This is a genomic window from Trabulsiella odontotermitis (genome assembly GCF_001297775.1).
GTDB lineage: Bacteria > Pseudomonadota > Gammaproteobacteria > Enterobacterales > Enterobacteriaceae > Trabulsiella > Trabulsiella odontotermitis.
In genome coordinates this window covers 1-57,671 of the sequence record NZ_LIFX01000008.1, presented here as the reverse complement: position 1 = coordinate 57,671, position 57,671 = coordinate 1, and the positions used below count along the sequence as shown (strand labels likewise).

The 57,671-nt window shown below is 58.4% G+C and carries 51 protein-coding genes (1 of these 51 running past the window's edge); 36 read left to right on the top strand and 15 right to left on the bottom strand.

All coding sequences use genetic code 11. From position 1 onward, the window contains the following. The 4 genes in view from entA to entC are tightly spaced (at most 13 nt apart) and all read right to left on the bottom strand, a layout consistent with a single transcriptional unit that may run on beyond the window. Positions 1-448, bottom strand: the 5' portion of a protein-coding gene (gene entA, locus AOY23_RS11980) for a 2,3-dihydro-2,3-dihydroxybenzoate dehydrogenase EntA (RefSeq protein ID WP_054179854.1). 308 nt of this gene lie to the left of the window's left edge; only the first 448 of its 756 coding nucleotides appear in the window; its start codon is at positions 446-448; its stop codon lies off the left edge, out of view. After that, entirely contained in the window at positions 448-1,299 is an 852-nt protein-coding gene (locus AOY23_RS11975) for an isochorismatase (RefSeq protein WP_054179853.1), read from the bottom strand. Before AOY23_RS11975 ends, entA begins: the two co-directional genes overlap by 1 nt. Positions 1,300-1,312: 13 nt before the next feature. Further along, positions 1,313-2,923: a (2,3-dihydroxybenzoyl)adenylate synthase EntE gene (entE, locus tag AOY23_RS11970; protein WP_054179852.1), complete on the bottom strand. Its 1,611-nt coding sequence runs from the start codon at positions 2,921-2,923 to the stop codon at positions 1,313-1,315. Between the two features lie 9 nt (positions 2,924-2,932). Then, on the bottom strand, positions 2,933-4,108 hold the full coding sequence (gene entC / locus AOY23_RS11965; RefSeq protein WP_054179851.1) for an isochorismate synthase EntC: 1,176 nt from the start codon (positions 4,106-4,108) through the stop codon (positions 2,933-2,935). Positions 4,109-4,296: 188 nt separating this feature from the next. Here entC and fepB point away from each other — a divergent pair, with 188 nt between their 5' ends. Further along, a complete protein-coding gene (gene fepB, locus AOY23_RS11960) occupies positions 4,297-5,256 on the top strand; it encodes a Fe2+-enterobactin ABC transporter substrate-binding protein (protein WP_054179850.1) in 960 nt (319 codons plus the stop codon). A gap of 47 nt (positions 5,257-5,303) precedes the next feature. Here the strand turns inward: fepB and entS are convergent, their stop codons facing one another. Continuing rightward, a complete protein-coding gene (gene entS, locus AOY23_RS11955; protein WP_054179849.1) occupies positions 5,304-6,536 on the bottom strand; it encodes an enterobactin transporter EntS in 1,233 nt (410 codons plus the stop codon). Positions 6,537-6,646: 110 nt separating this feature from the next. On the opposite strand from entS, the gene fepD reads away from it, so the two are divergent. Genes fepD through fepC form a run of 3 tightly spaced genes read left to right on the top strand, consistent with a single transcriptional unit; the run spans position 6,647 to position 9,440 of the window. Further along, positions 6,647-7,654, top strand: a complete 1,008-nt coding sequence (gene fepD / locus AOY23_RS11950) for a Fe(3+)-siderophore ABC transporter permease (protein ID WP_054179848.1) — start codon at positions 6,647-6,649, stop codon at positions 7,652-7,654. Then, positions 7,651-8,643 (top strand): iron-enterobactin ABC transporter permease, encoded by a 993-nt coding sequence (gene fepG, locus AOY23_RS11945; RefSeq protein WP_054179847.1) that lies wholly within the window; start codon positions 7,651-7,653, stop codon positions 8,641-8,643. Before fepD ends, fepG begins: the two co-directional genes overlap by 4 nt. Continuing rightward, the gene (gene fepC, locus AOY23_RS11940; protein WP_054179846.1) at positions 8,640-9,440 is read left to right on the top strand and encodes an iron-enterobactin ABC transporter ATP-binding protein; all 801 of its coding nucleotides are present in this window, start codon (positions 8,640-8,642) and stop codon (positions 9,438-9,440) included. Before fepG ends, fepC begins: the two co-directional genes overlap by 4 nt. 12 nt (positions 9,441-9,452) lie before the next feature. On the opposite strand, the gene entF is transcribed toward fepC, so the two are convergent. Together entF and fes are read right to left on the bottom strand one after the other, a co-directional pair. After that, complete coding sequence (gene entF, locus AOY23_RS11935) at positions 9,453-13,322, bottom strand: enterobactin non-ribosomal peptide synthetase EntF (RefSeq protein WP_054179845.1); 3,870 nt, start codon at positions 13,320-13,322, stop codon at positions 9,453-9,455. Further along, the gene (gene fes / locus AOY23_RS11930; RefSeq protein WP_054179844.1) at positions 13,315-14,529 is read right to left on the bottom strand and encodes an enterochelin esterase; all 1,215 of its coding nucleotides are present in this window, start codon (positions 14,527-14,529) and stop codon (positions 13,315-13,317) included. Before fes ends, entF begins: the two co-directional genes overlap by 8 nt. Positions 14,530-14,673: 144 nt before the next feature. On the opposite strand from fes, the gene AOY23_RS11925 reads away from it, so the two are divergent. Both AOY23_RS11925 and entD read left to right on the top strand, forming a co-directional pair. Then, complete coding sequence (locus tag AOY23_RS11925; protein ID WP_054179843.1) at positions 14,674-16,914, top strand: TonB-dependent siderophore receptor; 2,241 nt, start codon at positions 14,674-14,676, stop codon at positions 16,912-16,914. Positions 16,915-16,962: 48 nt separating this feature from the next. Beyond that, complete coding sequence (gene entD, locus AOY23_RS11920) at positions 16,963-17,619, top strand: enterobactin synthase subunit EntD (RefSeq protein ID WP_054179842.1); 657 nt, start codon at positions 16,963-16,965, stop codon at positions 17,617-17,619. Here entD and AOY23_RS11915 read toward each other — a convergent pair. Continuing rightward, positions 17,597-18,544, bottom strand: a complete 948-nt coding sequence (locus tag AOY23_RS11915) for a transketolase family protein (protein ID WP_054179841.1) — start codon at positions 18,542-18,544, stop codon at positions 17,597-17,599. The two genes, entD and AOY23_RS11915, sit on opposite strands and share 23 nt — an antisense overlap. Beyond that, the gene (locus AOY23_RS11910) at positions 18,537-19,367 is read right to left on the bottom strand and encodes a transketolase (RefSeq protein WP_054179840.1); all 831 of its coding nucleotides are present in this window, start codon (positions 19,365-19,367) and stop codon (positions 18,537-18,539) included. The genes AOY23_RS11915 and AOY23_RS11910 overlap by 8 nt, the downstream gene beginning before the upstream one ends. 364 nt (positions 19,368-19,731) lie before the next feature. Here AOY23_RS11910 and AOY23_RS11905 point away from each other — a divergent pair, with 364 nt between their 5' ends. The 8 genes from AOY23_RS11905 to AOY23_RS11870 all read left to right on the top strand — a co-directional run bounded on the left by AOY23_RS11905 (position 19,732) and on the right by AOY23_RS11870 (position 28,502). Beyond that, a complete protein-coding gene (locus tag AOY23_RS11905) occupies positions 19,732-20,682 on the top strand; it encodes a sugar-binding transcriptional regulator (protein WP_054179839.1) in 951 nt (316 codons plus the stop codon). Between the two features lie 341 nt (positions 20,683-21,023). Then, positions 21,024-22,538 (top strand): FGGY family carbohydrate kinase, encoded by a 1,515-nt coding sequence (locus tag AOY23_RS11900; protein ID WP_054179838.1) that lies wholly within the window; start codon positions 21,024-21,026, stop codon positions 22,536-22,538. A gap of 83 nt (positions 22,539-22,621) precedes the next feature. After that, the gene (locus AOY23_RS11895; protein WP_054179837.1) at positions 22,622-23,557 is read left to right on the top strand and encodes a D-ribose ABC transporter substrate-binding protein; all 936 of its coding nucleotides are present in this window, start codon (positions 22,622-22,624) and stop codon (positions 23,555-23,557) included. Between the two features lie 46 nt (positions 23,558-23,603). Then, positions 23,604-24,224 carry a DUF2291 family protein gene (locus AOY23_RS11890; RefSeq protein ID WP_054179836.1) on the top strand — a complete coding sequence of 207 codons (621 nt, stop codon included), beginning with the start codon at positions 23,604-23,606 and terminating at the stop codon, positions 24,222-24,224. 1 nt (position 24,225) lies between these two features. After that, on the top strand, positions 24,226-25,770 hold the full coding sequence (locus AOY23_RS11885; RefSeq protein ID WP_054179835.1) for a sugar ABC transporter ATP-binding protein: 1,545 nt from the start codon (positions 24,226-24,228) through the stop codon (positions 25,768-25,770). Between the two features lie 17 nt (positions 25,771-25,787). Next, positions 25,788-26,855: an ABC transporter permease gene (locus tag AOY23_RS11880; RefSeq protein ID WP_054179834.1), complete on the top strand. Its 1,068-nt coding sequence runs from the start codon at positions 25,788-25,790 to the stop codon at positions 26,853-26,855. 50 nt (positions 26,856-26,905) lie between these two features. Next, positions 26,906-27,703, top strand: a complete 798-nt coding sequence (locus tag AOY23_RS11875) for a glucose 1-dehydrogenase (protein WP_054179833.1) — start codon at positions 26,906-26,908, stop codon at positions 27,701-27,703. A gap of 13 nt (positions 27,704-27,716) precedes the next feature. After that, the gene (locus AOY23_RS11870) at positions 27,717-28,502 is read left to right on the top strand and encodes an SDR family oxidoreductase (RefSeq protein ID WP_054179832.1); all 786 of its coding nucleotides are present in this window, start codon (positions 27,717-27,719) and stop codon (positions 28,500-28,502) included. On the opposite strand, the gene AOY23_RS11865 is transcribed toward AOY23_RS11870, so the two are convergent. Next, positions 28,503-30,536 carry a choline transporter gene (locus tag AOY23_RS11865; protein WP_054179831.1) on the bottom strand — a complete coding sequence of 678 codons (2,034 nt, stop codon included), beginning with the start codon at positions 30,534-30,536 and terminating at the stop codon, positions 28,503-28,505. It abuts the gene before it with no gap. A 128-nt stretch (positions 30,537-30,664) separates the two neighbouring features. Between AOY23_RS11865 and betI the strand changes: the two genes are divergently transcribed. The 10 genes from betI (at position 30,665) to AOY23_RS11815 (ending at position 41,092) form a co-directional block, all read left to right on the top strand. Further along, positions 30,665-31,258 (top strand): transcriptional regulator BetI, encoded by a 594-nt coding sequence (gene betI / locus AOY23_RS11860; protein ID WP_054179830.1) that lies wholly within the window; start codon positions 30,665-30,667, stop codon positions 31,256-31,258. Between the two features lie 10 nt (positions 31,259-31,268). Next, entirely contained in the window at positions 31,269-32,741 is a 1,473-nt protein-coding gene (gene betB / locus AOY23_RS11855; protein ID WP_054179829.1) for a betaine-aldehyde dehydrogenase, read from the top strand. A 12-nt stretch (positions 32,742-32,753) separates the two neighbouring features. Continuing rightward, positions 32,754-34,418 (top strand): choline dehydrogenase, encoded by a 1,665-nt coding sequence (gene betA / locus AOY23_RS11850; RefSeq protein WP_054179828.1) that lies wholly within the window; start codon positions 32,754-32,756, stop codon positions 34,416-34,418. Positions 34,419-34,584: 166 nt separating this feature from the next. Continuing rightward, positions 34,585-36,153: an ABC transporter substrate-binding protein gene (locus AOY23_RS11845; RefSeq protein ID WP_054179827.1), complete on the top strand. Its 1,569-nt coding sequence runs from the start codon at positions 34,585-34,587 to the stop codon at positions 36,151-36,153. Between the two features lie 72 nt (positions 36,154-36,225). Then, the gene (locus AOY23_RS11840; protein WP_054179826.1) at positions 36,226-37,248 is read left to right on the top strand and encodes an ABC transporter permease; all 1,023 of its coding nucleotides are present in this window, start codon (positions 36,226-36,228) and stop codon (positions 37,246-37,248) included. Then, positions 37,248-38,081 carry an ABC transporter permease gene (locus AOY23_RS11835; protein WP_054179825.1) on the top strand — a complete coding sequence of 278 codons (834 nt, stop codon included), beginning with the start codon at positions 37,248-37,250 and terminating at the stop codon, positions 38,079-38,081. The genes AOY23_RS11840 and AOY23_RS11835 overlap by 1 nt, the downstream gene beginning before the upstream one ends. Further along, positions 38,074-38,910 carry an ABC transporter ATP-binding protein gene (locus tag AOY23_RS11830; protein ID WP_054179824.1) on the top strand — a complete coding sequence of 279 codons (837 nt, stop codon included), beginning with the start codon at positions 38,074-38,076 and terminating at the stop codon, positions 38,908-38,910. The genes AOY23_RS11835 and AOY23_RS11830 overlap by 8 nt, the downstream gene beginning before the upstream one ends. Then, positions 38,897-39,601: an ABC transporter ATP-binding protein gene (locus AOY23_RS11825; RefSeq protein ID WP_054179823.1), complete on the top strand. Its 705-nt coding sequence runs from the start codon at positions 38,897-38,899 to the stop codon at positions 39,599-39,601. Before AOY23_RS11830 ends, AOY23_RS11825 begins: the two co-directional genes overlap by 14 nt. Before the next feature lie 48 nt (positions 39,602-39,649). Further along, the gene (locus AOY23_RS11820; RefSeq protein ID WP_054179822.1) at positions 39,650-40,771 is read left to right on the top strand and encodes a YbdK family carboxylate-amine ligase; all 1,122 of its coding nucleotides are present in this window, start codon (positions 39,650-39,652) and stop codon (positions 40,769-40,771) included. Positions 40,772-40,840: 69 nt separating this feature from the next. Then, a complete protein-coding gene (locus AOY23_RS11815; RefSeq protein WP_054179821.1) occupies positions 40,841-41,092 on the top strand; it encodes a DUF1158 domain-containing protein in 252 nt (83 codons plus the stop codon). 41 nt (positions 41,093-41,133) lie between these two features. Here AOY23_RS11815 and AOY23_RS11810 read toward each other — a convergent pair whose 3' ends face one another. After that, positions 41,134-41,475: a RamA family antibiotic efflux transcriptional regulator gene (locus AOY23_RS11810; protein WP_038159321.1), complete on the bottom strand. Its 342-nt coding sequence runs from the start codon at positions 41,473-41,475 to the stop codon at positions 41,134-41,136. A gap of 31 nt (positions 41,476-41,506) precedes the next feature. Beyond that, positions 41,507-42,607, bottom strand: a complete 1,101-nt coding sequence (locus AOY23_RS11805; protein WP_054179820.1) for an MBL fold metallo-hydrolase — start codon at positions 42,605-42,607, stop codon at positions 41,507-41,509. Between the two features lie 193 nt (positions 42,608-42,800). Here AOY23_RS11805 and AOY23_RS11800 point away from each other — a divergent pair, with 193 nt between their 5' ends. The 3 genes from AOY23_RS11800 (at position 42,801) to nfsB (ending at position 44,498) form a co-directional block, all read left to right on the top strand. Then, entirely contained in the window at positions 42,801-43,382 is a 582-nt protein-coding gene (locus tag AOY23_RS11800; RefSeq protein WP_054179819.1) for a TetR/AcrR family transcriptional regulator, read from the top strand. Beyond that, complete coding sequence (locus AOY23_RS11795; protein WP_054179818.1) at positions 43,382-43,750, top strand: MmcQ/YjbR family DNA-binding protein; 369 nt, start codon at positions 43,382-43,384, stop codon at positions 43,748-43,750. Before AOY23_RS11800 ends, AOY23_RS11795 begins: the two co-directional genes overlap by 1 nt. Positions 43,751-43,844: 94 nt before the next feature. Then, positions 43,845-44,498 carry an oxygen-insensitive NAD(P)H nitroreductase gene (nfsB, locus tag AOY23_RS11790; protein ID WP_054179817.1) on the top strand — a complete coding sequence of 218 codons (654 nt, stop codon included), beginning with the start codon at positions 43,845-43,847 and terminating at the stop codon, positions 44,496-44,498. A 51-nt stretch (positions 44,499-44,549) separates the two neighbouring features. Here the strand turns inward: nfsB and pheP are convergent, their stop codons facing one another. The 3 genes from pheP to AOY23_RS11775 form a co-directional block, all read right to left on the bottom strand. Next, on the bottom strand, positions 44,550-45,941 hold the full coding sequence (gene pheP / locus AOY23_RS11785) for a phenylalanine transporter (protein ID WP_054179816.1): 1,392 nt from the start codon (positions 45,939-45,941) through the stop codon (positions 44,550-44,552). 123 nt (positions 45,942-46,064) lie between these two features. Further along, on the bottom strand, positions 46,065-48,278 hold the full coding sequence (locus AOY23_RS11780) for a TonB-dependent receptor (RefSeq protein WP_054179815.1): 2,214 nt from the start codon (positions 48,276-48,278) through the stop codon (positions 46,065-46,067). 59 nt (positions 48,279-48,337) lie between these two features. After that, a complete protein-coding gene (locus AOY23_RS11775; protein ID WP_054179814.1) occupies positions 48,338-49,420 on the bottom strand; it encodes a YncE family protein in 1,083 nt (360 codons plus the stop codon). A 362-nt stretch (positions 49,421-49,782) separates the two neighbouring features. On the opposite strand from AOY23_RS11775, the gene lysM reads away from it, so the two are divergent. The 9 genes from lysM to AOY23_RS11730 all read left to right on the top strand — a co-directional run bounded on the left by lysM (position 49,783) and on the right by AOY23_RS11730 (position 57,259). Next, positions 49,783-50,232 (top strand): peptidoglycan-binding protein LysM, encoded by a 450-nt coding sequence (gene lysM, locus AOY23_RS11770; RefSeq protein WP_054179813.1) that lies wholly within the window; start codon positions 49,783-49,785, stop codon positions 50,230-50,232. Positions 50,233-50,506: 274 nt separating this feature from the next. Then, positions 50,507-51,772 (top strand): 3-oxo-tetronate kinase, encoded by a 1,266-nt coding sequence (gene otnK / locus AOY23_RS11765; protein ID WP_054179812.1) that lies wholly within the window; start codon positions 50,507-50,509, stop codon positions 51,770-51,772. Beyond that, the gene (gene otnC, locus AOY23_RS11760; RefSeq protein ID WP_054179811.1) at positions 51,769-52,413 is read left to right on the top strand and encodes a 3-oxo-tetronate 4-phosphate decarboxylase; all 645 of its coding nucleotides are present in this window, start codon (positions 51,769-51,771) and stop codon (positions 52,411-52,413) included. Before otnK ends, otnC begins: the two co-directional genes overlap by 4 nt. A 10-nt stretch (positions 52,414-52,423) precedes the next feature. Further along, complete coding sequence (locus AOY23_RS11755; protein WP_054179810.1) at positions 52,424-53,230, top strand: DeoR/GlpR family DNA-binding transcription regulator; 807 nt, start codon at positions 52,424-52,426, stop codon at positions 53,228-53,230. Continuing rightward, positions 53,211-53,978, top strand: coding sequence for a hydroxypyruvate isomerase family protein (locus AOY23_RS11750; RefSeq protein WP_054179809.1), 768 nt, complete (start codon positions 53,211-53,213; stop codon positions 53,976-53,978). Before AOY23_RS11755 ends, AOY23_RS11750 begins: the two co-directional genes overlap by 20 nt. Before the next feature lie 29 nt (positions 53,979-54,007). Further along, a complete protein-coding gene (locus tag AOY23_RS11745) occupies positions 54,008-54,823 on the top strand; it encodes a beta-keto acid cleavage family enzyme (RefSeq protein ID WP_054179808.1) in 816 nt (271 codons plus the stop codon). Positions 54,824-54,843: 20 nt separating this feature from the next. After that, positions 54,844-56,193, top strand: coding sequence for a bile acid:sodium symporter family protein (locus AOY23_RS11740; RefSeq protein ID WP_054180010.1), 1,350 nt, complete (start codon positions 54,844-54,846; stop codon positions 56,191-56,193). Beyond that, entirely contained in the window at positions 56,190-56,609 is a 420-nt protein-coding gene (locus AOY23_RS11735; protein WP_054179807.1) for a GlcG/HbpS family heme-binding protein, read from the top strand. The genes AOY23_RS11740 and AOY23_RS11735 overlap by 4 nt, the downstream gene beginning before the upstream one ends. Beyond that, positions 56,606-57,259 (top strand): aspartate/glutamate racemase family protein, encoded by a 654-nt coding sequence (locus tag AOY23_RS11730; protein ID WP_054179806.1) that lies wholly within the window; start codon positions 56,606-56,608, stop codon positions 57,257-57,259. The genes AOY23_RS11735 and AOY23_RS11730 overlap by 4 nt, the downstream gene beginning before the upstream one ends. The last annotated feature ends 412 nt before the right edge of the window (positions 57,260-57,671 follow it).

The following is a 57,671-nucleotide window of genomic DNA, read 5'->3' as shown; positions in this document are numbered from 1 at the left end:
AGGCGCCATAAGCACTCATCCCGAGGCGCGGCGTGTGGGCGGCATCCGACGCGACGGTCACGATCGCCCCGCCCTGCTGACGACGAAACTGCGCCATCGTCTGCTGAAACAGGTTAAACGCGCCGCCAACGTTTACCGCAAACGTCTGCTGCCAGTCCGCCACACTCAGCGCATCGGTCGCGCCCATACGCAAAATACCCGCTGCGTTAACCAGCACATCCAGACGCGGCTGACGCTCAAGCACACGGCGGCATACCTGCGCCACCTGCTGCGCGTCGGCCACGTCCAGCACTTCAGTGGTAAACGGGTAGTGGTCACCGCCGAACGCCAGATCAAAACCGGTCACCGTCGCCCCGGCCGCCACAAACGCCAGCGCGGTGGCGTAGCCGATACCTTTTCCCGCTCCGGTCACCCAGACGGTTTTACCGTGAAAATCAAACCCGGCCATCACTTCACCTCGCGGGAAAGCAGCGTCCACCAGGCATCAATCGTCGGGTTCTTCACCAGCATCACAAAATCGATATCGCTATGTACTTTGCGCCAGCGCGCCGCCAGCGCCATCATGCGTGCCGAGTCCAGACCGTAGTCGATCAGGTTTTCGTCATCCTGTGGCTCATCGGCCTCGTCCAGGAATGGCAGGATCATCGCCCGCAGCGCCGCCCTGGATGGCGGCACCGGCAACAGCATGTCGGTCATCACCACCCGTCCGGAACGTCCGGCGACGTAGTTGAGTGACATCAGATGTTCTTCGCGGCTGAAATCTGCCAGCGCGTCAGCGACAAAAAACGGTTTGATATCACGCATGAAGGCATCCGTTGCGGTGGTCATGCAGCCGATGTGCGCATAAACGCCGGTGATGATCAGTTGATTACGCCCGGTCTCTTTCAGCATTTGTTCGAGGGGAGAGCGATGAAACGCGCTGTAACGCCATTTCACCAGCACGTTATCGGCCTCGTCCGGCGCCAGCGCGGCGATGATTTGCTGCTGCTCCGGCGAACGGGTCAGCCCCGGTCCCCACATGTCATTAAGCAGCGCGCGATCGTCATCGCTCTGGTCTTTCGGCTGCGCGGTGTAATAGACCGGAATATGCTGCTGTTTGCAGTACTGGCGCAGCGCGGCAATGTTGGCGACCACGGTTTCCATCATCGGGCTGTTTTTGCCCCAGAAATTGAGGAAGTATTCCTGCATGTCGTGGATCAGCAACGCCGCGCGTTCAGGCTCAAACGCCCAGTCGACTTTGTTCGCCGGGATGTCGCTGGCGGTGGGCAGGTCATAGGCCTGCAGTTTTGGGATAGTCATGCTTTTCTCTCCTTCAGGCCAGGGGGCGCTCCGCCAGCCACTGACGCAGTTTCTTCTTATCCACTTTGCCGACCGGCGTCAGCGGCAGCGCGTCCACGCAGGCCACGCGATCCGGCAGCTTGAATTCCGCAACACCCTGCTCGCGCAAAAAGCGCCGCACGGCCACGGCGCGTAACGGTGCCGTCACCACCAGATACGCACAGCTTTTCTCGCCCAGCAGGCTGTCTTCCATACTGACCAGCGCGGCATGGATCACCGACGCATGGCGCAGCAACAGGTTTTCGATCTCCTCCGCGGCAATCTTTTCGCCACCGCGGTTGATCTGATCTTTTTCGCGCCCCTGAACGGTGATGTACCCGGCGTCGTCGATGGAAATCAGATCGCCGGAGCAGTAAAAGCCGTGTTCATCAAACGCCTGCGCGTTATGGTCGGGGCTGCGGAAATAGCCGCGGAAGGTATACGGACCGCGCGTCATCAGGCGGCCCACCTCACCACGCGGCAGCGGGTTTCCGTGTTCATCCGCCACCCACACTTCGTCGTCCGGGCTCATCGGGCAGCCCTGGGTATTGAGGATGCGCTCCTGCGGATCGTCGAGGCGGGTGTAGTTCACCAGCCCTTCCGCCATGCCGAACACCTGCTGCAACTGGCAGCCGATCTCCGCCGGAATGCGGGCGGCCAGCGTTGCCGACAGCCGCGCGCCACCCACCTGCAACAGTTTCAGTGAGCGTAATGGTGCGTTACTGCCCCACTCGCTAATCGCCTGCAACCACAGGCTGACCGCCGGGGGCACCAGCGCCGTCACGTTAATCTGATGCTGTTCAATCAGCGGGAAGCAGAGCGTGGCACTCGGATCATTCGCCATCACCACACACCCTTCAGCCAGAAATACGCCGAGCGCGCCGGGGGAACTCATCGGGTAGTTATGCGCCGCCGGTAGCGCGCAGAGGTAACGCGTCTGCGAATCGAAATGACAAATCTCATTGCTGCGGCGAATACTGTAGTAGTAGTCATTATGCGTACGCGGGATCAGTTTCGGCGTGCCGGTACTGCCGCCGGACAGCTGGAAAAACGCCACTTCATCGGCGGGCGTTGGCGTCGCGGTAAAGCTCTCCGCGGGTTGCGCGATGGCCATTTCCAGCGCGTGATCACCGCTGTCGTGGCGCAGCAGCACCAGTCGTACTGAGCGATGCGCTGCCACAAACGTATTGAGAAACGCGTCATCGGCAAACAGCGGATGCTCCCGGTCAGCGATCAGCACCGCGGGTTCAATCTGCACGGCATAAGCATTGAGTTCACTGCGCTGATGGCTGAACAACGCATTCACCGGCGCGACACCGAGGCGCAGCAGCGCAAACAGCGTGATGTAGAATTCCGCGACGTTTCCCAGCTGAACCAGCGCGGTTTCACCACGCTTCAGCCCCTGCCGTTGCAGATGCGCCGCCAGATTGTCCGCTGCCTGATGCAACTGGCGATAGCTGATGTGGCGCTCGCCGTCGATGACCGCCGTCGCGTCGCTGTCGGCATGGCGGGTCAGGATGTCGGTCAGCGGCAGATCCAGCCAGTAACCCTTTTGCCGGTAGCGCGCTGCCGCCTCGTCCGGCCAGCGGGTGAAGGGAATGCTCATTGTCGTTCCTCAATTCAGGCCAAAAACGTTCAGCATGGTGGAGAGCTTCACGCCGGTTTCACGCCATTCGGAAAGTGGCGACGACGCAGGCACAATCCCTGCCCCGGCAAACAGACGGACCTGGTTTTCCCGCACGCGGGCGCAGCGGATCGTCACCACCCATTCGCCGTTGCCTTCGTCGTCGCACCAGCCAACGATGCCGCCGAAAAGTTCACGTTCGAACGGTTCCAGCTCTGCAATCAGGCGTTTCGCCGCCTGATGCGGATAACCGCTCAGCGCCGGTGTCGGATGCAGCAGGCAGGCCAGTGACAGCGCATTTTCTTTGTCGAGCGCCACGCCTTCGATGGGCGTCGCCAGATGCCATAGCGTCGGCGTGGTCATGAGCTGCGGGGAATCCGGCATCGCCAGCATTTTGCTGCGCGGCGCCAGTACGGTTTTCATCGCCTGCGTCACCAGGTCGTGTTCGTGGCGATCTTTCTCCGATGCCAGCAACTTGTTGCCTGCTTCGCGATCCAGCATGTCGTCCGGCTGACGGCGCGCTGACCCAGCCAGCGGCAACGAACTGTAGTGCTCGCCCTCTTTACGCAGCAGCAGTTCCGGGCTGGCACCCAGCAGCACACCGCCATCCGGCAGTGGAATGTGAAAGTTATAACTCGCCGGATTCTGCGCAATCAGCCGCTCCAGCAGCGCCCCGGTGTCAGGCGGCGTATCGGTCGAAATATCAATCAGACGGGAAAGCACCACTTTGTCCACTTCCGCTGTGGCGGTGCGTTCCGCCGCCCGTGCGACCATTGCCATAAACGTGTCCTGCGCGGGAATGTCCTGTCGTGCAATGACGTTCAGTGCCGGCAGCGCGGTCGCATAGCGCGCCGAATGTTGCTTGTGGGTACGCGAAAAGGTTTGCCAGCATTCGGGGATGAACAGCGCGGAAGGTTGCGTGGTATCAAACGGGATCGCCCCGACCATCACTGGCTTGCGGATCCCGGCGGCTTTTGCGTCACTGAACGCGGTGGTCAAGGTTCGCTGGAAGGCACTGTTGAGGTTGTCCCCGTCGATCACCGGCGTGGTGACGCGACGGAAGCAGCCGGACGCGGTAAAACTACGGTACGGCGACATAAACAAAAAGCGGTCGGGCGACAGCGTTGTCGTCTTGTCCAGCACATCCTCAGCCATTGACGTTTCCATATCATCCTCCAAAAACGATAAAGACATTAATAATGATTATCATTTGTATTTTGGTTCGGTAAGCTAAAAGTAATTGCGTGGGATGTCAACCAGTCCGGCAACGTCCTGCGCGTCAAATGCTTGCAACCCTCGCGATGAGTTGTGAAAATGAGACGCATTCACTTCTATAAAAAACAGGAACCTTATCCGTGAAACTCCCTTTGTTGTGGCGTAATACCCTGCTGATTTCCGGCCTCTGGCTTTTAGGATTAGCCTCAGCCAGTGCGGCGGACTGGCCGCGTCAGGTGACCGACAGCCGTGGCACGCAAACGCTGGATCACAAGCCGGTGCGCATCGTCTCCACCAGCGTCACCCTTACTGGCTCGCTGCTGGCAATTGACGCACCGGTGGTCGCCAGCGGCGCCACCACACCGAATAACCGCGTCGCCGATGATCAGGGTTTTCTGCGCCAGTGGGGCGATGTCGCTAAAGCGCGCAAGCTCTCACGGCTGTACATCGGTGAACCGAGTGCGGAAGCCATCGCGGCACAAATGCCGGATCTGATCCTCATCAGCGCCACCGGCGGCGATTCGGCCATCACCCTTTACGATCAGCTCTCCGCCATCGCCCCGACGTTTATCATCAATTACGACGACAAAAGCTGGCAGGAACTGCTGGCACAACTCGGTACCCTCACCGGGCAGGAAAAAGAGGCCACGGAACGCATTGCCAGCTTTAACCAGCAACTGGCGGCGCTGAAAAAACGGATGACCCTGCCGCCGCAACCGGTCAGCGCGCTGGTTTATACCGCCGCCGCGCACAGCGCTAATCTGTGGACGGCCGAATCCGCGCAGGGCAAGCTGCTGCGCCAGCTCGGCTTTACCCTCGCCCCGCTGCCTGCCGGGTTGCACACCAGCCAGAGCCAGGGCAAACGCCATGACATCCTGCAGCTTGGCGGCGAAAACCTGGCAACCGGGCTGAACGGTGAATCGCTGTTCCTGTTTGCTGGCGACCAGAAAGATGTTGATGCGATTTACGCTAACCCGCTGCTCGCCCACCTGCCTGCGGTGCAGCACAAACAGGTTTATGCGCTTGGCACCGAAACCTTTCGTCTCGACTATTACAGCGCGATGCTGGTATTGCAGCGTCTGGAAAAATTGTTCGGTTGAATGGTTGAACCTGTAGGCCGGGTAAGGCGCAGCCGCCACCCGGCAAATCAGACGACATCGCCCTGCCTGAAGGTTCTTAGCTCCCGCAGCAACCCAATCAGCAGCACGCCGATCAGCGCCAGCCCCCAGCCACTGGCGCTGGCAGACGCCACCGGCGTCAGTATCGCCCCCATCCCCCCGAGCAGCGCCGCACCAATCGCATCACCAGTGACGTTTTGCGCAGTCCACAAGCCGTTAATGCGCCCGAGCATCGCTTCCGGCGTTTGCGACTGGATCAGGGTGTACTGCAACAGCGAACTGATGGCGCTCAGCCAGCCCGCAAACACCAGGCACAGCGCGCCCCCGAGCCACCACGGCATCACGCTGAACAGCGCAATCGCGATAAACGCGGCGACGGTCGTCAGCAGCATCAACCTGCCCGGCCGCGACGTCTGCGCCAGTGTGCCGCTGGTCAGTGCGCCCAGCGCCGCACCAAGCGGGAGCGCCGCATACAACAGGCCAATTTGCGAGCTTGACATCTGCCAGCCCTGCGCCAGCGCCGGATAGAGCACCCGCACGGCGCTCGCCATGGTCAGTAAAGCGCCCAACAGCGCAATGCCGCCGATCAGCGGGTTGTGGAACAGAAAACGGATCCCCGCCAGCAGCGAGGTCAATGGATGCTCGCGCGGCTGCGGTGGCGGTGGCAGCAACGGCAGGCGCAGCAGCGTCAGGGTGGTGATAAACGTACCGAGCGCCGCCAGCAGGAAATTCCACGCCACGCCGCCGGACGCCAGCAGCAGGCCGCCGATCATCGGCGAAATCACCGAACCCAGGCGCACCGTGAGCATGGTGATCGCCCCCGCCTGCATCAGGTTTTCCCGCCCGACCAGCGCCGGGGTGGCCGCCAGCAGTGCGGTTACGCCTAACGAGGCGAAAAAACCGTCCCACAGGCCGAGCAGGTAAATCGCCAGCAACGACGGTTCCGGCAACAGTGCATTCAGCCACAGTCCCAGAAAACCGATACCGCAGGTGCCGCGCGCCAGCAGGATCAGTTTTTTACGTTCATAACGATCCGCCAGCACGCCGCCGACCATCAGGCCAATAAACATCGCGCCGCCGGTCAGCGTCACTGACAGCCCCACCTGCCAGGTGGAGTGGGTCATCATCTGGATCTGCACCGGGATCGCCACCCCCAGCAAACCGAGCGACAAAATCGAAATAAAGCGGGCAATAAATACGGCGCGATACGCCGGATGCGTTTTCAGCAGGCTCAGGTTGAGCAGCCAGGATTGTCGGTTCATGACGGTGCCTTGAATGATTTTCTTACCCTTTCCGGGGTGGCACATGTTAACATAATCAAATAAGATCGATAACGATAATTACTATCATTATCATACTCATGGAAGTCGCTATGTCATGTGCAAAAACCGCGATGCGCGCCGTTGCCGTGCCCGGTTTGTTGATCCTGTTAGCGTTTGCCGCCGTGCTCAGCCTGCTTGTCGGGGCGAAACCGCTGCCTTTTGGCGTGGTTGCCGATGCGCTGTCGGGCAGTTGTCAGAGCGCCGATTGCACTATCGTCCTCGACGCCCGTCTGCCGCGAACCCTTGCCGGGCTGCTGGCAGGTGGTGCGCTGGGTCTGGCTGGCGCGTTGATGCAAACCCTGACCCGTAACCCGCTTGCCGACCCTGGCATTCTTGGCGTCAATGCTGGCGCCAGTTTCGCCATTGTGCTTGGCGCGGCGCTGCTCGGGTTTTCTTCGCCGCAGGAACAACTGGTGATGGCTTTCAGCGGCGCGCTGACGGCATCGCTGCTGGTGGCGTTTACCGGTAGCCAAGGTGGCGGGCAACTCAGCCCGGTTCGCCTGACGCTGGCAGGTGTGGCGCTCGGCGCGGTGCTGGAAGGACTATCCAGCGGCATCGCCCTGCTCAACCCGGACGTTTACGACCAGTTGCGTTTCTGGCAGGCCGGTTCGCTGGATATCCGCACGTTGCACACGCTGAAAGTGGTGCTGTTGCCGGTATTGATCGCCGGTGCCGTGGCGCTCAGCCTGAGTCGTTCGCTGAACAGTCTGAGCCTCGGCGCCGATACCGCCACTGCGCTGGGTAGCCGCGTCGCCCGCACACAAATCATTGGTCTGCTGGCGATTGCCGTGCTGAGCGGCAGCGCCACAGCGATTGTCGGCCCGATTGCGTTTATCGGCCTGATGATGCCGCATATGGCGCGCTGGCTGGTGGGCGCTGATCACCGCTGGTCACTGCCGGTCACCCTGCTCGCCACCCCTGCGCTGCTGCTGTTCGCCGATATTCTCGGCCGTCTGCTGGTTCCCGGTGAATTGCGGGTGTCGGTGGTGAGCGCCTTTATTGGCGCGCCGGTGCTGATCTGGCTGGTGCGTCGTCAGCCGAAAGGCGGTGCGCGATGATCGCCCCTTCTCGTCGGTTAGTAATGAGCTGTGCGCTGCTGGTTGCCGCCAGTCTGGCGATGGCGTTGTGGGGTCTGCGCAGCGGTGCGGTCACGCTGGAGCTGAATCAGGTGATTGCCGCGCTGTCTGGCGATGCGCCGCGCAATGTCACGCTGGTGGTGACTGAATGGCGGTTGCCACGCGTGTTGATGGCACTGTTGACAGGCGCCGCGCTCGGCGTCAGCGGCGCCATTTTTCAGTCGCTGATGCGCAACCCGCTCGGCAGCCCGGATGTGATGGGCTTTAACACCGGTGCCTGGAGCGGCGTACTGGTGGCGATGGTGCTGTTCGGTCAACAACTGACCGCCATCGCGCTGGCGGCGATGGTCGGCGGCGTGCTTACCTCGCTGGTGGTCTGGGCGCTGGCGTGGCGCAACGGCATCGACACTTTCCGCCTGATTATCATCGGCATCGGCATTCGCGCGATGCTTATCGCGTTTAATACCTGGCTGCTGCTGCGCGCCTCACTGGAAACCGCGCTGTCGGCGGGATTGTGGAACGCCGGATCGCTGAATGGTCTCACCTGGGCGAAAACCTGGCCATCCGCGCCGCTGATCATTCTCGCGCTGTTCTGCGCTGCGTTGCTGGTACGGCGGATGCGTCTGCTGGAAATGGGCGACGACAGCGCCTGTGCGCTTGGCGTGCGGGTCGAGCGTTCCCGGCTGCTGTTGATGCTGGTCGCGGTGATCTTAACCGCCGCGGCCACCGCACTGGCAGGGCCGATTTCCTTTATCGCGCTGGTGGCACCGCACATCGCCAGACGTCTCAGCGGCACCGCCCGCTGGGGGCTGACGCAATCGGCGCTGTGCGGTGCGCTGTTGCTGACGCTGGCGGATTTCTGCGCTCAGCAGTTGTTTTTACCGTACCAGCTCCCGGTGGGCGTAGTGACCGTCAGCCTCGGCGGTATCTATCTCATCGCGTTGTTAATTCAGGAGTCCCGCAAAACATGATCGAGACCACAGCCCGTCTGCGCGGCGACCAGTTAACCCTCGCTTACGGCAAGAAAACCATTGCCGAACAGCTCAGCGTCGCCATTCCCGACGGCCACTTCACGGCGATCATCGGCCCGAATGGCTGCGGGAAATCGACACTGCTACGTACGCTGAGCCGCCTGATGACGCCGTCGCACGGTCACGTCTGGCTTGATGGCGAGCACATTCAGCATTATCCCAGCAAAGAGGTGGCGCGGCGCATTGGTCTGCTGGCGCAGAACGCCACCACGCCGGGTGATATCACCGTGCAGGAACTGGTGGCGCGCGGGCGATACCCGCATCAGCCGCTGTTCACCCGCTGGCGCAAGGAAGATGATGACGCAGTGACGCGGGCGATGCAGGCCACCGGGATCACCGAACTGGCGCAGCAAAGCGTGGATACCCTGTCCGGCGGTCAGCGGCAACGGGCGTGGATCGCCATGGTGCTGGCGCAGGAAACCGCCATCATGTTGCTGGATGAACCCACCACCTGGCTGGATATCAGCCATCAGATCGATCTGCTGGAATTACTCAGTGAACTGAATCGGGAGAAAGGTTACACGCTGGCAGCCGTGCTGCACGACCTCAACCAGGCCTGCCGCTATGCGACGCATATTATCGCCTTGCGCGACGGCAGGATTGTGGCGGAAGGCGCGCCGAAGACGATTATCACCGCCGGGCTGATTGAGGCGATCTACGGCCTGCGCTGCACTATTATTGACGATCCGGTGGCGGGGACGCCGCTGGTGGTGCCGCTGGGTAAACGGGGGCGCTAAGCCCCCTGTGAGTTAGCCTAAAATCTCGCGCAACACCGGGCCAATCTTTTCAAACGCCTGCGGGGAGATGATCTCCACGTGGGCGCAATCCTGACGGTACACCTCCAGCGTTTTCACCCACGGCGCCCAGGCGCGTTGCGGATCCATCCCCTCCGGCAGCGTTTTTTCCGCCACAAATAATGTCGCGGTGCCGTCAAACGGTACGCTGTGCGCCGTGGTCAGCAGACGCACCGCATCGGCATAGTTACCTTCGATGGCGCTGAACAGCGCGTCAGATCCCTGCCCCTGTTGCGCGGCAATAAACGCCTCGCGCTCACGGGCGATTTCCGCCAGCACTTCCGGATCGAGACCGTTAGCCTCTTTTTGCGCCCAGTTTTGCGTTTCCGGCGGCCAGGTATCGAGCAGCCCTAAAAACGCCACCGTTTCCCCCCGCTGACGCAAACGGGCGGCGATACCCTGCGCCAGCGTCCCGCCAAGCGAATAGCCAAACAGGTAATACGGACCGTGTGGTTGCTGCGCCAGCAGCGTGCGCAGATGCTGCTCGCAGACCTCATCGAGCGTTGCGGCAGTCTGCATCGGCCCTGCCGGGCGCGGCGACTGAATACCGGTGATGTTCCAGTGCTCACGCAGATAGCGCGCCAGAACGCTGAACTGCCAGGCAAAACCGGAAGCCGGATGGAAGCAGAACAGCGTCGGGCCGTGACTTTCCCGCAGCGGTAACACCGCCTCAAACCCCAGGCGCTGCACCTGCGCATTATCCTCTGTGCTCAGCAACGCGCTCAGCTTCGCGACCGTTGACGCCACCATGATCTGCCCTGGCGTCACCTGCCGGGCAAAAGCACGGCTCAGTTGTGCCGCCAGCCGCATCGCCAGCAGCGAATGCCCGCCGAGAGCGAAGAAATCCGCTTCGACGTCGTTGACTTCACAACCCAGCAACGCGCTGAAGGCCTGCGCGACGGCGGATTCAGTCCCCGGCAGCGGTGCCCGTCCGCTCGTGGTGGAAACCTGTTGTGGCAACGGCAGCGCTTTGCGATCCAGTTTACCGTTAGCGCTGAGCGGCAGTGCATCCAGTTGCAGCAGCACTACCGGTACCATGTGCGGCGGCAATTGTTCACGCAGCCGCTCCTGCAACGCGCGGGTGTCCAGCGGCAACCCGGAAGCAGAGATCAGATACCCCACCAGCTGACGCGCATCGCCGCCAGTTTCCACGGTCTGGTTAAACACGCAGGCATGGGCCACCGCCTGCGCGACGTCAGGCAGGGCCGACATCACGCGATCGATTTCACCCAGTTCGATGCGCTGGCCGCGAATTTTAAGTTGATCGTCACTGCGACCGAGATACTCCACCGCGCCGTTATCCAGCCAGCGCGCCACGTCGCCGGTGTGGTACATACGTTCGCCCGGAACAAACGGATCCGCGATAAAACGGCTGGCAGTTAAGTCCGGCCTGCCCAGATAGCCCTGCGCCAGTTGAATGCCGGTGAGATAGAGATCCCCCGCCACGCCCGGCGGTACCGGGCGCATCATCGCATCGAGAATGCGCAGCCCGGTATTCCACACCGGGAAGCCAATCGGCACGCTGTTGCCGGTCACCGCGGCCAGTTCTGCTCCGTAAGCCGGATACCAGCTGACATCCACTGCCGCTTCCGTCGGACCGTAGAGATTATGCAGCGGCACGCCGGTCAGGTGTTCCCATTCGCGGCACAACCCGGTCGGCAGCGCTTCGCCGCTACAGAACACCCGTTTCAGGCTCCGGCAGTCATCGCAGTTTTCCGCCGTCAGCGAGGCGACAAACGCTGCCAGCATCGACGGCACGAAATGGGTGGTGGTGATGCCGTAATGGCGGAAGAACTGCTGCATCGCCAGCGGATCGCGGTGCGCTTCCGGCGCCGCCATCGCCAGCCTTGCACCGGCGATAAACGGCCACCAGAACTCCCATACGGAGACATCAAAACTGCACGGCGTTTTCTGCGCCACCACGTCATCCGCCGTCAGCGGATATTGGTTTTGCATCCACAGCAGACGGTTCACGATGGCGGTCTGCCCGACCATTACCCCTTTCGGGCGCCCCGTCGAGCCGGAGGTAAAAATGATGTAGGCGGTGTGTTCCGGGCGCGACAGTGCCAGCGGCGTGCCATCGGTGACCGGCAGCGGTGCGCTGTAGCACAGCGTATCCACACCAGAGAAACGCGACTGTTGATCAGCAGAGGTGATCAGTAATGACGGTTGCGCGTCGTCCAGCATCATCTGCAGACGTTCGTCCGGGTAGCCGGTATCTAACGGCAGCCAGGCGGCCCCGGCTTCGACGATGCCATGCAGCGCCAGCGTCAGAAAGACCGAGCGCGGCAGCGCCACCGCCACGTTGTCGCCGGGCTTCACGCCGCGTTCGCGTAACAGCGTCGCCAGCGCCACGACCTGCTCGCGCATCTCGCGGTAACTGAACTGCCAGCGGGCATCCACCAGCGCTGTGGCATCCGGCGTTTTCGCGGCCTGCGCCGCCACCAGCGCGCTGAGGGTGGTTTCCGGCAACATCATGCCGGTATCGTTAATCGCCGCCAGTCGCTGAACCTCAATGGCTGACAGCAGATCAACCTCACCGCAGCGCAAGGCCGGGTTCGCCGCAAACTGGCTGAGCATTGAGGTCAGGCGGGCAAGGTGGGTCGTGAGCGTTGCGTGCTCGTAACGCTCTTTACTGGCAAGGATCTCAATCGACAAACCACCGCTGTCATCCGGGAACAGCGCCAGTTCGAGATCGTTAACCGGGCCGGTGGCAAGCGTGTGAGTGGTCGCACTGATGCCCGGCAAATCGAGCTGATAATCAAACACTTTGACATTCAGCACCGGGCCGAACAGCGGCTCATCACCGGCGGCTTTGCCGCTGTCACGAACAATCTGCTCGGCATCGTAACGCTGATGACGGCGCATTTTCTTCAGTTGTGCCGCAAGCCGCTGCGCCAGTTGCGGCAACGTTTCCGCCGCATCGAGCTGAACCGCCATCGGCAACACGTTGAGCACCGGACCGGTGGCGGTCAGCGCCGCCGAACCCATCCGACGCATAAAAATAAACCCGGCGGCGTATTCGGTGCGTCCGCACAATCGACCGAGCCACAGCGTGACCAGCGCCAGTGCCAGATCGGCGCGCTGGCAGCCCGTCGCCGCGTTTGCCAGCTGGCTGAACGCCTGACGGTCAGCCGCCAGATGCAGACGCCAGATGTCAGTGGTCGCGGCGTGCCCCGGCAGCGGTAACGGCGAGAGCGACGCCGGAGACGGCAGCGCCGCACGCTGCTGTGCCCAGAATTGTTTGTCGCGTTGATACGCCTCGCTGCGCGCATACTGCTGATACTCTTCCACCACTTCAGCAAATGGCGTGAACGGCGACGCTGGCGTTGGTTCACCCTGTTGCCAGGCGCGATAAATCGCGGCGATCTGGCGAGTAATCGCCGGGAAACTGAAGCCATCCACCAGTAAATGGTGATAGCGCTGATACCAGTACCAGTGATTGTCAGCAATGCGGAACAGGGTGTGCATGACCAGTGGGTTGCCGCTGTCGACGCGCAGATTCTGATTCAGGTCAGCCTGCATCATCGCCAGCGCGGCGGCATGCGGTTGCGCCTCAGCACGCACATCGACAACATCCGGGGCAGCGAATGTCAGCGTCTCGTCCAGCCACTGGCTGATGACGCCATCCTGCTCGCGAAAACGCATGCGCAGTGTGTCGGCCTGCATCATTCCGGCGACAATCGCCTGACTCAGCCGCGCGGCATCCAGTTCGCCGCTCAGTTCAACGTAATGCGCCACGCTCCAGGCGTTCGGCAACGTTGAAAGCTGCTCAGCCATCCAGATCCCCGGTTGCGCCGCCACTAACGGGAGAGCGTTATTCATGTTCACCTCCTGCGGTGAGCCGCGGTTGCCAGAGCGCAATCAGCCCGGCGGTCAGTCCGCCCCGCCAGCACAGCGCATCATGCCCGCTATCCACCGGCCGCCAGAGCACCTGTCGGGCGGTGGCCTGCAACGGCGCTAACAACGCCTGATTAGCGCGAAAGATCACCGGTTCGCGCTCGCCCGCTTCCAGCCAGATGCGTAAACCGTGCGGCGACACCTCGCCGCGTCTGAGTTGTTCGGGCAACGCGCCTGTCTGCTGGCCGCCGCGATGCGGCCACCAGTAAGAGCCGGACTGGCTCAGCACGCAGCCAAAACGCTGCGGCCAGTGCAGCCCGGCGTACATCGCTGCCAGACCGCCGAAACTTTGCCCCGCCACCACCGTCTGTTCCGGGCGATCGCTGAACGGCGCCACCGCCCGCACCTGCGGCAATAACTCCTGCTGCACCGCCTGCCAGAAATCGTCGTTGCACGGCAATTCCCGGCTACGGGTGGCAGTGTCGAGCGCATCAATCAGCACATACACCGCAGGCGGCAGTTCGCTTTGCTGCGTCAGCACCGCCAGCGCGGGCCATACGGGCAGGCTTTTCGCCCAGAACTGACCGTCGAGAAGAATGGCCAGTGGGCGCGTGGCGTCGTTATCGTCGCCGGTGGTGAAGACCCACACCCGGCGTGTGTTGTGCAGTAGCGGGCTGCGCCAGGTGAGACACACCGGCGAAGTGTACGCGGGCGCAGGCAGATTCCAGCCGGGTTGCACCGGCGCGTCCGGCATCTCCAGCACCGAAACGGCATGCCCCCGCCCGCCCGTCCAGCCCTGCGGGTTGCGCGGATCAGCAATCGCCTGCGGCAGCAGTTTCCGCCAGCCATCACGCAGTGCGTTGCGCTCCGGCGTGCCACTGAACACATCGGGGGAAAAATCGTCATCACGTTCAGAAGGGATAAAACAGTAAGTGCCGCGCCAGTGGGAGGGCAGCACCGTCTGCCACTGCCAGACGTCAGTGCCGGGCAGGCGCGTCAGGGTTTGTGGCGTGGCGTTCTGGTGATGGTCGGTGACGCCAGTGATGTAAATCCACACCCGCTGCACGGCAGACGTTTGCGCAGTCCCGGCCGGATCGCGCCACCAGAACGTGACGCGATAGCCGTCACCTTCCGGCTGCCATTGCGGGCCTTTTTTCTCTGCCCACCATCTTTCATTACCTGCCGTTAACATCTCCGCCACATTAACCCCATGTTTCACCTGTATTTTGTGGTATTGCGCAAATTATATTGATAATACTATTGATAACTATTTTCATTTGCAATAGCGTAATGCCGCGCGTTTTTTTAATTCAGACCTTTCACATCGGGAATAACAATGAATAACAAGATCAAATCCCTGGCCTTGTTGGTCAATCTGGGAATTTACGGGATTGCATTACCATTGCACGCTGAAGAGACCACCGACGAAAAAACCGCGTCAGCGGAAGAGACGATGGTGGTCACTGCGGCACAACAAAACCTTCAGGCGCCGGGAGTGTCTACCATCACCGCCGACGAAATCCGCAAGAATCCGGCGGCACGCGATGTCTCTGAGATCATCCGTACCATGCCGGGCGTGAACCTCACCGGCAACTCCACCAGCGGCCAGCGCGGTAACAACCGGCAGATCGACATCCGCGGGATGGGGCCGGAAAACACGCTGATCCTGATCGACGGTAAACCGGTCACCAGCCGTAACGCCGTGCGTCTTGGCTGGCGCGGCGAGCGTGACACCCGTGGCGATACCGGCTGGGTGCCGCCGGAAATGATCGAACGTATTGAGGTGATCCGTGGCCCGGCCGCCGCCCGTTACGGCAACGGCGCTGCCGGGGGCGTGGTGAATATCATCACCAAAAAAGGTGACAACGAGTGGCACGGCTCGTGGAATACCTATTTCAACGCGCCGGAGCATAAAGACGAAGGCGCCACCAAACGCACCAACTTCAGCCTGAACGGTCCGCTGGGTGGCGATTTCAGCTTCCGCCTGTACGGCAACCTCGACAAAACCCAGGCCGATGCGTGGGATATCAACCAGGGGCATCAGTCAGAACGTACCGGGATTTATGCCGACACCCTGCCCGCCGGGCGTGAAGGGGTGATCAATAAAGACATCAATGGCGTATTGCGCTGGGACTTCGCGCCGATGAATTCGCTGGAGTTTGAAGCGGGTTACAGCCGCCAGGGCAACCTCTACGCGGGCGATACGCAGAACACCAACAGCAACGATCTGGTGAAAGAGAACTATGGCAAAGAGACCAACCGTCTGTACCGCCAGAACTACTCGCTCACCTGGAACGGCGGCTGGGACAACGGCGTCACCACCAGTAACTGGGTGCAGTACGAACACACTCGCAACTCGCGTAAAGGCGAAGGGCTGGCGGGCGGCACCGAGGGGATTTTCAGCAGCAATAAATTCGTGGATATCGATCTCTCCGACCTGATGCTGCACAGCGAAGTCAACCTGCCGCTGGATCTGCTGGTCAATCAGAACCTGACGCTGGGCACCGAATGGAACCAGCAGCGCATGAAAGATATGGCGTCGAACACCCAGGCGTTCACGGGCGGTAACATTCCGGGCTCCAGCAGTACCGATCGCAGCCCCTATTCAAAGGCAGAAATCTTCTCGCTGTTTGCCGAAGACAACATGGAACTGACCGATTCCACCATGCTGACCCCGGCGCTGCGTTTTGATCATCACAGTATTGTCGGCAACAACTGGAGCCCGTCGCTGAACCTGTCACAGGGTCTGGGCGATGACTTCACGCTGAAAATGGGTATCGCCCGCGCCTACAAAGCGCCGAGCCTCTATCAGACCAACCCGAACTACATTCTGTACAGCAAAGGCCAGGGTTGCTACGCCAGCGGCACCGGCGTGGGTTGCTACATGATGGGTAACGATGACCTTAAAGCGGAAACCAGCATCAACAAAGAGATCGGCCTGGAGTTCAAGCGTGACGGCTGGTTAGCGGGCGTGACCTGGTTCCGTAACGACTATCGCAATAAGATCGAAGCGGGCTATGCGCCAATAAGCCAGACGTCTAAAGGCACGACGAAAACGGATATCTATCAGTGGGAGAACGTGCCGAAAGCGGTGGTGGAAGGGCTGGAAGGCACCCTGAACGTGCCGGTCACCGATACGGTGAACTGGACCAACAACATCACCTACATGCTGCAGAGTAAAAACAAAGAGACCGGCGATCGCCTGTCGATTATTCCGGAGTACACGCTCAACTCAACACTGAGCTGGCAGGTGCTTCAGGATGTGTCTGTACAATCCACCTTCACGTGGTATGGCAAGCAGCAGCCGAAGAAATACAACTATAAGGGTCAGCCGGTCACCGGATCTGAAACCAATGAAGTCAGCCCGTACAGCATCGTCGGCCTGAGCGCGACCTGGGACGTCACCAAAAACGTCAGCCTGACCGGCGGCGTCGATAACGTCTTCGACAAACGCCACTGGCGTGCCGGGAATGCCCAGACCACCGGCGGCAGCACCGGCTATATGTATGGTGCAGGCGCGGAAACGTATAACGAGTCCGGCCGTACCTGGTACATGAGTGTTAACACCCACTTCTGATAGCCCTTCGCCCTCTCTCCTGCGGGGAGAGGGCATCCGGAGACGACCATGAATGTCTGGCATCACACGTTTCCCTTTGCCGGTTGTCGCATCCATCAGGTCGATTTCGACCCTGCCACGTTTCGCCCGGACGATCTGCTCTGGCTCCCCCATCACGCACAGCTTCACCAGGCCGGACGCAAACGCCAGGCTGAACATCTGGCGGGGCGCATCGCGGCCGCGCACGCCATCAACGCATTAACCGGTCATGCTACAGTGCCGGGCATCGGGCCGCAGCGTGAACCGCGCTGGCCGCCAGGCATTCAGGGCAGTATCAGCCATTGCGGTCAGCAGGCGCTGGCCGTCGCGATAGAAAATGAAAAAGCGCTGGTTGGGATTGATGCGGAGATCGTGCTCGACGCGCCGCAAGCGAAGGAAATCTGGCAGAGTGTAATAAAGGAAAGCGAACGCCAGCGGCTGGCATCGCTGCCTTTTGCGCTGAGCGTGACGCTGGCGTTCAGCGCAAAAGAGAGTCTGTATAAAGCCCTGCACCGGCGCGTCAACCGGCTGTTCGGGTTTGCCAGCGCGGAGGTAACTGCCGTCACGCCGCACACCCTGACGCTGGCGCTGACGGAGCCTGTCGGGGATTTCGCCAGAGACACCGTCTTCACCCTTCACTGGCAGCAGGAGGGCAACCGGGTGCTCACCTTGCTTTGCGCAGCATAGCCTCCGCCTGTGCGACAATGCCTGCGGCATCAAAGCCGTGGCGCTGGCGCAGATACCCGCGATCTGCGGCGGCGGCGTATTCACCGTCCGGGATACCCAGCCGTTTGAGGGTGGCAGGCAGTGCGGATTCAGCCATCACTTCCGCCACCAGGCTCCCCAGACCGCCATTGATATTGTGCTCTTCCACCGTAATTACCGCATGGCAGCCGGACAGCGCCGCGCGTAACGCGTCGGTGTCGCAGGGGCGAATGGACGGCACGCTAATCACTTTCGCCTGAACGCCCGCGTCCGCCAGCCGTGTGGCGGCATCGACGATTTCATGCACCGTAGAGCCTGTCGCCACCAGCGCAATATCGCGCCCTTCACGCAGCGTCACCACCGCGCCCGGCGTAAAGCGATAGTTCTCGTCATACAGTTCCGGCAGGGCTTTACCGTCCATGCGGATATAGACCGGGCCGACGTAGCCCAGCGCATACTCAATAATCTGTCGGCACTCCAGCGGTGACGACGGGGCGAAAATCTGGATGCGGCCAAAACCACGCATCACCGCCAGATCGTCAATAGAGTGGTGAGTGCTTGCTAACGGGCCGTAGCTGCCCCCCGCGTTCAGGCCAAACAGCTTGACGTTGGTGTTGTTGTAGCAGATGTCGACCTTGATTTGCTCGTTGGCGCGGGAGATCAAAAACGGTGCGGCGTTACAGGTCACCGCCACTTTGCCGCCCAGCGCCAGCCCGGCGGCGGTGCCGACCATACTCTGCTCGGCAATCCCGACGTTGACTACCCGGCCGGGAAACTTCTGCGTGAACGGGGAAATTTTCGCTGTGGAGGTGGAGTCCGCGACCACCGGGACCAGGTCAACCCCCTGCTCTACCGCGTCGATAAACGCCTGCACCATCACATTCGCCAGGTGTTCTGCATTACTCATCTTTCAGTTCCTCCAGAGCCAGCTCAATCTCATCGCCTTTCGGTACCCGGTGGTGCCATTCAGGGCGCCCCTGGATAAAGGAAATGCCCGCACCTTTGGTGGTATTGGCGATAATCACGTTCGGTTTCCCTTCCTGCTTCAGGCCTTCAATCGCCGCCACCACCGACGCCATATCGTTACCCTGGCATTCGCTCACCTGCATACCGAAGGCGCGCCATTTGTCCGCCAGCGGATCAGTATTCATGATGTCGCGCGTGGCGCCCGCCAGCTGGAGATTGTTCTTGTCGTTAATGATGATGATGTTATCCAGACCGTAATGTGCAGCGGCGAGCGCGGCTTCCCAGTTGCTGCCCTCGGCCAGTTCACCGTCACCGGTGATGAGGAAAATACGGCGGCGACTGTTGTCGCGTTTTGCCGCCAGCGCCAGCCCGACCGCCACCGGCAGGCCGTGGCCTAACGCACCGGTATTCAGCTCAATGCCCGGCGTTTTTTGCCGTACCGGGTGGCCGGGAAGATGGGAATCGGCATGCTGATAGGTCGCCAGCCAGTCAATCGGGAAGAAGCCCGCTTCGGCCAGTACGCAGTAGTAGCACCCCACCGCATGTCCTTTTGACTGGATATAGATATCCCGCTCGTTATCATCCATGCGGTCAGGCGCGACGTTCAGAAAGCGGAAGTACAGCGCGGTCAGCAGTTCGACCTGCGACAGATCCGCCCCGGTGTGACCACCCGCCGGACTGTTGGCATTCAGCCTGACAATGTGCCGCCGTACGGCACGTGCTTTGCGCTCCAGCGCTTCAATATCATAGTTATAGGGATTCATTTAATACCTCTGAATTTAATTTCAACATGGAATATTTATTCCATCAGGGACTAAAAAAACCAGAAATCCCCCGACAACGCACGACAGGACTGGCGCCGTTGGAACGTATTCAGGTACATTCTGCCTCCTCCCCACCCGGCACCGCAGTACCCGGTGTATTTTCAGTTGACCTGGGATCACCTTGAATATATATTCATTAATGATTCTTTATTCAATTATGGTATCACTGTTGAGAAATTGTCCATAGCTGTTTTAGAGGATTGGTGAAAATTTGCGTTGCATCACACTTAAGCGCGCTTTTTTGTCGCGTAACGTGGTGGGCTCAAACATAATGGCTGCAATTAACGACTCTCTGGGGAACTACATGGCTAAGCAGGATGAACAACGGCTATTGGTGAAAATCGCAACCCTTTACTATCTGGAAGGACGCAAACAGTCCGATATCGCTCAACTTCTCTCGCTTTCTCAGTCATTTGTCTCCCGGGCGATCACCCGCTGCCAGAAAGAGGGCGTGGTGAAAATCAGCGTCGTCCAGCCGTCCAATATTTTTCTCAATCTGGAAAAAGGGATTGAAGACCGTTTCGGCATCAAGCAGGCCGTGGTGGTCGATACCGAAGAGGACGCTTCCGATCACACCATCAAACGCGCCATTGGTTCCGCGGCGGCGCACTATCTGGAAACTCGTCTGCGGCCCAAAGATCTGGTCGGCGTCTCGTCATGGAGTTCCACCATTCGCGCGATGGTTGATGAAGTCCACACGCAAAATCTCAAAGCGGGCGGCGTCATCCAGTTGCTTGGCGGCGTCGGGCCAAACGGCAACGTGCAGGCTACCATTCTGACGCAAACCCTCGCCCAGCAACTGAACTGCAACGCCTGGCTGCTTCCCTCGCAGAGCATTGAAGGGTCAGTGCAGGAGAAAAACCGGCTGATCGCCAGCAAGGACGTGGCCGATGTGATTGCCCGTTTTGATGAAGTGGACATCGCCATCGTCGGCGTCGGCATTCTCGAACCGTCGCAACTGCTGAAAACGTCAGGAAACTACTACGGCGAAGAGATGCTGCATGTGCTGGCCGAGCGTGGCGCGGTGGGTGACATCTGCCTGCACTACTACGACAAGCAAGGCAACGCGGTGTTAACGGATGACGAAGATCCGGTCATCGGCATGGCGCTGGAAACGGTTAAAAAATGCCCAAATGTTATCGCGCTGGCGGGGGGTATTGATAAGGTCGGCGCCATTAAAGGGGCGCTCACCGGTGGTTATATTGATGTTTTAATCACCGATTATCCGACCGCCAGAGAACTGATGAAATCCTGACTTTCACCCCCGGTAAGATTCGCCCGCCTTTGCATGCTCAAAAAACGCGCAAAGGCGGAATCCATAAAGCAACTATTTTTCAATACGTTACACGCTATTTTTCTTTCCTGTTTTTCCTGCTGCTTACCTTTTCTTTGTGACGATAAATGTGATTATCAGCACAAATGATGATTTTGCCAGTGGCTCACCTGTATGAATCTGGCTAAGGTATTAAATAAATAATCAACACCGAATATATATTCAGTGATTGCAAAAGTGCTAATGAAATGTCACACCGAAACCTGACAGAAACGCGATGCCACCACCAGGGGCAGGACGGAGTGTGACGCAGGAGAAAAACCATGTTCACAGCCACAAAAGAGATCATTATTGCGCTGGACGAAGGGACAACCAATGCCAAGGCCGTCGCACTTGACGGCCGCGGCAACGTTGTCGCCCGTTTTTCTCAACCGCTCGCCATCCAGACGCCACGCGAAGGATGGGTCGAGCAATCCGGTGAAATGCTGGTCAGCGCCTCGCTGCAGGTGATTGCACAGGCGGTCGCGCAGGTCGGGGCGGAGAATGTCGCCGCCCTGGCGATCAGCAACCAGCGGGAAACCGCCATCGGCTGGTATCGCAGCAGCGGGAAACCGCTGAATGCGGCCATTACCTGGCAGTGCACGCGTGGTGCAGGTTTTTGCGAAGCGCTTCGTCGCGACAACCTGGAGCAGCAGATCAAAGCTGTCACCGGCCTGCCCGTCTCACCGATGTTTTCCGCCTCCAAAATGCGTTGGTTGCTGGAATCGGTGCCTGACGGGCAGCAACTGGCGGAAGATGGCGAGATCTGTCTCGGTACCATCGACAGCTGGTTGCTGTGGAATCTGACCGGCGGCGCGGAATTCCGCTGCGATTTCTCCAACGCCTCACGCACCCAGTTGCTGAATCTGCAAACCGGGCAGTGGGACGACGAGATGCTGAAAGTATTCCGCATTCCGCGCAACGCCCTGCCGGAGATTAAACCCTCCAGCGGCCTGTTCGGTTACACCCACGGCTTACCGGCCATTCCTGACGGCATCCCGGTGATGTCGATGGTGGGTGACTCTCACGCAGCGCTGTTCGGTCATGCGCTGGGCGAACTGGGTTGTGTTAAAGCCACCTATGGCACGGGATCGTCGGTCATGGCGCCCGTCAGCACCGCCCAGTGCAATATCGACTCGCTAGCCACCACCATCGCCTGGCATGACGGCGAACGGCTGGTTTACGGGCTGGAAGGCAATATTCCGCACACCGGCGATGCCGTGGCGTGGATGGCCGACAGCACCGGGCTGAGTGAACTGTCAGAGAAAGAACTTACTCATGAACTCAATACCCTGCCCGCCTCGGTGGAATCGACGCTCGGCGTCTATTTCGTGCCAGCGCTGACAGGGCTCGGCGCGCCCTGGTGGGACCCGCAGGCGCGCGGTGTGATTTGCGGGCTCAACCGCGGCGTGAAACGTGCGCACCTGATCCGCGCTGCGCTGGAATCGATCACCTATCAGATTGCTGATGTGGTGGTGGCGATGCGTCAGCACAGCGACTTTACCCTTACCGCGCTGATGGTCGACGGCGGCCCGACGAAAAACGACTGGTTAATGCAGTATCAGGCCGATTTACTCGGTTGCCCGGTAATGCGCAGCGATGTACCGGAGCTGTCGGCGATCGGCGCGGCGTTACTGGCGCGAAAAGCGCTGACCCAGGTGTCCGTGCAGGAAATGAAAGCGTTTCTTGCGCTGCACAGTGAATTCCACCCGGATGCCGATCGCCATCAGCGATTGCAGGCCCGGTGGCAAGGCTGGCGGGATGCCGTGGAACGCACGCTATGGAAGCCATCCCATTGAGCCCTCTACAGAAACTGAACAGAATTAAAGCCTTACGTTGTTTCAACCGTACCCGACAATAACTATATAGAGAGAACATTGTCATGAAATTACGTTTATCGCTGTTAACCGTTGCTACCCTGACTGCTTTTTCTCTGTCTGCCCAGGCCGCAGAGAGAGGCACGATTATGATCCTCGTGAACTCACTGGATAACCCGTACTACGCCTCCGAGGCGAAAGGCGCCAGTGAAAAAGCGAAGGAACTGGGGTATTCCACCACCATTCTTTCCCACGGTGAGGACGTTAAAAAACAGAACGAACTGATTGATACCGCCATCGGTAAAAAAGTTCAGGGGATCATCCTCGATAACGCCGATTCCACCGCCAGCGTCGCCGCCGTGAAAAAGGCGAAAGACGCCGGTATTCCGGTGGTTCTGATTAACCGTGAAATCCCGGTCGATAACGTGGCACTGGTGCAGATCACCCACAATAACTTCCAGGCCGGTTCTGAAGTGGCCAACGTTTTCGTCGAGAAAATGGGCGAAAAAGGCAAATACGCTGAACTGACCTGCAACCTCGCAGATAACAACTGCGTCACCCGTTCCAAATCGTTCCACCAGGTCATCGACCAGTACCCGGATATGGTCAGCATTGCCCGTCAGGATGCCAAAGGCACGCTGATCGATGGCAAGCGCATTATGGACAGCATTCTGCAGGCGCACCCTGATGTGAAAGGCGTGATCTGCGGCAACGGTCCGGTAGCGCTGGGCGCGATTGCGGCGCTGAAAGCGGCGAACCGTAGCGACGTCGTGGTTGTCGGTATCGACGGCAGCAACGACGAGCGCGATGCGGTGAAAGCCGGCACGCTCCAGGCCACTGTAATGTTGCAGGCGCAGGCCATCGCAGCGCAAGGGGTGACTGATCTCGATAACTACCTGCAAAACGGGAAAACCCCGGAAAAACAACGCGTGATGTTCCGCGGCGTCCTGATTGAAAAGGACAACGCAGACAAAGTACAGGATTTCAATATCAAGTCCTGAGTTCGGGTTGTCGCGCCCCCGCTCCGGGGGCGCAGAGGAGAGAGTTATGTACAGAAAAGCCTGGCTGGCGCTGGCCATCATTGCGCTCGGAGGCTGTCGGATCGTGTCTGAAAAAGAGCTCGCCGACCTGAAAACGCCGCCGAACCCGCACATGGCCGAAGCGGCACAAACCTGGCAGGAAAAACTGGTGCCGCAGGTGGTGCAACTGGCACGTCCTGCGGGTGAACTGCTGACCGCCCTGCATGCCGCCAAAGATATTGATACCGCCTGTAAAACCCTGGGCTACCGCGCACAGGACGAAAACCCGTGCATTTTCTATGTGAAGGTTACCGGCCCGGTAGAAAAAATCGATACCGCCTCACGCAGCGGCAAAATGACCCTCAAAGATACCAGCGGTAACGACGTGGTGGTGCAAATCGGCCCGACGATCCGCGGTACACAATTGCGTGACGGCTATAAAGGTCTCAGCTACGGCGATTTCAACGATCAGGTGCTGTACGGCGATTATGGTCGGGCGATTAACGACCAGGCGGTGAAAATGATCCAGGCGACGCCGTTAAAAACCGGCGAGCAGGCGGAAGTGTACGGCGTGTTCTCGGCCTGGGATATTCCTGACGCCCTGCCCGATGTCACACCCGCGAAAATCGTCCGCGCAGGGGGGCAGTAAGATGTCACAACAAGAGCCCGTTACCTCACCGGTTGCCGAACCCGATGTGATCATCGAAACACGTGCGCTGTCCCGCATTTATCCTGGCGTTATCGCGCTGGATAACGTGGACTACCGGGTCTATCGCAACAAAGTGAACGTCCTGATTGGCGAAAACGGCGCCGGGAAATCCACCATGATGAAAATGCTGGCAGGGGTGGAATCGCCCTCTTCCGGCGAAATGTTGCTGGAGGGGAAACCGGTCTCGTTTAATTCCACCCATCAGGCGGAAAAAAATGGCATCAGTATTATTTTTCAGGAACTGAACCTGTTCCCGAATATGAACGTGATGGATAACATTTTTATCGCTAACGAGTTCTTTCAGCACGGAAAAATCAACGAAAAATACCAGTACGAGCTGACGAAAGCGCTGCTCGATCGCCTTGAGCTGGATGTCGATCCTTATACGCCGCTCGAAGAGTTAGGCATCGGCCACCAGCAACTGGTGGAGATTGCCCGTGCGCTCTCCAAAGACACCCGCGTGTTGATCATGGACGAACCGACCTCGGCGCTCAGCCAGTCGGAAGTCAAAGTGCTGTTTAACGTCATTGATCAGCTCAAACGCCGCGGCGTGACCATTATTTATATTTCCCACCGGCTGGAAGAGCTGATGGAAATTGGCGATCACATCACCATTTTCCGCGACGGGCGTTTCATTAGCGAACGTAAGGTCAGCGAGGCCAGTATTCCGTGGATCATCGAACAGATGGTCGGGGATAAGAAAAAACACTTTGATTATCAGCCCGCGCCGCAGGGAGAAACCATTCTGAACGTCAGCGGCCTGACGGCGCTGCACCAGAGCGGCGGCTACAAGCTTAACGACGTCAGCTTCAGCCTGAAAAAAGGCGAAGTGATCGGCATTTACGGTCTGCTGGGCGCCGGACGCACCGAGCTGTTTAAAGGGCTGGTGGGGTTGATGCCCTGTCAGCAGGGCAGCGTTCATCTCAACGGCCAGTGTCTGGATAAAGCCCATTTTCAGACCCGCCTGAAGCACGGTCTGGCGCTGGTGCCGGAAGATCGCCAGGGCGAAGGCGTGGTTCAGATGATGTCGATTCAGTCCAACATGACGCTCTCCGATATCAGTCTGCGGGGTTTTCGCCGGGCGTGGAAATGGCTCAATCCCCACAAGGAGCGCGCCAGCGTGAAGGAGATGATCCAGCAACTGGCGATCAAAGTCAGCGATCCGGAGCTGCCGATCACCTCGCTCAGCGGTGGGAATCAGCAAAAAGTGGTGCTGGGGAAAGCGCTGATGACGCAACCGCAGGTGGTGTTTCTCGATGAGCCAACGCGGGGTATCGACGTGGGCGCCAAAACCGATGTCTATCACCTGATCGGCAAAATGGCGCAGCAGGGGCTGGCGGTGATGTTCTCCTCGTCCGAGCTGGATGAAGTGATGGCGCTGGCGGACCGTATTCTGGTGATGGCCGACGGTCGGATCACCGCCGATTTGCCGCGACATCAAGTCACCCGGGAAAAATTGATTGCCGCTTCAACCCCACAAGATTAATCAGGCTGGAATCGATCATGAATCAGAAATATATGCTCTATATGTACCTGCTGAAGGCCAGAACGTTTATCGCTCTGCTGCTGGTTATCGCCGTTTTCAGCGTGATGGTACCGAATTTCCTGACCACCTCTAACCTGTTGATTATGACCCAGCACGTCGCCATTACCGGCCTGCTGGCGATTGGTATGACGCTCGTGATCCTCACCGGCGGCATCGACCTTTCCGTCGGGGCAGTCGCCGGGATCTGCGGCATGGTCGCCGGGGCGTTGCTGACCAACGGCATGCCCATCTGGGGCGACAACATCATCTTTTTCAACGTCCCGGAAGTGATTCTGTGCGTCGCGGTGTTTGGCATCATTGTCGGCTTTATTAACGGCACGATCATCACCCGCTTTGGCGTGGCGCCGTTTATCTGCACCCTCGGCATGATGTACGTCGCGCGCGGTGTGGCGCTGCTGTTCAACGATGGCAGCACCTATCCGAACCTCAACGGTATGGACGCGCTGGGCAATACCGGTTTCGCCATTCTCGGCTCCGGCACACTGCTTGGCATCTATATTCCCATCTGGCTGATGGTAGGCTTCCTGCTGCTCGGCTACTGGATCACCACCAAAACGCCGCTCGGCCGCTACATCTACGCCATCGGCGGCAACGAATCCGCCGCGCGTCTGGCGGGCGTGCCGGGCGTCAAAGTGAAGATTTTTGTCTACGCCTTCTCCGGCCTCTGCGCGGCGCTGGTCGGGCTGATTGTCGCCTCGCAATTGCAGACCGCCCACCCGATGACCGGCAACATGTTTGAGATGGACGCCATCGGTGCCACCGTACTCGGCGGCACCGCGCTGGCCGGGGGGCGCGGCCGCGTTTCCGGTTCCATCATCGGCGCCTTTGTCATCGTCTTCCTTGCCGACGGCATGGTGATGATGGGCGTCAGCGATTTCTGGCAGATGGTCATCAAAGGCGTGGTTATCGTCACCGCCGTGGTGGTCGATCAGTTCCAGCAACGCCTGCAGAACAAAGTCATCCTGCTCCGCCGCCATGAAGAGAAACAGGCCGTTTCTCAGGGAACCGCCGCCCCGCAGGGTTAACCGACATTCCACCGGGCACCGTGTGGCCCGGTTTTATTAAGGAGAAACAAATGCAACGAGATTTCAGCAACAAAACGGTTGTGATCACCGGCGCATGTCGGGGGATTGGTGCCGGTATCGCGGAGCGTTTCGCCCGTGACGGCGCCCGGCTGGTGATGGTATCGAACGCCGAGCGCGTGCATGAAACCGCTGAACAGATACGCCAGCGCTATCAGGCCGATATCCTCTCCCTGCAGGTGGATGTTACCGATGAGGCGCAGGTTCGCGCGCTGTATGAACAGGCAGCAGCGCGTTTCGGCACCATTGACGTCTCCATCCAGAACGCCGGGGTGATCACCATTGATTATTTCGACCACATGCCGAAAGCCGATTTCGAAAAAGTGCTGGCAGTGAATACCACCGGCGTCTGGCTGTGCTGCCGTGAAGCGGCGAAATACATGGTGAAACAAAACCACGGTTGCCTGATTAACACTTCGTCCGGCCAGGGTCGTCAGGGGTTCATCTACACCCCGCATTACGCCGCCAGCAAGATGGGCGTCATTGGCATCACTCAAAGTCTCGCCCATGAACTGGCACCGTGGAACATCACTGTTAACGCCTTTTGCCCGGGCATCATCGAAAGCGAAATGTGGGAATACAACGACCGCGTCTGGGGGCAGATCCTCAGCAGCGACAAAAAACGCTATGGCAAAGGCGAGCTGATGGCGGAGTGGGTGGAAGGCATCCCGCTCAAACGCGCCGGGCAACCCGCAGACGTGGCCGGGCTGGTGGCGTTCCTCGCCTCTGATGATGCGCGTTATATCACCGGCCAGACGATCAACGTCGATGGCGGCCTGATCATGTCCTGAGGGAGACAGCATCATGATAGCGAAAGATTTTGCCCAACAACTGTTCTCCCTCAAAGACCGCGTCGCGTTCGTGACGGGCGCAGGCAGCGGCATCGGGCAGACTATTGCCTGGGGTTTTGCCAGCGCAGGCGCGCGAGTCGTCTGTTTTGATTTGCGTGACGACGGCGGTCTTGCCGACACCGTCAAACATATCGAAGCCATTGGCGGCGAAGCCTGCCTGTTTACCGGCGATGTGCGCAAACTGAGTGATCTGCGCGAGGCGGTGAAACTGGCGAAACAGCAGTACGGGCGTCTTGATGTGGCGCTCAACGCCGCGGGGATCGCCAACGCCAACCCGGCGCTGGAAATGGATACTGAGCAATGGCAACGGGTGATTGATATCAATCTCACCGGTGTGTGGAACTCCTGCAAGGCGGAAGCGGAGCTGATGCTGGAATCCGGCGGCGGGTCGATTATCAACATCGCTTCGATGTCCGGGGTGATCGTCAACCGTGGCCTTGAGCAGGCGCATTACAACTGCTCGAAAGCGGGTGTCATTCACCTGAGTAAAAGTCTGGCGATGGAGTGGGTGGATAAGAAAATCCGCGTCAATTCCATCAGCCCAGGCTATACCGCCACGCCGATGAACACGCGCCCGGAGATGGTGCACCAGACCCAGGCGTTTGAAAGCCAGACGCCAATGCAGCGCATGGCGTCGGTTCATGAAATGGCAGGCCCCGCCATCTTCCTTGCCAGCGACGCCTCGTCGTTCTGTACCGGCGTGGATCTGCTGGTCGACGGCGGTTTTGCCTGCTGGTAATCACAGGCCGGGAAACATTACGCTGTTTCCCGGCGCTTCCCGGTGCAGATGGATAAAGTTCAGGTGACGCTCGTACTGGTCCAGAATGTCAGTGATCACCTGTTCTTTGCTGTAATCCATCAGGTCATTGCCCTGACTTCCCTCCAGCAAGAAGGTTTCCAGCCGGTAATAGGTCGATTTTCCGCTGCGGGCGCGATACGTAAAGCCCGGCACCGAGTACAGTTGCGGCCATACCTGGTAGATAAAGTTCTGCTCATCGCCCATATGCACCAGCAGCTCCAGGTGACCCAACAGATCACCCTCTTCCGGCGGCAGACTTTTCAGTTCGACATACGCACCACGCACCCGCAGTTCCTGCGCCACTTCCTCCATGGCCGGATAACACACTGTCTCCATCATTTGTTTGGTATAACGCGTGCCCGGGTAATTCATCAGGCGCGACAGCCGTTTTTTCCAGCTCAGCCGGTCCTGCACACCCAGCGGGCGCGGCGCGGTGTCGCGGCTGGCGCTGACGCGGCGATAGTCCTCCACTTTCAGCGACTTATACAGCCCGGCCATCACGAAGAAAATGACAAAACTGAACGGCAGCCCCATGATCACCGTGGCGTTCTGCAATGCGGAAATCCCGTTGGTCATCAGCATGCCGAGCGTCAGTAAACCAATCACCACCGACCAGAACATACGCAGCCAGTTGGGCGCATCGCTGTTGATATCTTTCAGTTTTGAGGTGAAGTTACCGAGCACCAGCGCGCCGGAATCCGCCGAGGTGACGTAAAACAGCAAACCGGTGATGGTCGCCACCGAGGCGCTAAAGGTAAATGCCGGGTACTGCGCCAGCAGGCTGTAGAAACCGCGCTCAGGGTGAGCAATCGCCTCCTGCGCAAAGCCCGCGTCGCCATGAATGATTTCGTACAGCGCGCTGTTACCGAACACGGACAACCACAGCAGAGTAAAGGTAAACGGAATGATCAGCGTCCCCAGCACGAACTGGCGAATGGTGCGCCCGCGGGAAATACGCGCGAGGAACAGGCCGACAAACGGTGACCACGCCACCCACCAGGCCCAGAAAAAGAGCGTCCAGCTGTTCATCCACTCGACCGGGCGATCGAAGGCGAAGCTGTTCAGCGTCATGCCCATAAAGCGATTAACGTAATCGCCGACGTTCAGCACCAGTGCGTTGAGCAGAAATTCGGTATCGCCCATAAACAGCACAAACAGGATCAACCCCAGCGCCAGCACCACGTTCAGCTCTGACAGCACGCGGATGCCTTTATCGACGCCCGAGGTCACGGAGATAGTGGCGATGATCACCGACAGCACAATCAGCGCCGTTTTCGCCGCCATCGAGTCCGGAATATCAAACAGCACGCTCAGGCCATAGTTGAGCTGCACCACACCGATACCGAGGGTGGTGGCGATCCCGAAGATGGTGCCGATCACCGCCGCGATATCCACCGTGTGGCCAATCGGGCCGTTGATCTTTTTTCCGAAGATGGGATACAGCGCCGAGCGGATGGTCAGCGGCAGGTTATAACGGTAGCTGAAGTAGCCGAGCGCCATGCCCATCAGCGCGTACATCGACCAGCCGGTCAGCCCGTAGTGGAACAGCGTCCAGACCATCGCCTGACGCGCGGCTTCCATCGTCTGCCCCTGCCCCTCCGGCGGCAACATGTACTGGGTCACCGGCTCGGCAACAGAGAAAAACATCAGGTCGATGCCGATCCCGGCGGCAAACAGCATTGCCGCCCAGCTCAGTACACTGAACTCCGGTTTCGACTGCTCCGGCCCAAGTTTCACCGAGCCAAAGCGCGAGCAGGCGATGCACACCACAAAGACGATATACAGCGTCGCCGCCAGCAGATAATACCAGCCGAAGGTTTTTGACACCCAGTTCAGCGTCCGGCCAATCAATCCCGCCGAGAAATCGCTGAAGAAGATAGTCATCAGGGAAAACAACAAAATCAGCCCGGCGGACGTGTAGAAAACCACCGGATTGATTTTGTCCTTTTCTCTGGTTTGCGGAAGATCTGTCATCCCATAACCTCACTCTTTTTGTAACTATTTAAAATCAAATCGGTAACAATTAAGACACATTTTATATTGAACGTCCAATCAAAAACCGCTTTAATGTATAACCTGAGCTGATGAATGGAGGGCGAGAAATGCCCAAACTGGGGATGCAACCGATACGACGCCGACAGCTGATCGACGCCACACTTGAGGCCATTAATGAGGTGGGAATGCACGATGCGACCATCGCGCAGATCGCCCGCCGGGCGGGGGTATCGACCGGGATCATCAGCCATTATTTTCAGGATAAAAACGGTCTGCTGGAAGCCACCATGCGTGACATCACCAGCCAGTTGCGTGATGCGGTATTGCGCCGTTTGCGGGCGTTGCCTGGCGCATCGGCAGAACGGCGGTTGCAGGCGATTGTCGAGGGCAACTTTGACGACAGCCAGATAAGCCCGGCGGCGATGAAAGCCTGGCTGGCATTCTGGGCCAGCAGTCTGCATCAGCCGATGCTCTGGCGGTTGCAACAGGTCAGCAGCCGTCGCCTGCTCTCCTGCATCGTTTACGAATTCAGACGCGAGCTGCCGCGTGACCAGGCACAGCAGGCCGGGCACGGTCTGGCGGCGCTAATTGACGGGCTCTGGCTGCACGCCGCACTCAGCGGCAAGCCGTTCGAGCAGGAACGCGCCCGTACCCTGACCCATCATTTCATCAGCCAGCATTTACCACCGGCTACTGACTAACGGAGGAACCATGTCCCGACTGGCCGAACAACAACTTTATATTCACGGGGGTTATACAAACGCCACCAGCGGCACCCATTTCGAGACCATTAACCCGGCGAACGGCGAGGTGCTGGCGACAGTCCAGGCCGCCGGACGCGACGACGTTGACCGTGCGGTGCAAAGCGCGCAGCAGGGGCAGAAAATCTGGGCGGCAATGACCGCCATGGAACGCTCCCGCATTCTGCGCCGGGCGGTGGATATTCTGCGTGATCGCAATGACGAGTTAGCGAAACTGGAAACCCTCGACACTGGCAAGCCGTTCTCTGAAACCTCGACGGTGGATATCGTCACCGGCGCCGACGTTCTGGAGTATTACGCGGGGCTCATCCCGGCGCTGGAAGGCCGTCAGATCCCACTGCGCGACACCTCGTTCGTCTACACCCGCCGCGAGCCGCTGGGCGTTGTTGCCGGTATCGGCGCGTGGAACTACCCGATTCAGATTGCGCTGTGGAAATCCGCCCCGGCGCTCGCCGCCGGTAACGCGATGATCTTCAAGCCAAGCGAAGTGACGCCATTGACCGCGCTGAAACTGGCGGAAATCTACAGCGAAGCGGGTCTGCCGGACGGCGTATTTAACGTGCTGCCGGGCGTCGGCGCAGAGACCGGGCAGTATCTGACAGAGCATCCTGGCATCGCCAAAGTGTCGTTTACCGGCGGCGTCGCCAGCGGCAAAAAAGTGATGGCTAACGCGGCGGCCTCGTCGCTGAAAGAGGTCACGATGGAGCTGGGCGGTAAATCGCCGCTGATCATCTTTGATGATGCGGATCTGAATCTCGCCGCAGACATCGCCATGATGGCGAACTTCTTCAGTTCCGGCCAGGTGTGCACCAACGGCACGCGGGTGTTTGTGCCTGCCGCGCTGAAAGCGGAATTTGAATCGCGCATTCTGGCACGCGTGAAACGTATCCGCCCAGGCGATCTGTTCGACAGCGCGACCAATTTTGGCCCACTGGTGAGCTTCCCGCATCGCGATAACGTGTTGCGCTACATGGACGCGGGTCGCCGGGAAGGCGCCACCCTGTTATGCGGTGGTGATGCGCTGAAAGGCGACGGCTTTGACCACGGCGCATGGGTCGCCCCGACGGTTTTCACCGACTGCCGCGACGACATGACCATTGTGCGCGAAGAGATCTTTGGCCCGGTGATGGCGATCCTGACTTACGACAGCGAAGAAGAGGTGATTCGCCGCGCTAACCAGACCGATTATGGCCTGGCGGCTGGCGTCGTCACCGCCGATCTCAACCGCGCCCATCGCGTTATTCATCAACTGGAAGCCGGAATTTGCTGGATCAATACCTGGGGTGAATCCCCGGCGGAAATGCCCGTCGGCGGTTACAAACATTCCGGCATTGGTCGTGAGAACGGCGTAATGACGCTGGAAAGCTATACCCAGGTGAAATCCATCCAGGTCGAGATGGCGACATTTCAGTCCATTTTTTAACCCGGAGGTGCAATGCAATTTGACTACATCATTATTGGTGCCGGTTCTGCCGGCAACGTACTGGCAACACGACTGACGGAAGACCCGGAGACCACCGTTCTGCTGCTGGAAGCGGGCGGTCCCGATTACCGTTTTGATTTTCGCACCCAGATGCCCGCGGCGCTGGCCTTCCCGTTACAGGGCAAGCGCTATAACTGGGCCTATGAAACCGAACCTGAACCGTATATGAATCACCGCCGGATGGAGTGCGGGCGCGGCAAAGGGCTTGGCGGCTCGTCGCTGATTAACGGCATGTGTTACATCCGTGGCAACGCGATGGATCTCGATAACTGGGCCGAGGCGCCGGGGCTTGAGCACTGGCGTTATCTCAACTGTCTGCCCTACTACCGCAAAGCGGAATCCCGCGATATCGGCGCCAACGATTACCACGGCGGCGATGGTCCGGTGAGCGTCACCACGGCGAAAGAGAACAACAATCCGCTGTTCCATGCGATGGTTGAAGCGGGCGTGCAGGCGGGTTATCCGCGCACCGACGATCTCAACGGCTATCAGCAGGAAGGGTTTGGTCCGATGGACAGAACGGTGACGCCGCAGGGGCGTCGCGCCAGTACCGCCCGCGGTTATCTGGATCAGGCGAAAGCCAGACCGAATCTGACTATTAAGACTCATGCCCTGACCGACCACATCCTTTTTGACGGCAAACGCGCGGTGGGTGTCGAGTGGCTTGAAGGCGACAGCACGGTGCCCGCGAAAGCGACGGCGCGCAAAGAAGTGCTGCTGTGCGCAGGGGCCATCGCCTCGCCACAGATCCTGCAACGCTCCGGCGTGGGCAACGCTGAGCTATTAAAAGAATTTGCGATCCCGTTGGTTCACGACCTGCCTGGCGTCGGGGAAAACCTGCAGGATCACCTGGAGATGTATCTGCAGTACGAGTGTAAAGAGCCAGTATCACTTTACCCGGCGCTGCAGTGGTGGAATCAGCCGAAGATCGGCGCGGAATGGCTGTTTAACGGCACCGGCGTTGGTGCCAGCAACCAGTTCGAAGCGGGCGGGTTTATCCGCAGCCGCGAAGAATTTCGCTGGCCGAACATTCAGTATCACTTTCTGCCAGTCGCTATTAACTACAACGGCTCCAATGCAGTAAAAGAGCACGGTTTCCAGTGCCACGTCGGCTCCATGCGTTCACCAAGCCGCGGCCATGTGCGGCTGAAATCACGCGATCCGCGCGCGCACCCGGCGATCCTGTTTAACTACATGTCCTGTGAGCAGGACTGGCAGGAGTTCCGCGACGCGATCCGCATTACCCGTGAGATCATGCATCAGCCTGCGCTGGACAAATACCGCGGTCGGGAAATCAGCCCTGGCATTGACTGCCAGACCGACGAGCAACTTGATGAGTTCGTACGTAACCACGCCGAAACCGCCTTTCACCCGTGCGGCACCTGCAAAATGGGTTATGACGAGATGGCGGTAGTCGACGGCGAAGGCCGCGTGCACGGGCTGGAAGGGCTGCGGGTGGTGGATGCGTCAATCATGCCGCACATTATCACCGGCAACCTGAACGCCACCACCATCATGATTGGCGAGAAAATCGCCGATGCGATTCGCCAGCGCCCGCCGCTTCCGAAAAGCAACGCCGCTTATTACGTGGCCGGTAACGACCCGGTCCGCCGGTAATCCCTCCCCTCTCATTAGCCCGTTGCCACGGGCTAATGCTTTTCTGTTCCTGACTATACTTTTATCGAATAAATTATTCTGAATTATGACTTTACGGAATTTTCATGGCGTCCTACCGTAGCGGAGCATAATAATCAGACAATATTCATTTTTTCAGGGGTTGCTCATGACTAAGAAACTGTTGCCGTTAGTAATTCTGGCTGCGCTGTCAGCCTCCGCCTGGGCCACTACGCCGCCCACCACGCTGGTCGTTGCTCAGGGGCTGGACGATATCGTCAGCCTGGATCCGGCCGAAGCCAACGAGTTGTCGAGTATTCAGACCGTCCCGAGTCTTTATCAGCGGCTGGTGCAGCCGGATCGCGATAACCCGGAAAAAATCACCCCGATCCTCGCCGACAGCTGGCAGGCGGATCCCGCCGCCAGAACCCTGACCGTGAAGCTGAAAAGCGACGCAAAATTCGCTTCCGGCAACCCGTTGCGCCCGGAAGACGTGATTTTTTCGTATACCCGTGCGGTGAAGCTGAACAAGTCTCCGGCGTTCATTCTTAATGTTCTCGGCTGGGAAGCGGACAACATCGACAGCCAGTTGAAGAAAATCGACGACCACACGCTGCAACTGCACTGGACGGCAGACGTCAGTCCGGCGGTAGCGCTGAACATTCTCTCCACGCCGATTGCCTCCATCGTTGATGAAAAGCTGGTGGCCGCCAACGTGAAGGGCGACGACTTCGGCAACACCTGGCTAAAAATGCACTCCGCTGGCAGCGGCGCGTTTAAAATGCGCGTCTATCAGCCGCATCAGGCTATCGTGCTGGATGCCAACGCCAGCTCGCCTGGCGGCGCGCCGAAACTGAAAAACATCATCATTAAAAACGTGCCGGACCCGGCCTCCCGCCGTTTGCTGATCCAGCAGGGTGATGCTGACGTGGCGCGTGATCTCGGCGCTGACCAGATCGCCGCGTTGCAGGGCAAAGCGGGAATCAAGGTACTGAGCATTCCTTCTGCTGAGCAAAACTACGTGGCGTTTAACACCGCCAATAGCGCCAACCCGCTGCTGAAAAACCCGGCATTCTGGGAAGCGGCGCGCTGGCTGGTGGATTACGACGGCATCACCAAAAATCTGCTGAAAGGCCAGTATTTCGTCCATCAGAGTTTCCTGCCGGTAGGGCTGCCGGGAGCGATTGAGGACAACCCGTTCAAATTCGATCCGGCAAAAGCGAAAGCGATTCTGGAGAAAGCGGGCATTAAAGATGCGCACTTCACGCTCGACGTGGAAAACAAACCACCGTTCATCACCATCGCGCAGTCGATGCAGGCGAGCTTTGCCCAGGGTGGCGTGAAAGTGGACTTGCTGCCTGCCGCCGGTAGCCAGGTGTATGCCCGCGTGCGTGCGAAACAGCATCAGGCGGCGGTTCGTTTGTGGATCCCCGACTATTTCGACGCCCACTCCAACGCCAGCGCCTTTGCCTGGAACGACGGAAAATCCAGCACCGTGGCGGGCCTGAACGGCTGGGATATTCCGGATCTCAACAAACAAACGCTGGCAGCCGTCGCGGAGCCTGATCCGGCAAAACGTCTCGACCTGTACAAGAACATGCAGGAAGAACTACAGCGCAGTTCTCCGTACGTGTTCATTGACCAGGGCAAAACCCAGATCGTGGTGCGTGACAACGTGAAAGGGTATCAGCAGGGTCTGAATGCCGACATGGTGTGGTACGATAAAGTGACCAAATAATTCGCCCTTATTGCCACACAGTGAAACACAGGCCCGGTAAGCATAGCGCCACCGGGCAACAAGAGATTTTCCATGCGACCTCTCTCCACCCACGTGATCCGCGAGCTCCAGGGTCTGCTGATCCTGCTGCTCACACTGTTCGGGCTGTTGCTCATCACGTTTGCACTCTCCGCTTTTTCTCCTGTCGATCGCGTATTGCAAATCGTCGGCGATCACGCCAGCCAGTCCACCTACGAACAGGTACGCCACCAGCTGGGGCTCGACCAGCCGCTGCCGGTGCAGTTCTGGCACTATCTGGTCAATCTGGCACATGGCGATCTCGGGACTGCCAGCGCTACCGGGCAACCGGTATTGCAGGATCTGCTGGCGGCGTTTCCGGCGACCTTAGAGCTGGCGACGTTGGCGCTGATAGCAGGTGCTGTGCTCGGCGTGATTGCCGGGGTGCTGTGCGCCCGCTTTGCTGGTTCGCCGTGGGATCTGGCCGTTCGCACCGTGACGCTGCTCGGCAACTCGGTGCCGATTTTCTGGCTCGGCCTGCTGATGCTGGCATTGTTCTACGCGAAACTGCAATGGAGCGCCGGGCCGGGGCGGCTGGATGATATTTACCAGTTTACGGTGGAGCCTAAAACGGGCTTTGCGCTCATCGACACCTGGTTGTCCGGGGATCGCGAGGCCTTTAAAAACGCCATCAGCCATCTGGTGCTGCCCGTGGCACTGCTGAGCTACTACTCGCTCGCCAGCATTACCCGCCTCACCCGCTCCGCCTGCCTGAGTGAAATGAACAAAGAGTACATCCTGCTGGCGCGCGCCAAAGGCGCTGGTGAGATGACCATTCTGCTGCGCCATGTGCTGCCCAATATTCGCGGGACGTTGCTGACGGTGATCGCCCTGGCGTATACCAGCATGCTGGAGGGAGCGGTGCTCACCGAAACCGTCTTTTCCTGGCCCGGAATCGGCCGCTACCTGACCACCGCCCTGTTCGCGGGCGACACCACCGCCATCATGGGTGGCACGCTGCTGATCGGTGCCAGTTTTGTGCTGATTAACCATCTCACCGATTTTCTGGTGCGACTGACCGATCCGAGGGTGCGCTGATGCCGGTATCGCTGTTTTTCCACCGTCTGCGCCGCTCGCCCGCCGCGCTGTGCGGCCTGACGCTGGCACTGATCCTGCTGTTGATTGCGCTGTTTGCCCCGTGGCTGGCACCGCAGGATCCGAACTGGCAGGACGCCGCCGCGCGGTTGCAGGCGCCGAATCCGCAGCACTGGCTGGGCACTGACAGTTACGGGCGCGATCTGCTGTCGCGCCTGTTGTACGGCACCCGCCCGGCGCTCGGTCTGGTGGCGCTGGTAACGGTCATCACCCTGCCCGTCGGTCTGCTGGTCGGGATTCTGTCCGGTTATTACGGCGGCTGGCTTGAGCGGGTGCTGATGCGTTTTACCGACGTAGTGATGTCGATGCCACGGCTGATCCTCGCGTTTGCTTTTGTCGCCATGCTCGGCCCCGGTCTGGTCAACGGCGCGCTGGCGCTGGCATTGACCACCTGGCCTGCCTACGCTCGTCAGGCGCGCAGTGAAATTCAGCGTCTGCGCCATAGTGACTATCTTGCCGCCGCTGAAATGATGGGCATTCGCGGCCTGCGGTTGTTAACCGGCCATATTCTGCCGCTGTGCCTGCCGTCCGCTATCGTGCGGCTGGCGCTGGATCTGGCGGGGATTATTCTCGCCGCCGCCGGTCTTGGTTTCCTCGGCCTCGGCGCGCGCCCGCCGATGTCCGAATGGGGGGCGATGATCGCCGACGGCATGCAGGTGATTTTCGATCAGTGGTGGGTGGCCGCCATTCCGGGGGCGGCAATTCTGCTCGCCAGTCTCGCCTTTAACCTGCTGGGCGATGGCCTGCGCGACGTTCTGGAGCCGCAACATGACTGATTCACGACTCTGCGTACACAACCTGAATATTGACTACCCCGGCGCCCGGGTGGTGAGCAATCTCAGTTTTACGCTCGGCACAGAGCGGCTGGCGCTGGTGGGTGAATCCGGTTCCGGGAAATCCATGACCGCCCGCGCGCTGATGGGACTGGTGCGTCAACCCGGCGTCGTCAGCGCTGACACGCTCAATGTGCTCGGTCACGACCTTCTGACGCTGCGCCCCCACGGCTGGCAGCAATTGCGCGGCAATGACATCGCCATGGTGTTGCAGGATCCGCGCTACGCCCTGAATCCGGTGAAAACCGTTTATGCGCAAATCAGTGAGGCGCTGACGCTACACCAGCGGCTGAGTCGCGCGCAGCGTGAGGAGAAAATTCAGCAGGCCGTTGCTGCCGTCGGGCTTGAACCGCGCGTGCTGAAGCGCTTTCCCGGCGAGCTTTCCGGCGGCATGGGTCAGCGGGTGATGATTGCCATCGCGCTGGTCAACGATCCGCAGGTACTAATTGCCGACGAACCCACCTCCGCTCTCGACGCCCGCCTGCGCAATCAAATTCTTGAGTTGCTGGTGGAACAGTGTGAACAGCGAAAAATGGCGATGCTACTGATAAGCCACGACCTGCCGCTGGTGGCGGCACACTGCCATCGCGTGCTGGTGATGTACCAGGGGGAAAAGGTGGACGAAATGGCCGCCTCGCAGTTGCCGCATGCTACACATCCTTACACGCGCACGCTGTGGACCTGCCGCCCGAACGCCAGTACCTGGGGAACGATGCTGCCGACGCTCGACCGCAGTCAGAATTTTACGGAGCCATCGCATGAGCATCGTTAACGTTGAGGCGCTACAGGTGCGCTTTGCCGACAAAACCGCCGTACGCGATGCGGCGTTTCGCGTTGAGGCGGGTGAAACCTTCAGTCTTATCGGCGAATCCGGCTGCGGTAAATCGACCCTGCTGCGCGTGCTGGCCGGGTTGCAACGGGAGTGGCAGGGGCAGGTCTCGCTGTTTGATGCGCCTGTCCGCCCTGGCGTTCGCTTTCAGGGCGAGTTGCGTCGCAACGTGCAGATGGTGTTTCAGGATCCGTACGCCTCGCTGCATCCCAATCACACGCTGTACCGCACGCTGGCTGAGCCACTGAAAATTCACGGTGAAACCGACATCAACACCCGCGTCACCACGGCCTTAACCGACGTCGGGCTGCCTGCTGACGCCGTGTTGCGCTACCCGCACCAGCTTTCCGGCGGTCAGCGCCAGCGCGTGGCGATCGCCCGTGCCTTACTGCTGCGACCAAAATTGCTCCTGCTGGATGAGCCAACATCGGCGCTGGATATGTCGGTGCAGGCGGAAATCCTCAACCTGTTGAATCGCCTGAAGGCAGAGCACGGGATGACCTACCTGCTGGTCAGCCACGACGCCGACGTGATTGCGCATATGTCCGATCGCGCTGCGTTCATGGCTGACGGCGCGATCCAGCGCTTTTTTGATCGCCCTGCGCTGGCGCGGGGTGAGCACCGGATGGGGTAACGGCGGTATTTTTTCCTATACTGACAAGAAAATGTCAGGGAGCCCGCTATGCCTTTACCCGATTTTCACGTTTCCGATCCTTTCACGCTGGGGATTGAACTGGAACTGCAGGTGGTGACGCCGCCGGGATACGATCTCAGTCAGGACTCATCCACACTCATCGATGCCGCGAAAGCGGACGTTAAAGCCGGTGAAGTGAAACACGACATCACCGAGAGCATGCTGGAGATCGCCACCGGTGTCTGTCAGGACATTCATCAGGCCAGCGCGCAATTTTCGGCTATCCAGCAAATTCTGTTACGGGCCGCGGAGACTCATCACCTGCAAATTTGCGGCGGCGGCGCGCACCCTTTTCAGTCGTGGCAGCGTCAGGAAGTGTGCAAAAACCCGCGCTACCTGCGCACGCTGGAGCATTTTGGTTATCTGGTACGTCAGGCCACGGTGTTTGGTCAGCATGTGCACATCGGCTGCCAGAGCGGCGATGACGCCATTTACCTGCTGCACGGGCTGTCACGTTTTGTGCCGCATTTCGTCGCTATCAACGCGTCTTCACCCTGGCAGCAGGGCAGCGACACGCAATTCGCCTCCTCGCGGCTGAATGTCTTTTCCGCCTTTCCGGACATGGGCGCCATGCCGTGGGTCAGCAACTGGCAGCAGTTCGAAGGGCTGTTTCGCCGCCTGAGCTACACCAGCATGATCGACGGCATTAAGGATCTGCACTGGGATATTCGCCCCAGCCCCGATTTCGGCACGGTGGAAGTGCGGGTGATGGATACACCGCTGACGCTGTCGCAGGCGGTGAACATGGCGGGACTCATCCAGACCGTCGCATACTGGCTGCTGGCGGAGCGCCCGTTTAAGCATCAGGAGCAGGATTACCTGTTGTACAAATTCAACCGCTTCCAGGCCTGTCGCTACGGTCTGCAGGGGCTGATCACTGACGTACATACCGGCGAGCAGCAGACCATCGGCGACGATATTGCCCGTCTGCTGGACAAGATTGCTCCTTACGCCGACAAACTCGGCGCCAGCAGCGCGCTGGAAGAGATTGCCCTGCAGGTGAAACAGGGAGAAGGCGAAGCGCAGGCGATGCGTCAGTTCATTGCCGACGGCGGGTCGCTGATCCAGCTGGTGCAGAAACACTGCGAAATCTGGGCGACAAGCGCGTAAGCGCACTTTTTTTTGGCGAATCGTGAAAATTGCCGGACAATGGCTTTTTTAACTGATGATTAACACGTCATGAAACATCCGCTGGAATCGCTGATGGCGGCGGCCGGTATTTTACTGCTGGCCCTGCTCTCTTGCTTATTGTTGCCTGCCCCGTCGCTGGGGCTGACGCTGGCGCGCTCGCTGATGGAAACCTTCCATTTCACCGATCTCAATCAGCTCTATACGGTATTGTTCTGCCTGTGGTTTTTACTGCTGGGCGCCATTGAATATGCCGTGATCCGCGTCGTCTGGCGCCGCTGGTTTTCGCTGACCGAACGCTAAAAAAAACCCCGGCGAACCGGGGCTTGTGCAGATGAATGGTGTCAAAGCACCTGGGTATGATGTTGTTTACGCCAGGCGCCCGGCGGCTGTTTGAACGTACGGGTAAAGATGCGGGTAAATGTCTGTTGTGAATCAAAACCATACTTCAGACAGATGTCATATACCCGTTGATCGGTATCCCGCAGGTCGCGTGCCGCCAGTAACAGTTTGCGATCGCGAATATAGCGTCCCAGACTCTTCCCTGTGTGCTGCAAAAACAGTCGCTGAAGATGCCATTTGGAGTATCCCGCATGGCGTGCGATGTCATCAATGCGCAACGGTTGATGCAGATTGTCATCGATCCACTCGACAATCGTCTCGATAACCTGAGCGGAAATCGTCATACCTCCCTCCCCTCTTTTTATCGCTCTGGTGTTATTCCCACCAGGCTCTGAAATGTTGGCTGCGATCGTCAACGCGCACCGGCTCACCGAGCACGGGCGTCAACAGGCGATAGCCCTTGTCGCGGCTGGCAAGCGCCAGCTGTTTGTACGGGTCGTCCCAGGTATGTTTTGCCAGCACAAACCGCCCGGCATGGCCTGGCAGTACAGCCTGTGCGTTAAGATCAACCGCGGCCTGCGCGGTCTCTTCCGGCATCATGTGAATGTATTTCCAGTCCTGGTCATACTGACCGTTCTCCATGATGGCCAAATCAACGGTGCCAAACTGCTCGCCAATGGCTTTGAAATGCGGGCCATAGCCGCTGTCACCGCTGTAATAAATGTTGTGCTGCGGGGTCACAAACATGAAGCTGCCCCACAGGGTCTGGTTGCGCTTCAGTCCGCGCCCGGAGAAGTGTCGCGCTGGCAGGACGTGCACGGTCAGTTCATCCGTAACACTGAACTGCTGTTGCCAGTCCGCCTCGGTAATTTTCTGGCTGTCCATTCCCCAGTACAGCAGGTGCGACCCCACGCCCAGCGGGGTGATCACGCGGCGGACTTTTGGCATCAGCGCGGTTATCGTCGCATGATCGAGATGATCGTAATGGTCGTGGGAGATAATCAGCAGATCTATCTCCGGCATGTCCTGCGCCTTCCACGGATAGTCGCCAGCAAACGCTTTGTTGAGGAAACTGAACGGTGCCGCGTAATTACTGAAAACCGGATCAATCAGGATGCGCTGCCCCGCCAGTTGCAGATACCAGGACGAGTGCCCCAGCCAGATCATCACCTCCTGCTCACGTGGCAGGCTGGCGAGATCGGTATTCACCAGCGGTAGCGGCTGTGACGGGCGCGCATTTTCGCGCTTTGTGGTCAGGAATCCCCACCACGCCGCCAGCATGTTTTTTTCGCCGGTATAACCGGGTGTCGGAAGCTGGTTATGAAACTGCCCGTCCCGATAGTTGGGCGAGCTTTCCACCGTCGTCAGTTGCGCGCCCTGCGGCGCCTGCCCAAAGCCGGCATTCAGTACAAACGGCAGACTGGCTGCTGAAGCAATTATCATGAGTACAACCACGCTGAAAATGAGTCGTTTCATATCCCGACCAGGAAGATCCGTTCTGATCCGTCAGAAGGCGAGTGTATTAGGCTTGATTATGAGTGAGTAAGCACTCATTATAGGAATGAATAGAAAGTCGTCAAGACGATTTTCAAATTTTGACATTCCCCGTTGAAGTGCGGCATCACGCATGTTTCAATCGTGTTTTTCGCCGTCAGAGAGGTAAAGTGTAGTGGCTCGTCCAAAGAGTGAGGATAAAAAACAAGCGTTACTGGAAGCCGCCACGGCTGCCTTCGCGCAGTCAGGATACGCGGCATCAACCGCAGCCATCGCCCGCAGCGCCGGGGTTGCTGAAGGAACGCTGTTTCGCTACTTCGCCACCAAAGACGATCTGCTTAATGTGCTTTATCTGCATATCAAAACGTCGCTGATCCAGTCGATGATCTCTGAGCTTGATCCCAACGCCACCACTCCGAAAGCGCACATGCGCAATATCTGGAACAGCTACATTGACTGGGGGGTGCGTAATCCTGTCTGCCACAAGGCGATCCGCCGCATGGCGCTGAGTGAAAAAATCACTGAAGAGACCCGCGCCCAGGTGAGCGAAATGTTCCCTGAACTGCACCAGTTGTGCGAACGATCGCTGCGTAAAGTCTTTCTTTCCGACAAGTATCAGGATTTTGGCGATGCCCTCTTCCTGGCGCTTGCGGAAACCACTATCGAATTTGCGGGTCATGAACCGCAACGCGCGCAGGAGCTGATCGCCCTTGGTTTTGAAACCATGTGGCTGGCGCTGGCAGAGGAAACCGCCTGATGAATGAAACGCTATTGCATGCCAGCGCGCACCGTATCGCGCTGGAACTCCCTTTTACTGAGCAATGCTGGCCGTTCGGGCCGGATTGCGACGTGTTTAAGGTCGGCGACCGGATGTTTATGCTGACCATGACAGTGCGTGGCCGCGCGCTGGTCAATCTGAAGGCCGATCCGCAGAAATCATTGCTGCATCAGGAAATTTACCGCAGCATTGAGCCGGGCTATCACATGAATAAAAAGCACTGGATCACCGTCGTCCCTGGCGATGATATCAGTTATGACCTGCTCGTGGAGTTGATCGCCGATTCCTGGAATCTGGTGGTGGATAAGCTGCCGAAGCGGGATCAAAAACGGCTGCGCCCTGTCTGAGTCGCCACTCGCGGCGATAAGGGCATTTTTAACCCTTATCAACGCCGCGCCTTCACGGTAATCTGCTGCCAGCAAACATCACTGAGGAGTATGTATGGATATCGTGTCTGTCGCCCTGAAGCGCCACTCCACCAAGGCCTTCGATCCCGCCAAAAAACTGACCGCTGAGCAGGCTGAAAAAGTGAAAACCCTGCTGCAGTACAGCCCGTCAAGCACCAACTCACAGCCGTGGCACTTTATCCTTGCCAGCAGTGACGAAGGCAAAGCGCGTGTCGCTAAAGCCGCGACCGGCAATTACGTCTTCAACGAACGCAAAATTCTTGATGCATCGCACGTCGTGGTTTTCTGCGCGAAAACAGCGCTCGATGATGCGTGGCTGGATAAAGTCGTGGATCAGGAAGATCAGGATGGCCGTTTTGCCACCCCGGAAGCGAAAGCAGGCAACCAGAAAGGCCGCCGCTTCTTTGCCGATCTGCACCGTGTTGATCGGAAAGATGACGCGCACTGGATGGCGAAACAGGTTTACCTCAACGTCGGCAACTTCCTGCTCGGCGTTGCCGCGCTGGGCCTCGACGCTGTGCCGGTGGAAGGTTTTGACGCTGCTATTCTGGACGAAGAATTCGGCCTGAAAGCGCAAGGCTTTACCAGCGTGGTGGTCGTGCCGGTCGGTCATCACAGCGCAGAAGACTTCAACGCCACCCTGCCGAAATCCCGCCTGCCGCTCAGCACTACGCTGACGGAAGTTTAAGCCAATAAAGGGAACCTAATATCACGTCAGGTTCCCTCCTTTAATTCCCCGTTACCCTTTCCGCCGCAGCAGTTTAAACGCGATAAACAGGAAGATGACCCACGCGGGCAGCAGGAGTGCGGACAGGCGCATGCCGTCCATGGTGCACATCAGGCCGAGGATCATCAGCAAAAACGCGATGCAGAGGTAGTTGCTGGCGGGCGACAGCAGGGCTTTGAACTTCGGCACTCTGCCCTTGCGGCGCTGCGCGGCGCGGAATTTCAGGTGCGCCATGCAGATCATCACCCAGTTCAGCAGCAGCGTTGCCACCACCAGCGCCATCAGCAGGCCAAAGGCTTTCTGCGGCAGCAGGTAGTTGATGAGCACCACCAGCGAGGTGATGGCCCCGGAGAGCAGTAGCGAGTTCACCGGCACGCCGCGACGGCTGATACGGGTGAGAAACTTCGGGGCGTTGCCCTGAATGGAAAGGCCAAACAGCATACGGCTGTTGGAATAAACACCGCTGTTATAGACCGACAACGACGCCACCAGAATCACAAAATTCAGCGCAGAAGCCACCACGTTGCTGTCAAGATTATGGAAAATCATTACAAACGGGCTGCTGTCGGATTTGATTTCCACCCACGGGTAGAGCGCCAGCAACACCACCAGCGAGCCGATGTAAAACAGCAGAATACGGTACACCACCTGGTTAACCGCTTTCGGGATGGTGGTTTCCGGGTCGCGGGCTTCTGCGGCAGTAATGCCAATCAGCTCAAGGCCGCCGAAGGAGAACATAATGACCGCCAGCGACAAAATCAGTCCGTGCCAGCCGGTGGCGAGGAAACCGCCAGACTGCCAGAGATTGTCAAAACTCGCGTGCTCGCCGCCGTGACCGGAAAAGAGCATCCACAGCCCGAAGCCAATCATGCCGATAATCGCCAGCACTTTAATCAGCGCAAACCAGAATTCGGTTTCGCCATACAGGCGTACGTTAACCAGATTCACAGCGTTGATAATGATGAAGAACGCGGCCGCCCAAATCCAGGTCGGTACGTCGGGAAGCCAGTATTGCATGTAAATACCGGCGGCGGTCAGTTCTGCCATGCCCACCAGCACGAACATCACCCAGTAATTCCAGCCGGAGAGGAACCCGGCAAACGGTCCCCAGTATTTATACGCGAAATGGGCGAAGGAGCCGGACACCGGTTCTTCGACCACCATTTCGCCAAGCTGGCGCATGATCAGAAACGCGATGATCCCGGCGATGGCGTATCCGAGCAGCACAGCCGGGCCAGCCATCTGAATTGCCGGGCCAATGCCCAGAAACAACCCGGTGCCGATGGCGCCACCGAGGGCGATAAGCTGGATATGACGGTTTTGTAATCCACGATGAAGCGTCGGCGCGTGCGACGACCCGGCATCCGTTTGCGACTTGTCGGATGCTAATGACGCGTTGTTCACGTCTTTCCCCTGTATCTCTTTTTCAGAAGGGGCACCTTTTATCACTTAGGAAAAAATGTCGCAAGGTCAGGGATGAAATGAGTGGCGCGGCAATGACTTGCCGCGCCCGGTTGATGCAGGTGATCAGAAGTCGTAAGACATGGACACTTTCAGGGTACGCGGTTCACCCTGGAAAACATACGTGCCGTAGTCTTCAACGCTGGCCCAGTATTTCTCATTGGTGACGTTATCCACGCCAACACGCCAGACCATTTCGTTCTGATCGGCGTTAAGACGCATTTTGTAACGCACACCGAGATCCAGCGTGGTGTAGCTGTCGAGCTTTTTGGTGTTCGCCGCATCGGTGTACTGCGAACCGGTGTGGTTCACTTTCGCCGTAGCCGTCAGCCCATCAATCGGCTTGATGTCATACTCCGCGCCCAGCACCGCATAGAAGCGTGCCACGCCAATGGCGTCATTGCCGTTGTTGGTGCCGCCCGCGGTTTTGGTCAACTCAGGATCGAGCCAGGTGGTGCTGCCGTTCAGACGCAGCCCCAGCATCGGCTCGCCGAAGAGGTTCAGCTCAACGCCACGGTTACGCTGCTCGCCATCCAGCGCGTAGACATTGTCGCTGTTCAGAATGGCCGACGGTTTTTTGATTTCAAACAGCGCCAGAGAACCACCAATGCTGCCGTAATCCAGTTTCACGCCCACTTCTTTCTGCTTCGAATGGGCGATACCCATGCTCTGCCCGTAGTTTGCGGCCCCTTGCGGCGCGTTATCGCCCGGCTGCAGCGCTTCGGTGTAGTTGGCGTAGAGCGACACGGTATCCCACGGCTTGTACACCACACCGTACGTCGGCATCCAGCGGCTCTGGGTGTAACGGCTGGTGGTATCTTCCAGCCCGGTGGCGTTGCTGTAGTTACGTACCACCACTTTCTGATGACGCGCTGCCGCAGTGAACAGCAGGGAATCATCGAAGAAGCCCAGCGTATCGCTCAGCAGCCAGCCTTGCGTACGGTTACGCGCGGTGGTCAACGGATCATAATAGTTGCCGCCAAAGTACGCGTTGTCCGGTATGGCGACGTCGTTATTGTCATAAATATTGGTGGTCGGGTTGTTGGCCGACATGCGCCACGCGGTTTTATCGCTTTTGATCTGCGCCGAGTAACCGACGTTCACTTTATGCGAAACCGGGCCGGTGTCGAAATTGCCGCGCAGACCGGTCATGCCGCTGTAAGCGTCGATGATACGGTTGGTGTCGAGACGCCCGACGGTCGCATCGCCATTGGCATTGATCAGTTTCGGCGCGCTGTAGACGCCGGTTTCGTGCCCGTGCTGGGCGCCGAACGCGGCATAGGTGGTCCAGTTGTCTGTCAGATCAAATTCCGCTTTTGCCATGCCGAATTCGTTTTCGATATCACTGTAGCCCCACTTCTGGCTGTAGTTTTTCCGCGTGTCCGGAACATCGGGAACAAAGTCGACGCCGCTGATGTTGACGCCCATCGTGCCGCCGTGGAACGTCTTTTTCTGATAGCCAACGTCCAGCGAGGTGCGCAGACGATCACCGCGATAGTCCAGCCCCAGCGATGCCAGCGTGGTGCGGCGTTTATCCGCATCCACCGCCGTTTCGCCTTCGCGATGCAGCAGGTTCATTCGCACGCCAAACTGGTTGTTGTCGCCAAAACGACGTCCGAGATCCAGCGAGCCACCCACTTGTGAGTCTGAGGTGTAATCCACGCCGACCCGTGTCGTTGGCGTATCTTCCGCGTGTTTCGGTTCAAGGTTGATCATCCCGCCCACGCCGCTGCTCGCCGCGCCGTTCAACAACGCGTTCGCGCCTTTGAAAATTTCGACGCGCTCCAGCATCTGGGTGTCCACCACCTGACGCGGCACCACGCCCGGCAGACCGCCCATGGTCATGTCGTCGCCATCAAGTTTAAAGCCGCGGATGCGATACGTTTCGGCAAAGTTGCCATAACCCTGTACCGCCTGCACGCTGGCGTCGTTGCTGACCACATCGGCAATGGTTTTAGCCTGCTGATCCTGCACCAGCTTCGAGGTATAGCCGATCACATTGAACGGCACGTCCATCGCTTTCTGTTCGCCGAGGATCCCCAGTCGCCCGCCGTGGGCGATTTGCCCGTCAAGGAAGGCCGGCACCAGCGCGTCGCCGCCAGGTTTAAAATCGCTCCCTTCGGTACCCTCGACAACCATGGTTTCTTCCGCGGCTTTTTTCTTTGTGGCGTCAGAAGTTGTCGTGGTCGTTGCCGCGCTGGCGGTATGGCTCAGCGCGCCAATCGCTAACGCCAGCAGCGTTTTACGTAACGGTAAAGTCAGTGAATTGGTGTTGTGCATAATGTGCTCTTTATAGAGGCTAAGTGAAACATGGCCCGACTCAACGCCGGGCCGGAAAATTAATGGGCTAAATCAAGACGAACAACGCTGTCCGGACCTTTTGTGGAGTGGTCCTTATTGAACGGTTGTTTCACGGTGACAAACAGGGTTTGCCCGTCCGCGGACAGCGTCAGGCTGTTCGGATTCGGCGGCAGGTCCCAGCTTTTTTTCACGGTATAGCGCGTGGCATCCAGGCTCAGCACTTTTCCGGAATCACGCTGAGAGATATAAATTTCATGGCGTCTGGCGTTGAACAGCACGGAGAGCGAGTCGCCCACATCGAGCTGCTTAATCACCTTGCCGGTGTGAATATCGAGCACCAGGGTGGTTTTGGCTTTCGAGTTATCGGTCACGAACAGGCGACCGGTGTCGGCGTCTTCCGCCAGATTGAGCAGCAGCGCCGGTTTATCGCCCAGCGGCTTCCAGCGCTGTTCAACGCGGTTATTACGCGGGTTGATCACCAGAATTTCGCCGCCGCCATTCGCCGCGTACAACCGCCCGGTTTGATCCGAATAGTGCAGACCGGTCATCCACTTGCCAGTATTTTTGATGCGGGTTTTCAGCTTGAGGGTTTTCGCGTCAACCACCCAGATGACCGCCGGATCAGCCACCGCGCCGACATACAACGTGTCGCCGTGCAGCAGGATCTGACGCGCGCCATACGGCAGGCCTTTTTCGTTGCGTTCGCTGAACAACAGGCGGGCTTTCACTTTGCCATCTGCGGTATTGATGGCGCTGATACCGCCATCCAGCGAGTTAGTGACGTAGACCGTTTTACCGTCCGGCGTTATCTGCATGGCGAAATTTTTCAGATCGGTATGTGTGGCGCCAAGAGTTTTGAGGGTTGCCGGGTCCAGTTTGTAGACCATCCCGCCCTGCACATCTTTAAAGCCTTCGGCGCTGGCGACATACAGTGCATCGCCGGTCGGGCTCAGCGCCATCTCATACAGCCCTTCTGCCAGGGAACGCTTAACGATGTCAGTCGCGGGAGCGGAAACGGCCGCAGGCGGCGTGGCCGCGTGTGTGGAGGGAGAAGACTGCGTGGCGCAGCCGCTCAGCGCAACGGCAAATGCCAGCGCTAACGTGGAAAGTTGCGTTTTCATCAGGGATCCTTCGCCAAAAATAAGCAGTGGAGCGACGTATCCGGCTTTATGGGTTCCGGTTATGGGTCATCACGCCGCCGTGCGCCTCAGTGTTTCCCTGTGAATCACATTTCACTTCATTGCAGGAATCTCCGTGCCTCGCCTGCGAATAACAAAGAGAATGAGAACTATACGCATTATCTTTAAGTGTTCAAGTGCAATCATCACAGAAAGCGTTACTCCAGTGATATATTTTTTCATAATCAAAACTATGGAGTATTTATCTGTCAGGAATCACGGCCAGCCACATTTTGCTGAAGGAATTTCGACTACGCTTATGGCTGTTTCTGCCTGAAACATTCATCACACACACAGGAGGTTGTATGGGATTGTTCAGTTTTGTTAAAGACGCCGGGGAAAAGATCTGGGACGCAGTATCGGGAAGCGATAAAACCACCCAAGCTGAAAAGTTAAAAGCGCACATCAACAAGCTGGGATTGCCTGATTCGGACAAGGTTGACGTGGTGGTCAACGATAACGGGACGGCAACGGTCAGCGGCGACATTCTCTCTCAGGAAGCCAAAGAGAAGATTCTGGTCGCCATTGGCAACGTCGCAGGCATTAGCGGTATTGATGATAAAACCGCAGTTGCCCAGGCGGGTGCAGCAAGCAATTACTACACCGTAAAATCCGGCGATACCCTCAGCGCGATTGCCAAAAAGGAATACGGTAACGCCAATGACTACCAGCGTATTTTTGAAGCCAACAAACCGATGCTAAAACACCCGGACAAGATCTATCCCGGGCAGGTGCTGATTATTCCCAGGAAGTAATCCGCCAGTCGCTTCGCTTCATTAAGAAATAACCCGGCCTGCGCGCCGGGTTATTTCTTGTCATGACAAATTTTCTCACCCTTTAACGAATCTTCACATCACTCTGTTAGCCCTGTTTTTATTCCATGTCTAAATTTATCTACTAAAAACAATAAATTAAATAAATTTAATCGCTTTTGGCGATGATATTGTTTGTGAGAATCATCATGTGAATGTGAAGTTTTCTGCTGAATAATATGTTCAATTCTCAGACAACGTGAGCGGAGCAGGATCCATGGCTGTCATGACCGGCGTTATTGCCGATGATTTTACCGGAGCAACCGACATTGCGAGTTTTATGGCGGAACAGGGATGGCGCGTGGCGTTGCTGCCAGGCATGCCGGACATGACGCAGCGCTGGAATGATGAGGCTGACGCTATCGTCATTTCGCTGAAAAGCCGTTCACTGCCTGCTGACGAGGCTGTGCGCCAGTCGCTGCAATGTTATCAGTGGCTGAAACAGCAGGCCGACGCAAAACAAATCTACTTCAAATACTGTTCCACCTTCGACTCCACCCCCGCAGGCAATATTGGCCCGGTGAGCGATGCCCTGCTGGAGGCCACCGGCGCGCCGTTTATCGTTCACTGCCCGGCACTGCCGCAAAATGGCCGCACGGTGATCCACGGGCATCTGTTTGTGAACGGCGTACTGCTGAATGAATCCGGGATGGAAAAGCACCCGCTGAACCCGATGACCGACGCCAGTCTTGAACGTCTGCTGGCGCCGCAAACCCCGTACGCCACTGGCGTCATCAACCTCGCCACCGTGCAGGCGGGCGTGCAGGCGGTGACCGACGCGCTGCACCAGCACCAGCAGGCGGGCAACAAACATATTATTGTCGATACGCTGACCGAAGCCGATCTGCTCACCCTCGCAGAAGCGTTGCAGTCATACCCGCTGCTGGCAGGTGGCTCCGGGCTTGGCGGCGCGCTGGCCGCCATCGCCCGGCCGCAACGCCCGCTGGCGCAGACCAGCGGTTTTGCCCCGACGATTCATGCGGTGATCCTCTCCGGCAGTTGTTCGTCGATGACCAACCGGCAGGTGAACGCGTACAAAACCCAGGCCGCCAGTCTGCCGCTGGATGTCGCCCGCTGCATGGCGGATGACGCGGCGTATATCAATGAAATAGCCCTGTGGGCGCTGGCGCACCGGGATGACGCTTACGCGCCGCTGATTTACGCCACCCAGCCGCCGGAGATCCTGCGCACTATTCAGCAACAATACGGCGAACAGGCGGCAAGCCAGGCGGTTGAACGAACCTTTGCCCGGCTGACCGTCACCCTGCGCGACGCAGGCATCAACACATTTATTGTCGCCGGTGGCGAAACCTCCGGCACGGTAGTGGAAGCCTTGCAGGTGAAACGCCTGACCGCCGGGAAAGCGATCGCCCCTGGCGTTCCCTGGGTTTTTGCCCCGGAACAACAGCTGTCGCTGGCGCTGAAATCCGGCAATTTCGGCCAGCAAGATTTCTTTTTCAAAGCGCAGGAGTACGCATCATGAGCCATCTGACCGAACAACAGCTTCGCGAGCAAATGGTTCACTATGGCCGCTCCCTGTTCAGCCGTGGCTACAGCAGCGGCGGCGGCGGCAACCTCAGCGTGAAATTGCCGGACGGCGGCTATCTGGTCACGCCGACCAACTCCTGTCTCGGCGAACTGCAACCGGACACGCTCAGTCGGCTGGATGAAAACGGCGTGCACATCGGCGGCGATCGCCCGTCAAAAGAAGTACCGATGCACCTGGCCTGGTACCGGCATCGTCCTGAGTGCGGCGCCGTAGTGCATCTGCATTCACCGTGGCTGACCGCCCTCGCCTGTCTGCCGTGTACCACGCCGGAAAACTGTCTGCCGCCGCTGACGCCCTATTACGTGATGCGCATCGGCCAGTTGCCGTTGCTGCCCTATTTCCGCCCAGGTCACGAAGGCATTGCCACGGCGCTGAGTGAAATCGCCGCCAGCCATATCGCCGCGCTGCTGGCAAACCACGGCCCGGTGGTCAGTGGTCGCACGCTGCGTGAAGCGGTGTTTAACACCGAAGAGCTGGAAGACAGCGCGCGCATCTGGCTGACGCTGAAACCACTCGGCTATGTTCCGCTGACGCCCGCCGCGGTGGCAGAGCTGGAACAGGCCCGGATAAAGTGAGGAGTGAGCGATGATCCCCGAACAACGTCGCGATTTCATCTATCGCTATGTACATGAAAAAAATGTCGCCTCGTTTAATGAACTGGCGGAGCTGATGAGCGTCTCGCACATGACGGTGCGGCGGGACATTCAGTTGCTGGAAGAAGAAGGCAAAGTGGTGGCCATCAACGGCGGGGTAAAACTCAACAACCTGTTGAAATCCGAGTTGCCGTGGCGGGAAAAAGCCGAGCTGCACCATGACGTCAAACGCAGGATGGGCGCACTGGCGGCGATGCTGATTGAGCCGGGCCAGACGCTCTACCTGGATGCGGGCACTTCGCTGTTCGAGGTGGCGAAAGCGGTGGCCGCCAGCCACTGTTTTAACCTGACGGTGGTGACGAACGACTTTTCTATCAGCCACTACCTGATGGACATGCCGCACATCACGCTGTACCACACCGGGGGGCTGGTCGATCAACGCAACCGCTCCTGCATCGGCAAAAGCGCGGCCAGTTTTCTGCACACCATTAACATCGATGTGGCGTTTCTGAGTTCGTCGTCCTGGGATCTGGCGCGCGGGATGTCAACGCCCAGCGAAGGCAAAGCGTCCGTGAAAGAGGCGGTGCTGACCGTCTCCCGCCGCCGCGTGCTGGTGTGCGACAGCAGCAAGTACGGCAAATACGGCATGTTCCATATCTGCGCCCTGAATCAACTGACGGACATTGTTTCCGACCAGCACCTGCCTGCCGACGCGCAGCAGGAGATCCAGCAACAGGGGATCAAACTCCATCTCGTGGAGAGTGACGAGGGGGCGCAGTATGCTGAAGCTGGCCGCTAACCTCGACTGGATCTTCAACGATCTGCCGGTTTCCGCGCGCTTTCACGCCGCCCGGCAGGCCGGTTTTCACGGCGTCGAGGGGTTGTTTCTCTGGCAGCATCCGCTGGCGGAACTCCGCCAGGCGCAGCAGGAGACGGAACTGCCGGTGGTGCTGCTCAACGCCCCGGCAGGCAACTGGTCAGCGGGAGAACGCGGACTTGCCTCCCTGCCCTTGCGTGATGACGAATACCGCGCCAGCCTGAGCCTCGCCCGTGAGTACGCCAGCGCGCTGGGGTGTCGGCAGGTACATGTGATGGCGGGAAACCGTTCTGCGGCGCTGTCTGCCGGGCAGCAACTGGCGTTGCTGGTAAGCCGCTTGCAGTATGCCTGTGATGTTATGGCGACAGCGGGGATTACCGTACTGATTGAGCCGTTAAATCCGCAGGATATGCCGAATTATTTTATAGATAATTTTCCGCTGGCCGAAAAAATAATCACCCAGGTCGCCAGAGAAAATATCGGTTTACAGTTTGATATTTACCATTGCCAGAAAACCCATGGCGATGTGGCACGAAATATTGCGCATTACTGGCCGTTAATTCGCCATTTTCAGATTGCCTCCGTACCGGGTCGAAATGAACCGGGCACCGGGGAACTCAATGATGCGTGGTTGTTAAATTATATACAGGAACTGAATTATCAGGGGTGGATTGGCTGTGAATATACGCCGTTAAATTCCCCTGCGAACTGGATCACAACAATATTATAAATATTATTACTTCTGTACCGGAGGATATTATGTCGGATAACGTCATTATTTCGCTGGCGCCTGTCGCCGCGGATTGCCCCACCGTTATACCCGAGGAAGTGGCGAATGAAATTTTAGCCAGTGTCGAACATGGCGCCGCCATTGTACATTTGCATGTCCGTGATAAACAGGGTCGACTGACGCCAGACACCCAACATTTTCAGGCCACTATCGCGCCAGTGATCGCCCACTCAGACCTGATTATTCAGGCCTCGACTGGCGGTGTGTCGTCAATGTCTATCGAAGAGCGCTGCGCGCCGCTGGCCTGCCCCGGCGTGGAAATGGCGTCGCTTAACGTCGGTTCGGTTAACCTCGGCGATAACGTCTATTTTAATCCCACGCCGGACGTGGAATATTGCTCTCGTGAAATTGTTAAACGCAATATTATTCCCGAATTCGAAGTCTTTGAAATTGGGATGATCAATAACATCCTCACCTTACAGCAAAATATCCCGTTTAAAACGCCGATGCTTTTTAATATCGTACTGGGTCACCGGGGAAGTTCACCGGCGACGGTTGATGCGTTAATTGCTTTGCGCAGCATGATCCCGCGCGATGCATTATGGGGAATTACCCATTATGGCCGACAGAATTTTGACATTATTGCCGCGGCAGTAGGTATGGGTGCCTGCGAAGTCAGAATTGGTTTTGAAGACAGCTATTATTTAAGCGCCAGTGAGAAGGCGTCGAATAATTATCAACAGGTTAAGAAACTCGCCACGCTTATTCGCAGCATGGATAAAACCGTCGCAACACCTGAGGTGGCGCGTCAGATGTTATCGATTCCGCCACGGCAACACGCGTGACGCTGAAAGGAATTTTCGCCATGACTATTCAATCTGTAATACAAAAAAGTGGTTTAGGCGTCAGCATCGCGGGTATTGCACTGGCGGTGATCGGCGCCCTCATGCAGTCCCCCGCGCTCTGGCAGCCGGGTCTTGTGATGTTTACCGCCGGATTTGCCGCAGGTGCAGGCTACTGGCCAGCGCTGCGCAGTTACCAGTTTACGCTGTGGATCATCGCCGGTTTCGTCGCCGCGATGACCTGGTCGACTGATCTGATCGTCTGGGGCGGTTTTAACATCACCCACAAATGGATCGTCTTCCTGGTCATTCAGGCCACCATGTTCAGCATGGGCACCAAACTGACGATTCAGGATTTTATCGACGTCGCCAAAATGCCGTGGGCGGTGTTTATCGGCACCTTCTGCCATTTCGTCATCATGCCGCTGCTGGGGCTGACCATCACGCTGATTTTCCACTTCCCGCCGGAAGTCGCCGTGGGGATCCTGCTGATTGGCGCCTGCCCGAGCGGACTCTCGTCAACGGTGATGGTTTACATCGCGAACGCCAACCTGGCGCTGGCGGTGTCGATCGCCGCGGTCTCCACACTCGCCGCCACGGTGATGACGCCGCTGTGGGTCAACCTGCTGGCCGGTTCGATGATCGACATCCAGCTTACCGCGATGGTAATGGACGTGGTGAAAATCGTGCTGATCCCAATTGGCGCCGCCATTCTGCATGATTACCTGAAAACCTACGCCAGCCTGAATGGCCGCCGCGTGGTGCAGGGGCTGGCAGGCATCAGCGCGCTCTGGCTGTTGTACATGATTGCGGGCGGCTGGGATTCGCTGTTCGGCACCGCCAGCGCCGAAGCGCAGATGTACGCTGTCGTACTGAACTTCGTCGCCGGTGGCATCATCTGGGCGCTGTTCTACAACTGGCTGTATGGCCGCTTCAGCAGCATCAAAAACATCATGCCGACCATCTCAATGATGGGCATCATTTTCTTCACCACCACCGCGGCCGCGGCGGGGCGTGACAACCTGGTGCAGGTCGGTTTCCTGCTCTGCTTCGCCATGCTGATGCATAACCTGGGTGGCTTCTGCATCGGCTATCTGATGAGCCGCTTTATCTTCCGCATGGACGTGCAGTCCGCCCGTACCGTGGCCTTTGAAGTGGGCCTGCAGAACGGCGGAATGGCCTCCGGCCTCGCCGCAGCGATGGGCAAACTGGCAACGGTTGGCCTGGCCTCGGCAGTCATGACGCCGCTCGGCAACGTCAGCGGATCACTGCTCGCCAACTACTGGCGTAAAAAAGATGCCCGTGCCGCGAAAGCCGCCGCTGAAGCGCCGCTGACCGCCTCCGATTCTCTGCCGAAAGGAAAATTATCATGACCACATTGACGTTACAGCAGGCGCGCCGGGCGCAGGAATATGCCCTGACACTCGCCGACACTCAATATAACCAGCGACCGCTCAGCGTGGCGGTCTGCGATGCCAGCGGTGAACTGCTCTGTTTCGCCCGCATGGATAACGCAAAACTGCTGACGGTTGAGCTGACCCAGCGTAAGGCGCGCACCAGCAGCCGTCTGGGTTGCACTACCCTGGCGTTTCTCCAGCGTCTGCAAAAAGAGCAACTGGATATCAGTTACTTTGCCGACCCACGCTTTACCGCGCTGCCTGGCGGCGTACCGGTGATGCGCGACGGCAAATGCTTAGGCGCCGTCGCCGTCGGCGGACTGTCGGCACAGGAAGATCACGACGCGGCGGCGGCTGTCGCCGCCCTGCTCACTGAGGACATTGCACAATGAAAAAGATTGCCATGCTGCACACCAGCGCCGCCACACTCGCCATGATGCAACAGTTGATTGCCGACATCATGCCGCAGGCGGACGTGATGCACCTTGTCGAAGAGTCGATGATTAAACAGGTGATGAAAGCCAGTGGCGTGACCCCGGCCATCAGCGCGCGCATCGCGGGCTACATCCAGATCGCGGAAAAAGCGGACTGCGAGATTTTCATGACCGCCTGTTCGTCCATCGGCACCGCCGTTGAGCAGTGCCAGTTTATGACGCCGCTGCAACTGACCCGCATTGACTGCGCGATGGTGGAAAACGCCATTGAGCAGGGCCAGCGCATCGCGGTGCTGGCGACGGTAGCAACCACGCTGAAACCGACGCTCAGTTACGTTCAGCGTAAGGTGCAGGAGAGCGGCAAACAGCGCGAAATCGTCCCGATGCTCATGGAAGACGCGTTCCATGCGCTGCTGGCGGGCGATACCGCCACCCATGATCGCATTGTGAGTGAAGGGCTGAAAAATGCCTTTGCCTCTGCGGATGTGATCATGCTGGCGCAGGCGTCAATGGCGCGCGTGCTGCAACAACTCCCGACGCCGCCGGTGCCGGTGCTGACCTCGCCCGAAAGCGGCGTTCGCTGGCTGAAGGCATTAGCAGAAGCATAATTTTCACCGTGATTAAATAGAAAATAAGCCTGCCGTTGCGCAGGCTTATTTATATTTACGCCATGAATGAAATATATAAATAAAATAAGAAAGCAATATTTATTCAGTTTCACTGAAAGCAAGTGTTAATTAATATAATGCCACGTAACACACTGTAATTAAGCCAGTTATTCAGCCACCAAAAATGGACACGTTCCCGCCCCATATCTTTTTCTGACCTTTCCAAAAATAATATTGCCGCGCTGGATTAAACACCCTTTATCGCCAGCTAAATAATCCCATACGGAAAGGAGATTTTAATGGATAAGAGACGCAGTATTCTGTCGTTATGTATYGCCATGGCCCTGAGCGGCAACAGCTGGGCGGCAGATACCAACGACATCAGCAAAAACGAACAGCAGACCATTAACTG

What these genes read in the sequence shown, in the direction of transcription:
- AOY23_RS11745 (WP_054179808.1), top strand. Translation starts at nt 54,008, where the DNA reads ATGTCGGATAACGTCATTATTTCGCTGGCGCCTGTCGCCGCGGATTGC.
- AOY23_RS11845 (WP_054179827.1), top strand. Translation starts at nt 34,585, where the DNA reads ATGACTAAGAAACTGTTGCCGTTAGTAATTCTGGCTGCGCTGTCAGCC.
- fepC (WP_054179846.1), top strand. Translation starts at nt 8,640, where the DNA reads ATGATCGAGACCACAGCCCGTCTGCGCGGCGACCAGTTAACCCTCGCT.
- otnK (WP_054179812.1), top strand. Translation starts at nt 50,507, where the DNA reads ATGGCTGTCATGACCGGCGTTATTGCCGATGATTTTACCGGAGCAACC.
- AOY23_RS11865 (WP_054179831.1), bottom strand. Translation starts at nt 30,536, where the DNA reads ATGACAGATCTTCCGCAAACCAGAGAAAAGGACAAAATCAATCCGGTG.
- AOY23_RS11870 (WP_054179832.1), top strand. Translation starts at nt 27,717, where the DNA reads ATGATAGCGAAAGATTTTGCCCAACAACTGTTCTCCCTCAAAGACCGC.
- AOY23_RS11900 (WP_054179838.1), top strand. Translation starts at nt 21,024, where the DNA reads ATGTTCACAGCCACAAAAGAGATCATTATTGCGCTGGACGAAGGGACA.
- betI (WP_054179830.1), top strand. Translation starts at nt 30,665, where the DNA reads ATGCCCAAACTGGGGATGCAACCGATACGACGCCGACAGCTGATCGAC.
- fepG (WP_054179847.1), top strand. Translation starts at nt 7,651, where the DNA reads ATGATCGCCCCTTCTCGTCGGTTAGTAATGAGCTGTGCGCTGCTGGTT.
- AOY23_RS11795 (WP_054179818.1), top strand. Translation starts at nt 43,382, where the DNA reads ATGAATGAAACGCTATTGCATGCCAGCGCGCACCGTATCGCGCTGGAA.
- AOY23_RS11905 (WP_054179839.1), top strand. Translation starts at nt 19,732, where the DNA reads ATGGCTAAGCAGGATGAACAACGGCTATTGGTGAAAATCGCAACCCTT.
- AOY23_RS11880 (WP_054179834.1), top strand. Translation starts at nt 25,788, where the DNA reads ATGAATCAGAAATATATGCTCTATATGTACCTGCTGAAGGCCAGAACG.
- AOY23_RS11885 (WP_054179835.1), top strand. Translation starts at nt 24,226, where the DNA reads ATGTCACAACAAGAGCCCGTTACCTCACCGGTTGCCGAACCCGATGTG.
- AOY23_RS11835 (WP_054179825.1), top strand. Translation starts at nt 37,248, where the DNA reads ATGCCGGTATCGCTGTTTTTCCACCGTCTGCGCCGCTCGCCCGCCGCG.
- AOY23_RS11875 (WP_054179833.1), top strand. Translation starts at nt 26,906, where the DNA reads ATGCAACGAGATTTCAGCAACAAAACGGTTGTGATCACCGGCGCATGT.
- AOY23_RS11825 (WP_054179823.1), top strand. Translation starts at nt 38,897, where the DNA reads ATGAGCATCGTTAACGTTGAGGCGCTACAGGTGCGCTTTGCCGACAAA.
- AOY23_RS11925 (WP_054179843.1), top strand. Translation starts at nt 14,674, where the DNA reads ATGAATAACAAGATCAAATCCCTGGCCTTGTTGGTCAATCTGGGAATT.
- AOY23_RS11810 (WP_038159321.1), bottom strand. Translation starts at nt 41,475, where the DNA reads ATGACGATTTCCGCTCAGGTTATCGAGACGATTGTCGAGTGGATCGAT.
- AOY23_RS11910 (WP_054179840.1), bottom strand. Translation starts at nt 19,367, where the DNA reads ATGAATCCCTATAACTATGATATTGAAGCGCTGGAGCGCAAAGCACGT.
- AOY23_RS11840 (WP_054179826.1), top strand. Translation starts at nt 36,226, where the DNA reads ATGCGACCTCTCTCCACCCACGTGATCCGCGAGCTCCAGGGTCTGCTG.
- lysM (WP_054179813.1), top strand. Translation starts at nt 49,783, where the DNA reads ATGGGATTGTTCAGTTTTGTTAAAGACGCCGGGGAAAAGATCTGGGAC.
- AOY23_RS11915 (WP_054179841.1), bottom strand. Translation starts at nt 18,544, where the DNA reads ATGAGTAATGCAGAACACCTGGCGAATGTGATGGTGCAGGCGTTTATC.
- entD (WP_054179842.1), top strand. Translation starts at nt 16,963, where the DNA reads ATGAATGTCTGGCATCACACGTTTCCCTTTGCCGGTTGTCGCATCCAT.
- AOY23_RS11890 (WP_054179836.1), top strand. Translation starts at nt 23,604, where the DNA reads ATGTACAGAAAAGCCTGGCTGGCGCTGGCCATCATTGCGCTCGGAGGC.
- entE (WP_054179852.1), bottom strand. Translation starts at nt 2,923, where the DNA reads ATGAGCATTCCCTTCACCCGCTGGCCGGACGAGGCGGCAGCGCGCTAC.
- AOY23_RS11830 (WP_054179824.1), top strand. Translation starts at nt 38,074, where the DNA reads ATGACTGATTCACGACTCTGCGTACACAACCTGAATATTGACTACCCC.
- betB (WP_054179829.1), top strand. Translation starts at nt 31,269, where the DNA reads ATGTCCCGACTGGCCGAACAACAACTTTATATTCACGGGGGTTATACA.
- AOY23_RS11755 (WP_054179810.1), top strand. Translation starts at nt 52,424, where the DNA reads ATGATCCCCGAACAACGTCGCGATTTCATCTATCGCTATGTACATGAA.
- entC (WP_054179851.1), bottom strand. Translation starts at nt 4,108, where the DNA reads ATGGAAACGTCAATGGCTGAGGATGTGCTGGACAAGACGACAACGCTG.
- AOY23_RS11895 (WP_054179837.1), top strand. Translation starts at nt 22,622, where the DNA reads ATGAAATTACGTTTATCGCTGTTAACCGTTGCTACCCTGACTGCTTTT.
- AOY23_RS11730 (WP_054179806.1), top strand. Translation starts at nt 56,606, where the DNA reads ATGAAAAAGATTGCCATGCTGCACACCAGCGCCGCCACACTCGCCATG.
- fepD (WP_054179848.1), top strand. Translation starts at nt 6,647, where the DNA reads ATGTCATGTGCAAAAACCGCGATGCGCGCCGTTGCCGTGCCCGGTTTG.
- AOY23_RS11750 (WP_054179809.1), top strand. Translation starts at nt 53,211, where the DNA reads ATGCTGAAGCTGGCCGCTAACCTCGACTGGATCTTCAACGATCTGCCG.
- nfsB (WP_054179817.1), top strand. Translation starts at nt 43,845, where the DNA reads ATGGATATCGTGTCTGTCGCCCTGAAGCGCCACTCCACCAAGGCCTTC.
- entS (WP_054179849.1), bottom strand. Translation starts at nt 6,536, where the DNA reads ATGAACCGACAATCCTGGCTGCTCAACCTGAGCCTGCTGAAAACGCAT.
- AOY23_RS11735 (WP_054179807.1), top strand. Translation starts at nt 56,190, where the DNA reads ATGACCACATTGACGTTACAGCAGGCGCGCCGGGCGCAGGAATATGCC.
- otnC (WP_054179811.1), top strand. Translation starts at nt 51,769, where the DNA reads ATGAGCCATCTGACCGAACAACAGCTTCGCGAGCAAATGGTTCACTAT.
- AOY23_RS11815 (WP_054179821.1), top strand. Translation starts at nt 40,841, where the DNA reads ATGAAACATCCGCTGGAATCGCTGATGGCGGCGGCCGGTATTTTACTG.
- AOY23_RS11740 (WP_054180010.1), top strand. Translation starts at nt 54,844, where the DNA reads ATGACTATTCAATCTGTAATACAAAAAAGTGGTTTAGGCGTCAGCATC.
- fes (WP_054179844.1), bottom strand. Translation starts at nt 14,529, where the DNA reads ATGTTAACGGCAGGTAATGAAAGATGGTGGGCAGAGAAAAAAGGCCCG.
- AOY23_RS11775 (WP_054179814.1), bottom strand. Translation starts at nt 49,420, where the DNA reads ATGAAAACGCAACTTTCCACGTTAGCGCTGGCATTTGCCGTTGCGCTG.
- AOY23_RS11975 (WP_054179853.1), bottom strand. Translation starts at nt 1,299, where the DNA reads ATGACTATCCCAAAACTGCAGGCCTATGACCTGCCCACCGCCAGCGAC.
- AOY23_RS11805 (WP_054179820.1), bottom strand. Translation starts at nt 42,607, where the DNA reads ATGAAACGACTCATTTTCAGCGTGGTTGTACTCATGATAATTGCTTCA.
- betA (WP_054179828.1), top strand. Translation starts at nt 32,754, where the DNA reads ATGCAATTTGACTACATCATTATTGGTGCCGGTTCTGCCGGCAACGTA.
- AOY23_RS11820 (WP_054179822.1), top strand. Translation starts at nt 39,650, where the DNA reads ATGCCTTTACCCGATTTTCACGTTTCCGATCCTTTCACGCTGGGGATT.
- AOY23_RS11780 (WP_054179815.1), bottom strand. Translation starts at nt 48,278, where the DNA reads ATGCACAACACCAATTCACTGACTTTACCGTTACGTAAAACGCTGCTG.
- entF (WP_054179845.1), bottom strand. Translation starts at nt 13,322, where the DNA reads ATGAATAACGCTCTCCCGTTAGTGGCGGCGCAACCGGGGATCTGGATG.